This is a genomic window from Rhizobium sp. PK7-22 (assembly GCF_056530405.1).
The window spans coordinates 3,495,671-3,551,358 of record NZ_CP096514.1 but is presented as its reverse complement, the minus strand read 5'-3'; the positions used below and the strand labels follow the sequence as shown (position 1 = coordinate 3,551,358).

Here is a 55,688-nt window from a genome sequence, read left to right as displayed (position 1 = left end):
TTCGGTGCTGACCGAGACCATCTTCTCCTGGCCGGGACTTGGCCTCTACATCACCAACTCGCTGCAGAACGCCGACATGAACGCGGTGCTCGGCGGCACGGTGGTCATCGGCGCGGTCTTCGTCGCCATCAATCTCCTGTCCGACCTTCTCTACCGGACGCTCGATCCAAGGACGCGCAGCCGATGAGCACCATGGATACTGCTCCCAAGCCCTACAGCCGGGACTGGCTCCTGTCGGACCGACCGGCCTCGCGCCGTCAGGCGAGCCTCGGCCGCGCCTATGTCGTCTGGCGGCGTTTCGCGGAAAACCGGCTGGCGCTTGTCGGCCTGGTGATCATCATCGCGCTGCTGCTGACTGCCGCGTTCGCCAACGTCTTGGCGCCGCATGATCCGCTGCAGGGCGACCTGCGCAACGCACGCCTCCTGCCGCCCGGGGCGGAGGGCTATCTGCTCGGGACGGATGACCAGGGGCGGGACATCCTCTCACGGCTGATCCACGGCTCGCGGCTGACGCTTCTCGTCGTCGTGCTGGTCGCCATCATCGCCGCGCCTGTCGGGCTGATCGTCGGCACCATCTCCGGTTATGCCGGCGGCTGGGTCGATGCCGTGCTGATGCGGATCACCGACATCTTCCTCGCCTTCCCGAAGCTCGTCCTGGCGCTGGCGCTGGTGGCCGCGCTCGGGCCGGGCATCGAGAACGCCATCCTCGCCATCGCCGTCACCTCCTGGCCGCCCTATGCGCGCATCGCGCGGGCCGAGACCATGACCTTCCGGAATTCGGAATTCATCTCTGCGGTGCAGCTCATGGGCGCCTCGCCGTTTCGCATCGTGCTGCGGCACGTCATGCCGCTCTGCCTGTCGTCGCTGATTGTGCGCGTGACTCTCGACATGGCGGGCATCATCCTGACGGCCGCCGGTCTCGGCTTCCTGGGCCTCGGCGCCCAGCCGCCGCTCCCGGAATGGGGCGCGATGATCGCGTCCGGCCGCCGCTTCATTCTTGACCAGTGGTGGGTCGCCGCCATGCCCGGGTTTGCCATCCTGATCGTCAGCCTCGGCTTCAACCTGCTGGGCGACGGCCTGCGCGACGCGCTCGACCCGAAGGAGGCCGGGCAATGACGGCTTCCGATACGACGCTCCTGACGGTCGACGACCTGCGCGTCCGCTTCCCGACCCGCACGGGCATGGTGGAGGCCGTGCGCGGCGTCTCGTTCACGCTCGGCCGCGAGCGGCTCGGCATCGTCGGCGAATCCGGTTCCGGCAAGTCGCAGACCGGCCGCGCCATCATGGGGCTGACGCCATCGCAGGCGCAGGTGACGGCCAAAACGCTGCGTTTCGGCGACCGCGATCTCCTGACCATGCCGGGCAAGGAGCGACGCATGCTGCGCGGCAAGCGCCTGGCGATGATCCTTCAGGACCCGAAGTACTCACTGAACCCGGTGATGACGATCGGGCGCCAGATCGTCGAGACGCTGAAGACCCATGAATCCATCGGCCGAGCCGAGGCGCGGACGCGGGTTCTGGCCATGCTGGAAGCGGTCCAAATCAGCGATCCGGAGCGGGTCTTCGATCTCTATCCGCACGAGGTTTCCGGCGGCATGGGACAGCGGGCGATGATCGCCATGATGCTGGTCTGCGGACCGGATCTCCTGATTGCCGACGAGCCGACATCGGCGCTCGACGTCACCGTGCAGCTGGAGGTGCTCGACATCCTCGACAAGCTTGTATCGGAACGCGGCATGGGGCTGATCTTCATCTCCCACGACCTGCGCCTTGTCTCCACCTTCTGCGACCGGGTGCTGGTGATGTATGCGGGCAAGGTGGTGGAGGAGCTTTCCGCCGCCAACCTGCACGATGCGCAACATCCCTATACGCAGGGCCTGTTGAACTGTCTGCCGCAGATCGGCGGCAACCGCCATCCGCTGCCGGTCCTGGAACGCAAGCCGGAGTGGACACTGTGACGACGGCTCTCTCGATCGACAACATGCTCGTGCTCTATGAGGACTTCGCGGCGCTGAACCACGTCAGCCTCGAGGTGGCGAAGGGCGAATCCTTCGGCATCGTCGGCGAATCCGGCTCCGGGAAATCAACGCTGCTGCGCGCCGTGACCGGGCTCGCCGGCTTCCAGGAGGGCAGCCTTACGGTCAACGGACGTCCCTACAGCGGGCGCCAGCGCGACAAGGAGTTCTACCGGACGGTCCAGATGGTCTTCCAGGACCCTTACGGTTCGTTGCATCCGCGCCAGACGGTGGACCGGCTGCTGCTCGAGCCGCTGATCATCCACGGTTTCGACAATGTCGACGCGCGCATCGCGCGGGCGCTGGACGAGGTCGGCCTCGGCTCCGGTTTCCGCTTCCGCTATTCGCACCAGCTTTCGGGCGGCCAGCGGCAGCGGGTCGCAATCGCAAGGGCGCTGATCGTCGAGCCCTCCATCATGCTGCTGGACGAGCCGACATCGGCGCTCGACGCCTCGATCCAGGCTGAAATCCTCAACCTTCTCGAGCAGGCCCGGCGCGACCGGGACCTCACCTTCGTCATGGTCAGCCACGATCTCGGCGTCATCAGTCACATGTGCGAGCGGCTGGCGGTGATGAAAACCGGCGAGGTGGTCGAGACGGTGCCCGTGGAGGCGCTGGAAAAGCGGCAGTTCTCGGCTGAATACACCCGCCAGCTACTGGTCGCCAGCGCAGGTTTTCGCCGCGACTAGCGCTTGGTGCGATGCAATAGATTTCCATTGTGCATCGGCAATATCACCGTAAACTGACACCTAATCATCCGATCGTGGACAGAACAAGGGGAACATCGGCTATGCAGGAAAGTGGTTTCTGGTGGGCAATGTCGCGGCATAGCCTGATCGCTGCAGCGGTCGCCCTGGGCGCGGGCTTTTCTGCCCTTCCTGCCATGGCCGCGCCGAGGACCGACGTCAGCATCGGGATGGCCATCGAGCCAGCCGGCCTCGATCCGACGGTTGCCGCTCCCGTCGCGATCGGTCAGGTGACCTGGCAGAACATCTTCGAGGGGCTGACGACGATCGACCGGAACGGCGATGTGCAGCCACAGCTCGCCGAGAGCTGGGAGATCTCCGAGGACGGCAAGACCTATACCTTCAAGCTGCGCCCGGACGTCACCTTCCACAACGGCGTCGCCTTCGACAGTTCGGTCGCCAAGTTTGCGATCGACCGGGCCCGCGGCAGCGATTCTGTCAATCCGCAGAAGCGTTACTTTGCCTCGATCGAAGCCGTGGAGACACCGGATCCGTTAACGCTGGTGCTGAAGCTGACGCAGCCGGCCGGCAGCCTGCTCTACTGGCTGGGGTGGCCCTCGTCCGTGATGGTCGAACCTCAGTCCGCGGACGACAACAAGACCACGCCTGTCGGCACCGGGCCATTTAAATTCGTCAACTGGGCGAAGGGCGCCAGCGTGCAGCTGGAAAGAAATCCGGACTACTGGAGCGAGGAGGGGGCGGCTGAGCTGGAGGCGGCGACGTTCCGCTTCATCAACGATCCGCAGGCGCAGGCGGCGGCGCTGCAGGCTGGCGATGTCGACGCGTTCCCCGAATTCGGCGCGCCGGAACTCATGTCCTCCTTCGAGGATCACGAGACCCTGGAAACGGTCATCGGCAATACGGAGCTGAAGGTCGTCGCCGGCATGAACAATGCGCGCGCGCCTTTCTCCGACAAGCGGGTCCGGCAGGCGCTGATGATGGCGGTCGACCGGTCGATGATCGTCGACGGGGCCTGGTCGGGTTACGGGACGCCGATCGGCAGCCACTATACGCCGAATGATCGCGGTTACCAGGACATGACCGGCGTTCATCCCTTCGATCTTGAGAAGGCCAAGGCGCTTTTGGCGGATGCCGGCTTTCCCGACGGCTTCTCCTTCACCATCAAGGCGCCGCAGATGGCCTATGCGCAGCGCACCTCGCAGATCCTGCAGGCCCTGTTTGCGCAGATCGGCGTCACGATGGAGATTGAGACGACCGAATTTCCGGCCAAATGGGTGGCGGACGTGCTGAAGGCGGCCGATTACGACATGACGATCGTCGCCCATGCCGAGCCCATGGATATCGATATCTATGCGCGCGATCCCTACTACTTCAACTACAAGAACCCCGCCTTCAACGAGGTCCTGCAGCGGATCGAGGCGACCTCCGATCCGGTCGAGCAAGAAGCGCTCTACGGCGAGGCGCAGAAGATCCTCGCGGAAGACGTTCCGGCGCTCTTCCTGTTCGTCATGCCGAAGCTCGGTGTCTGGAACAAGAAGCTGGACGGTCTGTGGGAAAACGAGCCAATCCCCTCCAATGTGCTGAGCGAGGTGCATTGGGAAGAGTAAGGGCCGCGTCGTCTTGATCGCCATCCTCACCCGCCAGGTCGCAAGCCTGCTCGTCACGCTGCTGGTGGTTTCGCTGCTGATCTTCACGGTCATGGATCTTCTGCCGGGCGATCCGGCGGCGATCATGCTGGGGACGTCGGCGACGCCCGAGACACTGGCTGCCCTGCGGACGCAGATGGACCTAGACCAGCCGCTTCCCGTCCGCTACCTCGCGTGGCTGGCGGGGGTGTTTCAAGGCGACCTCGGTCAGTCCTACACCTATGGTGTGCCGGTCGCTGACCTGATCGCGGAGCGGCTCTGGGTGACGCTGCCGCTGGCGCTGATGGCCGTCACGCTGTCGATCGCCATCGCGGTGCCGCTCGGCGTGCAGGCGGCTTACCGGCACAACGGGCCGTTCGACCTGCTTGCCGGTGCCATCTCCTATGTCAGCATCGCCGTGCCGGCGTTCTGGGTCGGGCTTCTCCTGATCGTCCTGTTCTCGACCACGCTCGGCTGGATGCCAGCCGGCGGATTTCCGGGCTGGGACGCAGGCTTCCTCGCCGGGTTTCAGGCCCTGCTCCTGCCGGCGGTGGCGCTGGCGCTGCCGCAGGCCGGCGTCCTTACCCGCGTCTCGCGGGCTGCAGTGCTGGAGGTGATGAACGAGGATTTCGTCCGCACCGCGCGGGCAAAGGGCCTGAGCGATCGAAGCGCGGTGTGGCGGCATGCGCTGCCCAACGCACTGATCCCGGTCGTCACCATGATTGGCCTGCAGTTCACCTTCCTGATCGCCGGGGCGGTGCTTGTCGAGAATGTCTTCAACCTGCCGGGCCTTGGCCGGCTTGCCTACCAGTCGCTCGCGCAGCGCGACATCATCGTCATGCAGGACGTCGTGCTGTTCTTTTCAGCTCTGGTGATTGTGATGAACTTTGTCGTCGATCTCGCCTATCTCGTCCTCGATCCGAGACTGAGGGTTCCTGCGTGAACACAAGGGTTTCCCGCCGCCCGGTGTTGCTGATCGGTGCCGTGATCACGCTGGCGCTGCTCGCGGTGGCATTGATGTCCCTGGTCTGGACGCCGGTGCCACCGTCCCAGATGAACATCGTCCAGCGACTGAAGCCGCCGCTTGAGGCGGGCCTTCTTGGCACGGACCAGTTCGGCCGCGACGTCGCCTCGATGCTGATGGCGGGTGCCTGGAACTCTCTGTCGATTTCTTTCGCGGCCGTCACCATCGGTGCTTTCGCCGGCACGGTGGTCGGAACTACAGCCGCCATGTGGCGCGGCCTGTTCGAGCTTTGTGTCATGCGGCTCTGCGATATCGTCTTTGCCGTTCCGCCGATCCTTTCGGCGATGGTGCTCGGGGCCTTCATCGGTGCCGGCCGTTTCACGGTGGTCATCGCCATCGGTGTGTTCATGGTGCCCGTCTTTGCCCGCCTGACGCTGGCGGCTTCGCGGCAGATCTGGGCGCGCGATTATGTGGCTGCGGCGATCGGCATCGGTCGTTCCAGAACCAAGATCACGCTCTTTCACATCCTCCCCAACATCGCCAACCAGATCATCGTTCAGGTGGCGATCCAGCTTGGCCTTGCCATCCTGACGGAGGCGGGTCTCTCCTTCCTCGGGCTGGGGCTGTCACCGCCCGCGCCGAGCTGGGGCCGGATGCTTGCAGACAGCCAGACCTTCTTTGGCCAGGCGCCCTGGCTGGCGATCCTGCCTGGATTGTCGATCGTCCTTGCGGTGCTCGGCCTCAACATGCTGGGCGACGGCCTTCGCGATCTGCTCGACCCCCGGAACAATCCCTGATTTTTTTTGAAAAAGACCTTTGCCATGAACGATCTCCTGAAGCTGACCATCCGTGAAATTCTCGGGCTCTATCGAAAGAGAAGCCTCTCACCGGCGGAATACTGGCAGGCGGTGGAGGCCCGTATCGCGGCTGCCGAGCCCAAGGTGCAGGCACTCTACCTCTACGATCCGGAGGCCGCCCGCTCGCAGGCAGAGGCATCGACACGACGCTGGGCGAGGGGCGAGACCCTGGGGCCGCTCGACGGGATCCCGGTGACGGTCAAGGAACTGATCGCCACGAAGGGCGACCCGGTGCCGATGGGAACAAGAGCCGTGGACCTGGTGCCTGCCGCCGAGGATGCACCGGCCGCTGCCCGGCTGCGGCAGGACGGGGCGATCATCTTCGCCAAGACCACATGTCCCGACTATGGAATGCTCTCCTCCGGCCTGTCGAGCTTTCATCCGCTGACGCGAAATCCCTGGGACCTCAGCCAGAATCCCGGCGGTTCCAGCGCCGGGGCGTCGGCGGCGGCTGCCGCCTGTTTCGGGCCGCTTCACATCGGCACGGACATTGGCGGTTCGGTGCGCCTGCCGGCCGGCTGGACCGGCATTTTCGGCTTCAAGCCGAGCCATGGGCGCATTCCGGTCGATCCCTATTATCTGGGCCGCTGTGCAGGCCCGATGACGCGCGCCGTCGAAGATGCCGCCATCTCCATGCCGACACTTTCGCGTCCGGACTGGCGCGACGGAACAGCTCTGGAACCCAATGATTTGGACTGGCTGGACCTCGATCTCGACGTGAAGGGCATGAAGATCGGCCTGATGATGGATGCTGGGGTTGGGCTTGCCGTGGATGCGGATGTTCAAGAGGCCGTTCTGTCCGCTGCCCGGCGCTTCGAGGAGGCCGGCGCCGTGGTGGTGCCGGTGGAGCCGGTGCTGACACGGGAAATGCTCGACGGGCTGGACGTTTTCTGGCGCGCGCGCTTCTGGGGCCAGATCGAAAAGCTCCCCGACGCGCGCAAGGCGATGATCCTCCCCTACATCTTCCAGTGGGCGGAGGGTGGCAGGAGCGTGTCCGGCGTCGAGGCGGTGCGCGGGTTCGACCGAACGATCGAGATGCGCCGTGCCTGCAGCACGCTGTTTTCGCAGGTCGATGCGGTCCTGTCGCCGACCAATCCGATCGTCTCCTATCCGGCGGAATGGGCATCGCCGACGAATGATCCCTTGCAGCCGTTCGAACATATTGCCTTCACAGTGCCCTGGAACATGTCGGAACAGCCGGCTGCGTCGATCAACTGCGGTTTCTCCACCTCCGGCATGCCCATTGGGCTGCAGATCATCGGGCCACGCTTCGGCGACCTTCTGGTCCTGAAGCTCGCGCAGGCTTTTGAACGGTGGAGCGGCGGAGTGACGGCGTGGCCGGAGCTCGCAGGCGACTGAGAGCAAGGTAAGCGCCACCGATCGTGGTCCTGGAACAAAATCGTGGCAACGGCGTTCACTGCTTGCAGCGTGAGGCGGTCGCGCCACGCGACGTAATCATGTCCGGTCGGAGAGAGAATGTTATGCGCGGTATCCTGCTCTGGCTCGTAGGTATTCCTATTCCCGTGATTGCCTTGCTTTACCTATTTAACTTCCTTTGACCTAGCTCAAGATTTGCACAGTTCCGATCAATAACCTTGGTCGCGATCGAAACAGGAGAACGATATGGCACCGGTTAACGCACCAAACGATCCCACCAACATGGCTGGAACGTCTTCCACGAAGGACGTCGAGATCCAGATCCAGCAGCTGCGCGAAGACATTGCGGCTCTGGCTCGCAGCGTCGCTGCCGTTGGTTCGGAGAAGGCTGACGACTATCGTGTCCGCGTCCGCAGGGCTACCAATGACGCAACGGAAGCCTCCATGCAGATGGTCGAAGCCGCTCGCGAACATGCTCTGTCGATGGAGAAGGACCTGGAGCGCAAGATCCGGACGAACCCGCTGCAGTCGGTTGCCATGGCCGCCGGCGTCGGCTTCCTGATCGCGATGCTGGCGCGCCGCTGATGCTGATGCTGACCAGACTGGCGCCGCTTATGGCGTCGTTCGCCTCGGTGGACGTGGGGCTGTTCATCAACCGCCTGCGTCGCAACCTGGTGATCTATGCTCTGGTGCTGCTGTTCAGCCTGACGGCCTATTTCGCATTGGTCGCCGCCGGGGCAGTGGTTCTTGCAGAAGAACTCGGCGCGGCGGGTGCTCTGCTCGCGGTGGCTGGTGGCGCGATGTTCCTGGCGCTTGTGCTTCTCCTGGCAGCGCGTCTCGGCGCCCGTGCGGAGGAGAAGAGGCGGCGGGAAACGGCTGCCAGCAGCGGCAGCAAGGCCTTGCTGGCAACAGCTGCAGTGTCTTTCCTGCCGCTCGTGCTGAAGTCGCGCCCGCTTGCCGTCCTGGCAGTCGCCGGAGGGCTCGGCTTCCTCGCCATGCGTAACATGGACGGGATCGCAGCGATGCTGCAGCAGCGCCCTCGCCAGGGACCGCCTCCGGGACCGGGCATGGATACCCGACTGTAGTTCGATCAGATGAACGGCCGTGCGCCTTCGGCGGGCGGCCGCCATCCCGCGACACGATAAAGCCCTTCCGGGTCGATGACCTGAGATCCCCGATCAAGCCAACGGATCAATCCGCCGTCGATGAGTGTCCGCAAGGTCTTGTTGGTGTGGACGAGGGAAAGCCCCAGCGTATCGGCGACATGCTGCTGCGTGAGCGGCAGCTGGTGGTCGCCACCGCTTCCTTCCATCGCCGCCCTGCTGCGCGTATCCAGAAAAGCCAGCAGATAGGCCGCCCTTTCCCGCGCGCTTCGCCGCCCGATGCTCAGAAGATGTTCGTCGAGCATCGATTCCTCGCGCGAGGCGATCCAGGTGATGTCGAACGCCAGCGAGGGATGGTTGCGAAAAAGGGTAGGGAACTTGTCCCGCTCGAAAGTACAGAGCGTCATGCGCGTCAGCGCTTCGACCGAGTGCTGCATTTCCGCCATCACATTGCCCTGCAGGCCGATCATGTCGCCGGGGAGAACATAGTTCAGGATCTGACGCCGACCGTCTTCGAGGATCTTGTAGCGGAATCCCCAGCCACTGAGCACCGTATAGAGCGAGGGGTTTTGTTCGCCCTCGACGATGATAGACATTCCGGGCTCCGCAAGCATCTCCGCAATCTTGAAGCGTGACACGAACGCGAGTTCCTCGGCAGTGAAGTCGCGGAATGTCGGCCGCTGTCGTAACGGGCACCGCTGACAAGGCGTGCGGGGTGGCGTGATCGGTTTCGGACTGGCCATGAGACTCACAGACGGTAGGGCATGTGCGTTTAACGCATGCGCTCTATCGTTACTGTGTCTTTTTTAAATGACCAGTTCTGATGGTCTTGTACGAGAGGGTTTTATGGAAGGAACGAGCGATTTCCACGGGCCCTCAAATTCTTGTCGTCGATCGGGAATACCTTATCGCCATGGAAGCAGAGCGTATTCTCATGGATTCCATGGCCTGCACCGTTCGCATTGCCATGCCGCACGACTATGCCGAAACGATGGAGGCGGGCCGCTTTGACGTGGTGGTGGTCGATGCGGGTGTGGTGGAGGATCGCGGGTCGGATGCCATCAGGCGCCAGGGCCGACTGGGAGCAGCGGTCATCTTCACCACGCTGACCAATGATTCCATGGAGAGGTTGCCGGAGTTCAAAGGTTTCGCCAGTGTGGCGAAACCGTTTGTCGATGAGGAGTTGCTTTCAGCCGTCGCGATGGCTCTGAGGCTCCCGGAGCTGGATATCTAGCTTCCGAAAGCCCGCGAGGTGATGGCGGCATGGCCTGGATCCGGTCCGAAATCGCCTTCACCTGTCACGCCCAGAAGTTCCTGAAGGCGGGTGCGGGCTCGGCTAACGCGGCTCTTGATGGTGCCAACGGCACAGCCGCAGATCGTCGCCGCTTCCTCGTAGGCAAACCCGGCTGCACCGACCAGAATGATCGCCTCGCGCTGGTCATCAGGGAGTTTGTCGAGCGCTTTGCGGAAGTCCTGCAGGTCGAGCCGCCCATACTGCTCGGGATGCACCGAAAAGCGCTCGCTGAACAGCCCGTCCGTGTCCTGGACCTCACGTCCACGCTTGCGCATCTGGCTGTAGAACTCGTTGCGCAGGATCGTAAAGAGCCACGCTCGCATGTTGGTGCCGGCGGTAAAGCTTGTCTGGTTTGCCCACGCCTTCATGATCGTGTCCTGCACGAGGTCGTCAGCCTTGTCATGACGCCCGGTGAGAGACACAGCGAAGGCTCGAAGATTGGGCAGGGATGCGAGAAGGTCGCGCTTGAAACCGCGATCGTCGTTCTCGGTCATCGTCATTTTACTTTCACCGAATTGCTGCTGCGTTCGGCTTCATCGAGCTTCTCGAGAAGGTCCATAAAGCGGTCAGGAATCCCCTCTTCTTGCACCGCGTCGTAGAACTCGCGGAGCTTTCTCGAGATCGAAGCGTTCGGCGGCATCGATCCGGGTTTAATTTCATGATGTGAGATGGTCATGTCCTGCTTTTTTCGGGTTTCGTCACTCATCACGCGGGCAGCCTGTTGCGTTTCATCACGACAGAATGCGCCTAAAGAAAAAAAGTTCCACCTCTTGCGGAACATTTTTTCCAGTACCACGTTCCCTACCAGTCAATTTGCCCATCGGGCATCAGGGGAGAATACTGAATGTCACTGACCACGCGCGTTGCGTCACACCTTCCATACTTGCGTCGATATGCTCGAGCTGTGACCGGATCCCAAACATCCGGAGATGCTTATGTAGCCGCGGTTCTGGAAGCGCTGATCGCAGATGTTTCGATATTTCCCGAAACGTCCAAGGACCGTGTCTCGCTCTACAAACTCTTCGTTGCAATCTTTGGTTCCACCGCCATTGAGATCCGTCCGATCGATTCCCCCTTTGCATGGGAACAGCGTGCTGCAGCCAATCTTTCGTCGCTTCCGTCCATGGCCCGGCATGCCTTCCTGCTGATCTCCGTCGAGGGATTCACGATCGAAGAGACGGCCGAGGTGCTGGGCGTCAATGTCGAGAAGGCAACGCAGCTGCTGGACGAGGCCTCCAGGGAGATTTCCCGCCAGGTGGCTACAGAGATCATGATCATCGAAGACGAGCCGCTGATTGCGCTCGACATCGAGCAGATGGTTCAGGAGCTTGGCCATCGCGTGACGGGCATCGCGCGAACCCATAAGGAAGCCGTGCAACTGTTTCAGACGACCAGCCCGAAGATGGTGCTGGCGGATATCCAGCTTGCCGATGGCAGCTCGGGCATCGATGCGGTCAATGAGATCCTGAAGGCCTCCACGGTGCCGGTGATCTTCATCACCGCATTCCCTGAGCGCCTGCTGACCGGCGAGCGGCCGGAGCCTGCTTTCCTTGTCACCAAGCCTTTCAACCCGGACATGGTCAAGGCGCTGATCAGCCAGGCGCTGTTCTTTAACGACACGGTGAAGGCCGCGGCCTGATTCGAGGCAAAGGCGCAACGGGGGAGGCCACGTCTCTGTGGTGATCCCCGCATCCGGAGACGACCATGCTCGTTCCCCCGTTGCACCGTAGTCGCCCTTGGATATCCAGGGCCGTCATCTGCATTTCGGATGCTTCCTGTTAATTCTCGCTGATTGTATCGAGATGCCTGTAGCTGGTTGTTGGGCTGACTGCTTCTCTCTATAAGAAAGCCAACAGACGTCAGGAAAGATCGCGCGATCGCCGATCTTCTCGCTCGAATGGAACGGAGTGAACACATTGGTGCATCCGCTGACATGGCAGCACGCTAGTCAGAGCGATGGCAGGTTGCGGGAGTTCCTTATGCCGGCGCTGGTCGATTTGGGGGCCAGCATCATCATTCAGGATGCTCAGCAGCAGTACCTACTGGTTACGAACCTTCCGGATGTCTGGGCTCACGGCAATCTGGACGCACCATCCGACGAAGCAATTTTTGGCGCCGACGTTGCGACACGGCTCTCTGTGCTGAAGGCCGATCTGACGGAGCCGGGGCACAAGGGGCAGCTGGAGGTCATGGTCGGCGCGGAGCAATTCTTCGAGTTCCGGGTCCAGGCTATCGAATGCGCGCAGGACGGGGTGCATCTGGTGACGACGATCGTGGATCGGTCTGAGGAACGGCATCGCGAGCGCCTGCTGCGAGCCTTGCTCCGTGAGGTCAGCCATCGCTCGAAAAACCTGCTGGCGATCATCCAGAGCATTGCCCTTCAGACGGCGCGCCACTCCGGCTCGCTGGACCTTTTCCTGCACAAGTTTAGAGGGCGACTCTATTCGCTGTCTCAGTCCCAGGATCTGATCACCGATTCCAGCTGGCGCGGTGCCTATTTCTTCGAACTCGTCCAGCAGCAGACACAGAAATATCTGCCGGAGAACCGCGAGCTCGTAAAAGTACGTGGTGACAACCTGCTGCTCAGCCCCAACGCCTCACTGCATCTCGGGCTCGCCCTGCACGAATTGATTGTGAATGCCGTGAGTCACGGCTCCCTGCTGCGCAACGGCCTGCCGGTCGAGGTCTCCTGCATCCGCAAACATACCGATGGGCATGATGTGGTGGAGATGGTGTGGCATGAGCCGCTTCAGAGGGCTTATATGCCTGCAGACGATGGAGACGAGCTCAAGGCTCATTTCGGCAGCACGGTGCTGGAACGGGTGGTGCCTGCCTCGGTCAACGGCAAGGCACAATACGTGATCTCTCATGACCGCATCGCCTATCACCTGGTGTTTCCGCTGGAGGCCGCGGGCTAGCAGGATTGAGCCGTTGCCGCCTGAGTGCCGCATCCCAGAACTGAATTGGCCCGGTTTCTTGCGAAACCGGGCCAACTCATCTCTTCGAGGGGGACTGAAGAGTGATGCCTGGAAGCTTAGTAGGGCGGGGGACGGGGGGTGCTTCCAGACGTGGGCATAACGAGGTCATCCGTTTTTCGTTCCAGAAAAACATCCGAAACTTGAAAATTTCTGCGGCCATGGCGGGACCGTGTCCAAAAACTGAGAAACAGGGGAGCCGATGGAGGTCCCCTGCCGATCTCTAGCGTTTGAGCATGCGCGGATCGAGCGCGTCGCGGATGGCGTCGCCCATATAGTTGACGCTGAGTACGGTCAGCGAAATTGCCAGACCCGGCCACAGGACGCGTGATGGGGTCAGCTGCAGAAAGTTGGAACCGTCGAAGAGCAGGCGCCCCCAGGTGGGAAAGTCGGATGGGAATCCGAGGCCGAGAAAGCTCAAGGCCGACTCGGTAATGATCGCCGAGGCTATGCCGAGGGTGGCTGAGACCATGATCGAGCTCATCACGTTGGGCAGGATATGCCGGAGGATGATCTGGTATTCCCGCATGCCGCTGCTCCTGGCGGCCATGATGAATTCCTGGCTCTTCACCGCCAGCACGTCGCCGCGCACGATGCGCGCCGTGTGCATCCAACTGGTGATGCCGATGACGAAGACGATCAGGATGAAGATCCCCGTCTCCGGCCCGAAGGCGGCCCTCAGTGTGTCGCGGAACAGCATGATGATCACCAGCAGCAGCGGCAGCAGCGGCAACGCCAGGAAGAGGTCTGTGACGCGCATCAGCGGCCCGTCGAGTCGACGGACGTAGCCGGAGAGCACGCCCACCAGCGTGCCGAGGAAGAGCGCCAGCAGCATGGCCGTAATGCCCACCGCCAGAGAAATCCGGCCACCGGCGAGAACCTGCGCCAGCATGTCCTTGCCGAGGTTGTCGGTGCCGAAGGGATGCGCCAGCGATGGCCACTGGTTCTTGTCTCGGATGTTGATGGCGTTGGGCGCCACCCTGTGGATGAAGGGGCCGATATAGACGGCCACGACGATGAAGGTGAAGACGATCAGTCCGACGACGCCGCCCTTGTGGGCGCGAAACTGCCGCCACATGTCGCCCATGGCTGAGCGGGCGGGTGTCGATGGCACTGCGTTGATGGTGGCATCAGTCATAGCGGATCCTCGGGTCGAGAATGCCGTAAAGTACATCGGCGATCAGGTTGAAGAGGACGATCAGGACGGCGAAGATGAAGGTCAGCGTCTGGACCAGCGGGATGTCGGCACCCTGTACAGCAACGATCAGCAGTTGGCCGAGCCCGTTCACCCGGAAGATCTGCTCGGTGATGATCGCGCCGGAGAAGATCGTCGGGACGCCCAGCGCAATCACGGTGACAACCGGAATGAGGCTGTTGCGCAGGACGTGCACGAGAAGCACGGCCTTTTCCTTCACACCCTTGGCGCGGGCGGTGCGGACATAGTCCTGGTGCAGGTTGTCCAGCATGGAGGCGCGCACGAAGCGGGTAATCTGCGAGGCATTGTAGAGCGCCAGCACCGCCACCGGCATCGCCATCTGGCGGATCTGCGCCATCAGGCTGGAGAAGTCGTTGACCACGAGATTGGTGTCATAGACCGACGGGAACCACTGCAGGTAGGACGAGAAGATGACGATCAGCAGGACGCCGGTGAAGAAAGTCGGTACGGAATAGCCGACCATCGAGACGAAGGTGCCGATCTGGTCGAAGATCGAATACTGCTTGTAGGCCGAGATCACGCCGATCGGGACCGCCAGCAGGATGCCGAACAGGTAGGCGAGGCCAACGACCCAGAGCGTCTGCGGCATGCGCTGCACGATCAGGTCGACGACCGGGCTGCGGGTGGCCCAGGACAGGATGCGCATCCGTTCACCATCCCCGAACTGCCAGCCGGTCAGGCTTTCCAGGATGTTGAGCGGCTCGTTGATGAAGAACTGCTGCAGCCATTTCAGGTAGCGGATGAGGAAGGGTTGATCCAGGCCGAGCGAAGCGCGGATCTGTTCGCGCACTTCCGGTGGAATGGTGAGGGGCAGATCGCCGGTCGGGTCGCTCGGGGCGAGGTCGAGCAGCGCGAAGATGACGAAGCTGATGACCAGCAGGGTCGGGATTGCAAAAAACAATCGCCGCAGAGTGTATGTGAACATCGAAGCTCCCCAGACTGCAGCACCGCGCCCGCGGTACGGGTGTTCGCCAGTTCTGCAGGTTTCTGAAACTGCGACCATCGCCGGCAGGACCGGCGATGTGCCAGCGCGGAGAAAGAGTTTCCGGGCCCGCGTGCGGCGGGCCCGGAACGCTCAATTACTTGGCGCGATACCAGTCGGCGATGTTCCAGACCTGGGAGTCCCAGGAGTTCATGCGAACGCCCTGGAGCGAGGTGGCGAACGAGGACTGGTCACCACGATGCACGAGTGCGATATGCGCACCTTCCTCGGTCAGCATGTCGTTGAGCTGCTTGGAAAGCTCGGCACGCTTCTCGAGATCGGCGGTCCTGGAGAGTTCGCCGACCAGCGTGTCGTATGCAGGGTTGCAGTAGCGCGGGATGTTCTGGCCCTGCCAGCCGTTGGCCGGGCTCGGCATCTTGTCGCAAAGCCATTCGGCCAGGTACTTCTCCGGATCGGTACCGTCGAAGTTGTTGGTGTACATCTCGACGTCGGCATAGAACTTCTGGAAGGTGTCAGGGCTTGCCGGATCACCGCCGAAGAAGACCGAGGCGCTGGCGTTGCGCAGTTCGGCATCGACGCCGATCTCCGCCCACATGGCCTTTACCAGTTCCTGGGTTGCCTGCCGCACCGAGTTGGTGGACGTGGCATAGAGGTAGGAGAGGCGGACGCCGTCCTTGGCGCGAATGCCGTCGCTGCCCCGTTCCCAGCCGGCTTCGTCGAGCAGCTTGTTGGCAGCGTCGATGTCCTGCGTCAGGCACCAGCTGTCGTTCTTGGTGGAGGCGACTGTCTCCGGCGCAGGAACGATATTGCAGGTGGCCCGGCCCGACTGGCCGTAGCCGGCCTCGACGATGATGTCACGGTCGATGGCCAGCGAGAGCGCGCGGCGGACGGCCGGATCGCTCAGCGACGGGTGCGGACCGGCTTCTGCCGTCGAACGCTTGTCACCCAGCGCCGGATCGGCGTTGAAGTGGTTGAGGTTGATGCGCTCGACCTGGGTGCCGAAGGAGATCTCCAGCCTGCCCTTGCCGGCGGCCATCATCGCCGCCAGCACTTCCGGCTCCACCTGGGCGTTCCAGGCGTAGTCGTATTCGCCGGTTTCGAGCACGGCACGTGCCGCTGATGCCGCGTCGCCGCCGCCCTTCAGCGTAACAGAGGCGAAGGCGGGCTTGGCCGGATCCCGGTAGTTCGGGTTGGCCGTGAAGGTGATCACGTCGTTGGGCTTGAAGTCTGCGACGACAAACGGACCAGTGCCGATCGGGCCGAAGTTGGCCGATGTGCATCCCGGAGCGGCGGCGCCGAGGCAATCCTTGAACTGGGCCGCCTGGATGACCGGCGACTGGGCGCCGACGAAGGCGCTGTAGGGATAGGGTTTGGCTTCACTGAAGGTAATCTTCACCGTCAGCGGGTCGACGGCCTCGACGTTGGTGATGCCTTCGTATTGTGCCGCCTGGGCGCAGCCGCCGTTGGGGTCGGTGCAATACTTCCAGGTGAAGACGACGTCTTCGGCGGTGAAGTCGGTGCCGTCCGACCATTTGACGTCGGGCTTCAGCTTCCAGGTCATGCTCAGCATGTCCGCAGCGAAGCCGCCGTTGTCCAGCGTCGGTAGCTCGGTCGCCAGCCATGGCACGAGTTCACCGGTTTCATCGTAGCGCGCCAACGGTTCGATGACCATCGACGAGGCGAGGACTTCCTTGGTGCCGCCAGAGAGATACGGATTCATGGTCGAAACCGCCTGCCAGAACAGGATCTTCAGATCACCGTCGGTGCCCCGCTCCGCGTGCGCCATGGAACTCGAAAGCGCCATGGCGGCCACTGTTCCTGCAAGCAGGATTTTAAACTTGTTCATGCTGCTGTCCCCTTATATTTCTTGTTTAGGGTTGTGTGTGCCTGCCGCCAATTTTTCTTGAGGCGGCGCCAAGGATCTGCGACGAGAATTTTAGTAATTCATTGTTTTCGCAGATTATTTAGTCCTGGCCCTCCCTTGCGATGACGCTGATGGTTGCACAGTTGGTCCGGCACTCCCAGTCGTGCCTGACCAAATTTTAGGCCATCTAAGCATAGGCCTATTTTTCGTTCAAGCGGGAAAATTGAAGCTTGCAAAATGTCTCCGCGGCGGCGCAGTATCGGCTTAACCAGAGTGGGAACGACAACAAGAACAACGAGGTCATCGCATGCCAGTGCTCAATCGTGCCGCCGAAATGCAGGAGGAAGTTGCCGGATGGAGACGTCATCTCCACGAGCATCCGGAAATCCTGTACGATGTGCATGAAACGGCGAAATTCGTCGCGGACAAGCTGACGTCCTTCGGTTGCGACATCGTCGAAACCGGAATCGGCCGCACCGGCGTCGTGGCGATCATAAAGGGGCGGCAAGGGGACGGCCCGACGGTCGGCTTTCGTGCCGACATGGACGCCCTGCCGATCTTCGAGACGAGCGGCAAGGAGTGGGCCTCCAAGACACCCGGCAAGGCCCATTCCTGCGGCCATGACGGCCATACGGCGATGCTGCTGGGCGCGGCGCAGTATCTTGCCGAGACCCGCAACTTCAAGGGTTCCGTTGCGGTGATCTTCCAGCCGGCGGAAGAGGGGGGCGCGGGAGCGCTCGCCATGATCCAGGACGGCTTCATCGAGAAGCATTCGATCAGCCAGGTCTATGGCATGCACAATTCCCCGGGACTGCCGCTGGGAGAATTCGCCATCCGCAAGGGATCGGTGATGGCGGCGGCCGATACCTTCGAAATCATCGTCAACGGCCGTGGCAGCCACGCCGCGCAGCCGCATCTTTCCGTCGATCCGGTGCTGACGGCGGGCCACATCCTGGTGTCGCTGCAGTCGATCGTCTCGCGGCAGACCGACCCGCTGAAATCCCTCGTGGTGACGGTCGCGTCGATCCACGGCGGCGACGCCAGCAACGTAATCCCGGACACGGTGAAGATGGGCGGCACGGTGCGCACGCTGCTGCCGGAAACCCGCGATTTTGCCGAGAAGCGGCTGACGGAAGTGGTGCAGGCAACCGCGCTGGCGCATGGCGCAACAGCGCAGGTCAACTATCGCCGCGGCTACCCGGTGACCTTCAATCACGACGCGGAAACCGATTTCGCCGCCGAGGTCGCCGGCAAAGTGGCCGGGCCGAAGTCGGTGGACATGACGATGGCGCCACACATGGGCGCGGAGGATTTTTCCTACATGCTGGAGCGCCGGCCCGGCGCCTTCATCTTCATCGGCAACGGCGATACGGCAAGCCTCCACAACCCCGCCTATGACTTCAACGACGAAGCCTTGCCCTATGGCATCAGCTACTGGGTCACGCTGGCCGAAACGGCGCTCGCCGCCTGACCGTCTCCAATCCTGAAGAGGAAGAATGCCATGTCGCTTGCTGAAACGGCAATGGAAGGAACGGGCCAGCGGGTGGCGGCTGCGGTCGAGCCGGTGTTGTCCGTCCGCGACCTCACCACATCCTTCCGGGTGGAGGACGAGTGGCGGTCGGTGGTGCGCAAGATCTCCTTCGACGTCGCGCCGCGGGAGACGGTCGCCATCGTCGGCGAATCGGGTTCGGGCAAGAGCGTCACCTCGCTGTCGATCATGCGCCTGCTGCAGAAAGGGTCGAGCCGGATCGAGGGCAGCGTCAAGCTGCTCGGCCGGGAACTGCTGACCCTGCCGGACGAGCAGATGCGCCAGGTGCGCGGCAACGAGATCGCGATGATCTTCCAGGAGCCGATGACCTCGCTCAACCCGATCTTCCCGATCGGCAAGCAGATCGCCGAAGCGCTGACCGTTCACCAGGACATCAGCAAGGCGGAGGCGCGGGCGGAGGTTGTACGGCTTCTGGACAAGGTCCGCATCCCCAACGCCAAGAGCCGCTTCGACGAGTACCCGCACCAGTTCTCCGGCGGCATGCGCCAGCGCGTCATGATCGCCATGGCGCTGGCGTCGAAGCCGAAGCTTCTGATCGCCGACGAGCCGACGACGGCGCTCGACGTCACGATCCAGGGGCAGATCCTCGACCTCATCAAGACGCTGCAGGACGAGGAGGGCATGTCCGTCCTCTTCATCACCCACGACATGGGCGTGGTGGCCGAAGTCGCCGACCGGACGATCGTGATGTATCGCGGCGAGGGGGTCGAAAGCGGCCCCACCGAGGAAATCTTCCACCGCGGGCAGCATCCCTATACCCGGGCGCTCCTGTCGGCGGTGCCGAGACTTGGGTCCATGGGCGACCGCAAGCTGCCCCTGCGCTTTCCCAGCATCGACATCGGGACGGGCGAGCAGTTCGAGCTGCAGGACGTGACGGATACGGTGGCCAAGACGAAGACGCCGATCCTCGACGTCCGCGACCTGACCACCCGTTTTGATATCCACACGGGGATCCTCGGCCGCAAGAGCGGTGCCGTGCATGCGGTGGAGAAGGTGTCCTTCCAGGTGTTCGAAGGTGAGACGCTGGCGCTGGTCGGCGAATCGGGCTGCGGAAAATCCACCACCGGCCGCTCGGTCACCCGGTTGATCACACCAACGAGCGGCGAGGTCACGATCGACGGCTACAACGTCATGCAGCTCGACAAGACAAGCCTGCGGGCCATGCGGCGCTCGATCCAGATGGTGTTCCAGGATCCCTTCGCCAGCCTCAACCCGCGCATGAGCATCGGTTCTGCGGTCATGGAGCCCTATCTGGAGCACAAGCTGGGGACGAAGAACCAGGCGCGCGAAAAGGCCGCCGATCTTCTGGTCAAGGTCGGCCTTTCGCCGGACATGATGCGGCGGTTCCCGCACGAGTTCTCAGGCGGCCAGCGGCAACGCATTGCGATTGCCAGGGCGCTGATGCTCGATCCGAAGGTCATCGTCGCCGACGAGGCGGTTTCGGCGCTCGACGTGTCGATCAAGGCGCAGGTCTGCAACCTGCTTCTCGACCTGCAGCAGAGCCTGAAGCTCGCCTATCTCTTCATCAGCCATGACATGGCCGTCGTCGAACGGGTCAGCCACCGTGTCGCGGTCATGTATCTGGGAGAAATCGTCGAGATCGGCCCGCGCGCCGCCGTCTTCGAAAACCCGCAGCATCCCTACACGAAGAAGCTGATGGCGGCGGTGCCGATCCCCGATCCGTCGCGGCGCGGGATCAAGCGCAACATGGCCATCGAGGAGATCAAGAGCCCGATCCGCCCTGTCGACTACATCCCGCCCGTGCGGGAATACCGCGAAGTTTCGACGGGCCACCTGGTGCAGGTGGCCTGAACGGCAGCCTCGCCGCGTTCGCGCCTGTCATGCCCGCCGCCGACTGTTTGACAGGTGGCGGCGAAGCATGGCAGCAACGACGTCGGAGGAATACGCATGGCGAAACGGTCCGAACCACACGGGCGGCTGGACGACGCGGCGCGCGCCGGCTGGCTCTACTATGTTGCCGGTCGCACGCAAGACGAGATCGCTTCGGCGATGGGCATCTCGAGGCAGTCGGCGCAGCGCCTCGTGTCGCTTGCGGTGGCCGAACGGCTGATCAAGGTCCGGCTCGACCATCCGATCGCCGCCTGCCTGGAGCTCGGGGAAGGGCTTCGCAAGAAATACGGGCTTCGCCAGGTGGAGGTCGTGCCGAGCGATCCGGCGGCCGGGTCCTCCACCGTCGGGCTTGCCGAAGCCGGGGCTGCGGAGATCGAGCGGTGGTTGAAGCGGTCGGAGCCGATCGTGCTTGCGGTCGGTACCGGGCGGACGCTGAAGGCGGCCGTCGACCAGCTGTCGCCGATGGAGTGCCCACAACACCGCATCGTCTCGCTCACCGGCAATATCGGCCCCGACGGCTCGGCCGCCTATTACAACGTGATCTTCTCGATGGCCGACGCCATCAAGTCGCGGCATTTCCCGATGCCGCTGCCGGTGCTGTGCTCCTCGGCAGAGGAGCGCGACACCCTCCACGACCAGGCGCTGGTGCGCTCGACCCTGGCGCTCGGCGCCCAGGCCGACGTCACCTTCGTGGGGATCGGGGAGCTCGGGCCGGAGGGACCGCTCTGCATCGACGGCTTCCTGGCCCGGGACGAGATGATGACGCTCGTGGAGGGCGGTGCGGCAGGAGAGATCTGCGGCTGGATGTTCGACCATGACGGCAGGCTCCTGACCGGCTCCATCAACGACCGCGTCGCCAGTGTCCCGATACCCTCCAGTGACGCCTCCTGCGTCATCGGGCTTGCCCAGGGACGGCGAAAGCTGAAGGCAATCGCCGCGGCGTTGAAGGGACGGTTGATCAATGGGTTAATAACCGACGAGGCGACGGCTGAGCAACTGCTCCGCGTCTGAGCATAAATTTACCAAGCATCCACAACAGGTTGACGGATTTCGCTGCAGCGCAGCGATGATTTTCCGTTGACTTGCCCTAGGTGAAGGTGAGTAATTGCCCATGAGCAAAGCGAATGCTCGTTCCATCTTCGGGAGGAAGATCATGACTTACAAGACGATTCTGCTGGGCGCATGCTCAGCGCTGGCCATGTCCAGCATGGCTTCGGCCGAAACCCTCACCATTGCGACCGTCAACAACGGCGACATGATCCGTATGCAGGGTCTGACGGAGGATTTTACCTCCAAGAACCCCGACATCCAGCTCGAGTGGGTCACGCTTGAGGAAAACGTGCTGCGTGAGCGCGTGACGACGGACATTGCCACGTCCGGCGGCCAATACGACATTATGACCATCGGCAACTACGAAGTGCCGATCTGGGCCAAGCAGGGTTGGCTCACCGAACTGGCCGACCTTGGCGACGACTATGGCGTCGACGATCTGCTGCCATCGATCCGCGGCGGCCTGACAGTTGACGGCAAGCTCTACGCAGCGCCGTTCTACGGCGAGTCTGCGATGATCATGTATCGCAAGGACCTGTTCGAGAAGGCTGGTCTGGAGATGCCGGAAAACCCGACCTGGGAATTCATCGGCGACGCTGCACGCAAGATCACGGACCGCTCCGCCGACATCAACGGTATCTGCCTGCGCGGCAAGGCCGGCTGGGGCGAGAACATGGCTTTCATCACTGCGCTGACCAATTCGTACGGCGGTCGCTGGTTCGACGAGAACTGGCAGCCGCAGTTCGATCAGCCTGAGTGGAAGGAAGCCCTGCAGTTCTACGTCGATCTGATGAAGGATGCCGGCCCGGCCGGTGCCTCCTCCAACGGCTTCAACGAGAACCTGACGCTCTTCCAGCAGGGCAAGTGCGGTATGTGGATCGACGCCACGGTCGCCGCGTCCTTCGTATCCAACCCTGACGATTCCACCGTAGCCGACAAGGTCGACTATGCGCTCTTCCCGTCCAAGGAAGGTGTCGACAATAAAGGCAATTGGCTGTGGTCGTGGAACCTTGCCATTCCGGCAAGCTCGCAGAAGGCTGAAGCCGCGCAGAAGTTCATCGCCTGGGCAACCAGCGAAGACTACGCCAAGCTCGTGGCTGACAAGGAAGGCTGGGCCAACGTTCCTCCGGGCACCCGCACTTCGCTCTACGAGAGCGCGGAATACAAGGAAGCCGCTGCCTTCGCAGAGCCTACCCTTGCAGCCATGAATGCCGCCGACATCACCAAGCCGACTGTCGAGCCCGTCCCTTATACGGGTGGTCAGTTCGTTGCGATCCCTGAGTTCCAGGCGATCGGCACGAATGTCGGCCAGCTGTTCTCGGCCGTCGTTGCCGGACAGTCCTCGGTCGACGATGCGCTGGCCCAGGCACAGTCCGCGACTGTCCGCGAGATGACGCGCGCAGGCTACATCAAGTAAGCTCCTCCCGAGCAAGAACCCGCCCGGCCTTCGTGCCGGGCGGGCTCCCAAAAACCTTTTTCCACCATGTGAAGATGGCGGGGTCATTCCCCCGCCGCTGGCGGATGCGCTGATCCCAAGGGAGCGTGAAGATGGCGACGCACAACACCAAGGCCCTTGCCCGTCTGATGATGGCGCCGTCCGTCGTCCTCCTGCTGGTCTGGATGATCGTTCCCCTGTCGATGACGCTGTGGTTCTCGTTCCAGAACTACAATCTGCTCAGCCCTGGCAATGTCAGCTTCGCCGGCTTCTTCAACTACAGATACTTCTATTCCGATCCGGCCTTCTTCCAGTCCATCTGGAACACGCTGATGATCGTCGGCGGCGTCCTGCTGATCACCGTGATCGGCGGCACCTTCCTTGCGCTTCTCCTCGACCAGCCGATCTTCGGCCAGGGCATCGTCCGAATCCTGGTGATCTCGCCCTTCTTCGTCATGCCGCCGGTTGCCGCGCTGGTCTGGAAGAACATGATCATGCATCCGGGGTACGGCGTGTTTGCCGATATCAGCCGGCTCTTCGGCACCACGCCGATCGACTGGTTCGCGCAGTACCCGCTGCTGTCAATCGTGATCATCGTCGCCTGGCAATGGCTGCCGTTCGCGACCCTCATCCTGCTGACCGCCCTGCAGTCGCTGGACAGCGAGCAGCGGGAAGCCGCTGAAATGGACGGGGCGAACTTCGTCTCCCGCTTCATCTACCTGACGCTGCCGCATCTGGCGCGGGCGATGACCGTCGTCATCCTGATCCAGACGATCTTCCTGCTCGGCGTCTATGCGGAAATCCTCGTCACCACCAATGGCGGTCCGGGTTACGCATCCACCAACCTGCCGTTCCTCATCTACCGCACGGCCCTGCTCGGCTATGATGTGGGTGGCGCTTCGGCGGGCGGCATCATCGCCATCATCCTGGCCAATATCGTCGCCATCTTCCTGATGCGCGCCGTCGGCAAGAACCTGGACCGATAGGGGAAGATCATGGCACGCGCCGTCACCAACCGACACAAGGTCATCGCCACCGTCGCCGCATGGCTCATCGCCTTCGTGATCTTCTTCCCGATCCTCTATACGCTGCTCACCAGCATCAAGACGGAATCGGAGGCGATCGCGGGCTTCAGCCTGATCCCGTCGGGCACCTTCGAGAACTACATCACCGTGCAGACACGGAACGGCTACTTCAAGCCGTTCATGAACTCCGTCATCCTGTCAGTGGGGTCGACGATCCTGGCACTGATCCTCGCCGTCCCTGCCGCCTGGGCCATGGCATTTTCGCCGACGAAGCGGACCAAGGACATCCTGATGTGGATGCTGTCCACGAAGATGATGCCGGCTGTTGCGGTGCTCGTTCCGATCTACCTGCTGTTTCGCGACTTCGGCCTGCTCGACACGCGCATCGGGCTGATGGTCATGCTGACGCTGATCAACCTGCCGATCGTCGTCTGGATGCTCTACACCTACTTTCGCGAGATCCCCGGCGAGATCCTCGAGGCGGCGCGGATGGACGGGGCAGGGCTCTGGCAGGAGATCGTCTACGTGCTCACGCCGATGGCCTTGCCGGGCATCGCCTCGACCTTTCTTCTCAACATCATTCTGGCCTGGAACGAGAGCTTCTGGACGATCCGTCTGACGGCGGTCGATGCAGCACCCCTGACGGCCTTCATCGCCTCCTTCTCCAGTCCGCAGGGACTGTTCTGGGCAAAGCTCTCGGCGGCCTCCACCATGGCGATCGCGCCGATCCTCATTCTCGGCTGGTTCAGCCAGAAGCAACTCGTTCGCGGCCTGACCTTCGGCGCGGTTAAGTAAGGAAGACGAAGATGGGCAGCATCACGCTCAACAAGGTGTCCAAGTCCTTCGGCGAGGCCAAGGTCATTCCGTCTATCGACCTCGAGATCCAGGACGGCGAATTCGTCGTCTTCGTCGGTCCTTCGGGTTGCGGCAAGTCGACGCTGCTGCGGCTGATCGCGGGTCTGGAGGATGTCAGCGGCGGGTCGATCCTGATCGACGGCCAGGATGTGACCGACAAGGCGCCGGCGCAGCGGCGCCTTGCCATGGTCTTCCAGTCCTATGCGCTCTATCCGCATATGAGCGTGCGCAAGAACATTGCCTTCCCCCTGAAGATGGCGAAGATGGACCAGGCGGCCATCGACCGGAAGGTGTCCGACGCGGCCAGCATTCTCAATCTCACCGACTACCTCGAACGCCGGCCGTCGCAGCTTTCGGGCGGGCAGCGCCAGCGCGTGGCGATCGGTCGGGCGATCGTGCGCGAGCCGACGGCCTTCCTGTTCGACGAGCCGCTGTCCAACCTCGACGCATCCCTTCGCGGCACCATGCGGCTGGAGATCAGCCAGCTGCACAACACGCTGAAGACGACGATGGTCTATGTGACCCACGACCAGGTCGAGGCCATGACCATGGCCGACAAGATCGTCGTGTTGAACCGGGGCAATATCGAGCAGGTCGGTTCGCCGCTCGAACTCTACTCGTCGCCGCGCAACCTCTTCGTCGCCGGCTTCATCGGTTCACCGAAGATGAACCTGATGGAGGGTGAATACGCCCGCTCGAAGGATGCCAAGACGGTCGGCATCCGGCCGGAGCATCTCGTGCTGTCGCATGAGAGCGGGCTGTGGACCGGCACGGTCACGGTCGCCGAGCATCTCGGATCCGACACCTTCCTGCATGTCGAGGTGGAGGGCATCGGCCACATCAATGCGCGCGCCGACGGCGAATTCGGGGCGCGTCATGGCGACCGGATCTTCCTGACGCCGAACGACACGAAGCTTCACCGCTTCGATGAACAGGGCCTGGCGATTTAACGTCGGAGTGGAGCCAGCAATGACCATCAAACTATCGTCTGCCGCGCTGGGCGAGATCGCCCATACCGCTGCCGTTCCGGCCTATGATCCGATCATGCTGTCGCCCGGCATCCTGCACTTCGGCGTGGGCAATTTCCATCGCGCCCACCAGGCGGTCTATCTGGACGACCTCTTCAACAAGGGCCATGACCTGGACTGGGCAATCGTCGGCGCCGGTGTCATGCCGTCCGATGCAACGATGCGCGAAAAGCTTGCCGCCCAGGATTTCCTGACGACCGTCGTCGAGCAGGACAACAATCGGACCGCCGCCCGCGTCACGGCGCCGATGATCGACATCATCGCGCCGGGCGAAACCGAAACCATCATCGCGGCACTCGCCGACCCGCGCATCCGCATCGTCTCGATGACGATCACCGAGGGCGGCTATTTCGTCGATGCCGCCGGCGCCTTCAATCCGGGGCACCCGGCGATCTTCGACGACGGCCAGAACCCGGATCGGCCCAAGACGGTCTTCGGGCTGATCGTCGCCGGGCTGAAGCGCCGCAAGGCGAAGGGTGTCGCACCCTTCACGATCATGTCCTGCGACAACATTCCCGGCAACGGTGAGGTGACGGAGAACGCGGTCGTCGGCGTCGCTGCCCTGTCGGACCCGGCATTCGCCGAGTGGATTGCCGAAAACGTGGCCTTCCCGAATTCCATGGTGGACCGCATCACGCCGGCCACCGGCCCGCGCGAGATTGATTTCCTGCGCGACACGTTCGGCATCGAGGACAGTTGGCCCGTCTTCTGCGAGGAATTCAAGCAGTGGGTGATGGAAGACAATTTTCCGTCCGGGCGTCCCGCTCTGGAAGAGGTCGGGGTGCAGTTCGTCCCCGACGTCGCACCCTATGAGCACATGAAGATCCGCATCCTGAATGGCGGCCATGCGGCGATCGCCTATCCGGCGGCGCTCCTCGACATCCACTTCGTGCACGAGGCGATGGAGCACCCGCTGATCCGCGCCTTTCTGGAAAAGCTGGAGAAGGAAGAAATCATCCCGATCGTGCCGCCGGTGCCGGAGACCGATCTCAACGAATACTACGACCTGATCGAGCGGCGGTTCGCCAATCCGAAGATCGGCGACACCATTCCGCGGCTGGCGCAGGACGGCTCCAACCGGCAGCCGAAGTTCATCCTGCCGTCGACCGCTGACCGTCTTGCAGAGGGCAAGGACATTGTCGGCCTCTCGCTGGTCTCCGCCCTCTGGTGCCGCTACTTCGAAGGCACGACCGATAGCGGCAAGGTGATCGTCTTCAACGACACCAGTGCGGACAAACTCCAGAAGGCTGCCAAACTGGCGCGGGACAACCCGGAGGCCTTCCTTGTGTTCGACGAGATCTTCGGCGAGGTTGGCAAGTCGGAACTCTTCCGGCAGCGCTTCTCGCATGCCTTGAAGACGCTATGGAGCGAGGGGACGGCGCGGACACTGGAGCTCTATCTCCAGAATTCTCTGGTCAAGTAGCGGGGTCAAGGGCGTGGTTGAGACGGTACGACCGCTGGTGATCTTCGATTGCGACGGCGTGCTCGTAGACAGCGAGCCCTTGTCCGTCAGCGTGCTGGTCGAAGCCCTTAACCGAAAGGGCGTCGACATCGGCGAGGACGAAGCCTATGCGCGCTTTCTCGGCCGTAGCCTTTCAACCGTCTCGCAGATCCTCCACGACGATTTCGACCATAGCATCGACGATGTCTTCCTCGATGACCTGCGCCATCATCTCTACGCGCGCTTTCGTCAGGAACTGAAGCCTGTTCCGGGGGTGGCACAGGCGCTCGACGCGCTGGAATGGCCGCGCTGCGTGGCCTCCTCCAGCCAGCCGGAGCGCATCCGCCTTTCCCTCTCGCTGACCGGCCTGCTGGAGCGCTTCGAGCCGCATATCTTCAGCGCCTCCATGGTCTCGCGTGGAAAGCCGGCGCCGGATCTCTTCCTGCATGCGGCCAATGCCATGGATGCGAAGCCGTCCGCCTGCATCGTCATCGAGGACAGCCCGGCCGGCATCGAGGCCGCGCAGCGTGCCGGGATGGCGGTCTTCGCCTTTGTCGGAGGCTTGCATGCCAATGCCCCCGGCTACCGCGATCGGGTTGCAGAACTGGCACCCGACGTCGTGTTTGACGCCATGCCGGATTTGATACACCTTGTCCGCAAACACATTGAGGGCTCCGGAAGCCGTCTCCCGCAGCGCGCGGTCTAGCGCGCGGGATGCACACCTTGAGGGCGCCCCTGCGGGCGGGGAACATATCCTGATGCGAGATCACGTCGTTGCGGTCGATATCGGCACGGCCAGCGCCCGCGCCGGCGTTTTCGATCGCGAAGGCCGGCTGCTGGCAAAGGCCAAGCACCCGATTGCGATGCAGAGGCTGCGCGAAAACCACGCCGAGCATGATTCCGACGACATCTGGCGGGCCGCCTGCAAGGCCGTGCGCGAAGCATTGGCCCAATCCGGCCTCACCGCCGGGCGCATCGCGGCCATCGGTTTCGACGCCACCTGCTCGCTGGTGGCGCGCGATGTGAATGGTCGCCAGCTTACCGTCTCGATGGGAGGAGACGACCGCTTCGACACGATCGTCTGGCTCGACCATCGGGCCATTGCCGAGGCCGAAGAGATCTCCGCCACCGGGCATCCTGCACTTGTCTTTTCCGGCGGATCGCTCTCTCCCGAGATGGAGATGCCGAAGCTGATGTGGCTGAAACGGCATCTGCCGGAGACCTGGCAGCGGGCCGGCTATTTCTTTGATCTTGCCGACTTCATGACCTGGAAGGCGACCGGATCGCCGGCTCGCTCGCGTTGCACGCTGACGGCCAAGTGGAACTACCTTTCGCATGAAACGCCAGGCTGGCAGCAGGATTTCCTGGCGCAGGCGGGCCTCGAGGATCTTCTCGAGCGGGGCGGTCTCCCGCACGAGACGGTCGCCGCCGGGACAAGCATCGGCTGCCTCAGTATCGAAGCCGCGTCAGATCTCGGGCTCGATACCGGCTGCGAGGTCGCGGCCGGGCTGATCGATGCCTATGCGGGCGCCTTCGGCGTGCTGGGCGGCGCGGCGGATGGTGGGGCGCTGGAAAGGAGTGTGGCCCTGATCGGCGGCACGTCGAGCTGCATCGTCTCCTTCGCCGCCGATGCCAAGCCCGGCCGCAGCCTCTGGGGGCCATACTTCGAGGCAGTGCTGCCCGGGCACTGGCTGGTGGAGGGTGGCCAGTCGGCGACCGGCGCGCTGCTCGACCACATCGTGCGCATGCATGCCGCCGGCGGCGAGCCGACCTCGGAGCTGCACGGTCGCATCATCGCTCGGGTCCAGCAATTGCGGGCGGAACAGGGGGCGGAGCTTGCCGCGGGCCTGCACGTGCTGCCGGACTTCCACGGCAACCGCTCGCCGCTGGCCGATCCGCATGCGACGGGCGTGGTCAGCGGGCTCACCCTCGACACCTCCTTCGATGGCCTCTGCCGGCTCTACTGGAGAAGCTGCGTCGCCATCGCGCTCGGTATCCGGCACATCCTGGAGACCATGGACGGCTATGGCTACCGCTTCGAGACCCTGCATGTGACCGGCGGGCACGTCCACAACCCGCTGCTCCTGGAGCTCTATGCCGATGTCACCCGCTGCCAGGTGGTGGTTCCCGAGACGCAGGACGCCGTGCTGCTCGGCACTGCCATGACGGCGGCGGCTGCAGGCGGCATCCATGAGAGCCTGGCGGCTGCCGGACAGGCGATGGCGGCGAAAGCGCTAGCGCGGCACGCCGATCTCGGGACGAGCCGATCCTACGACCGCGACTACCGGCGCTTCCTCGCCATGGTGCGGCATCGCGCCGAACTGCTGTCGATCTCCTGACCGCTTGCTCTCTCCCGGCCGCATGCCTACATCCGGTGAGCCCCGCAGGAGATGCCGATGATCATTGAAGCCGCCCGCCGTTCGCTCCTCAACCTCTTTGCCCCGGAGACGCGCGCCGTCTTCTGGAAGGTTCTCGGGCTCACCATCCTGGTGCTCGTCGGGCTGTGGCTGGCGCTTCGTCAGACATTCGCCGCGGTCATCTGGCCCTGGTTTGCAGTCTACCTGCCGGATGTGCCGGACTGGGCCGGCTGGCTGACGCTGATCGCCGCGATCCTGGCCGGCGTCGGGCTGGCGCTGCTGCTCGCCCTGCTGATTGCGCCGATCACGGCTCTGATCGCCGGTCTCTTCCTCGACGACGTCGCCGAGGTGGTGGAGAAGCGGGATTACCCGACGGACGTGCCAGGCACGCCGATGCCGCTCGGCCAGGCGATCATCGGCTCGCTGAAGTTCCTCGGCGTCGTCATCATCGGCAACATCATCGCCCTGCTGCTGCTCTTCATTCCCGGCATCAACCTCGTCGCCTTCTTCCTCGTCAACGGCTACCTTCTCGGGCGGGAGTTCTTCGAATTCGCAGCCATGCGCTTCCGGTCGCCGCCGGAGGCGCGCGCCTTCCGGTCAAAGCATCGCGGTACCGTCTTTCTCGCCGGACTGCTGATCGCCGGCTTCCTGGCGATCCCGATCGTCAACCTCTTGACCCCGCTCTTTGCGGCCGGGCTGATGGTACATCTCCACAAGCTGATATCGCAGCGCGACACGGCCTTCCGGATCGGTGCAGCGACGACGGCAGCCGCCAGGCGCGGATGAGCTGTTGAAGGCAGCCCTAATGGCTCCCTTCAGCCGGCCGGATGCGGTATGGGAGGGAGACTTTATCCTCCCACGAAAGCCGCATCATGCCGCACTCCAGTAACATCAGCGCCGCGCTGTTCGATGGTGAGCAGCCGAAGGATCCACGGGCGATCCTGAAGCGGGTCTACGGCTATGATGCTTTCCGGGGCAAGCAGGGGGCGGTCATCGAGCGGGTGGTCGCCGGCGGCGATGCGGTCGTTCTCTTTCCCACCGGCGCCGGCAAGTCGCTCTGCTTCCAGATCCCGGCGCTTGCCCGTGAGGGCGTCGGCATCGTCGTCTCGCCGCTGATCGCGCTGATGCGCGACCAGGTGGAGGCGCTGAAGCAGCTTGGCGTGCGGGCCGCGGCGCTGAACTCCTCTCTCACCCCGGAGGAATATGCGGAGGTGCGCCGGTCGCTTGCGGACGGCACCCTCGATCTTCTCTATGTCACGCCGGAGCGGATCACGACCGCCGGGTTCAAGGACATGATCCGCTCGACGAAGATCGCGCTGTTTGCCATCGACGAGGCCCATTGCGTCTCCCAATGGGGCCACGACTTCCGGCCCGAATACCGCGAGCTTGGCCATCTCGCGGAGATGTATCCCGGCGTGCCGCGCATGGCGCTGACGGCGACCGCCGATCCGCATACCCGCGAGGACATCATCGACAAGCTGGCGCTGCGTTCGGCGGAGGTGTTCACCACCTCCTTCGACCGGCCGAACATCGCCTATGAGATCGTCGAGCGCGACCAGCCGCGCCAGCAGCTCTTGCGCTTTCTCTCGCGCCACAAGGGATCGAGCGGTATCGTCTACTGCCTTTCGCGCGCCAAGGTGGAGGAGACGGCCGAATGGCTGAACGGGCAGGGCATCCGCGCGCTCGCCTATCATGCCGGCATGGATCGATCGGTGCGCGACGCCAACCAGGATGCCTTTCTCAAGGAGGAGGATCTCTGCCTCGTCGCCACCGTCGCCTTCGGCATGGGTATCGACAAGCCGAACGTGCGCTATGTCGCCCATCTGGATCTGCCGGGCTCCGTGGAAGCCTACTATCAGGAAACCGGGCGTGCCGGCCGCGACGGCCTGCCGTCGGACGTCTGGATGGCCTATGGAATGGCCGACGTCATCCAGCGCGGGCGGATGATCGACGGCGGTCAGTCGAGCGAGGACATCAAGCGGGTCGAGCGCTCCAAGCTCAATGCGCTGCTCGCCATCTGCGAAACGCCCGGCTGCCGCCGCCAGTCTATCCTTGCGCATTTCGGCGAGGCGCATCCGGGGGCCTGCGGCAATTGCGATACCTGCCTGAAGCCGGTCGAGACCTGGGACGGCAGCGAGGCGGCGATTAAGGCGCTGGCGGCCATCTATCGAACGGGCGAGCGCTTCGGCACGGGCCATCTGATCGATGTGCTGCTCGGCAACGAGAACGAGAAGACCAGCCGCTTCGGGCACGTCGAGATGCCGGTCTTCGGCGCCGGCAAGGATCTGCCGTCGAAGACCTGGCAGTCCGTCTACCGCCAGCTGCTGGCGGCGGGCCTCGTCACCGTCGATCATGAAGCCTTCGGGGCGCTGAAGCTCGGCCCCGAGGCGCGCGCCGTCTTCCGGCACGAGCGCGAGGTGCGGTTCCGCAAGGACCGGCCTACGTCCGCCAAGGCATCGCGCGGCGCGTCTTCCGGTGCGGCCAGCGCGCGGTCATCGCTCGAGGGCGCCGACATGGAGCTCTTCGAGGCCCTGCGCCAGACGCGCCTGGAGATCGCCAAGGGGCTTTCCGTGCCGCCGTACGTGGTCTTTCCGGACACGACCCTCGTCGCCTTCGCCACCAACCGGCCGACCAGTCCCGAAGAACTGCTCGGCATCTCCGGCGTCGGGCAGTCCAAGCTTGAGCGTTACGGCGACGATTTCCTGGAGGTGATCCGGGCGCATACGCGGTAGTTCACACGACCGTCTCGCCGATCCGTTGCGGCGGCAGTTCCACCAGCGGTGCCGGCACATCGCAGGTCTTTTCCGGCGACTTGCAGAGATCGGCGATGACGCAGTGCTCGCATTCGGGCTTGCGCGCCTTGCAGGTGTAGCGCCCGTGCAGGATCAACCAGTGGTGGGCGTGGAAGAGGTACTGTTTCGGGATCACCTTCAGGAAGCGTTCCTCGACCTCGTCCGGCGTCTTGCCCGGCGCCATCAGCAGGCGGTTGCCGATGCGGAAGACATGCGTATCGACGGCAAGCGTGGGAATGCCGAAGGCCATGGACATCACCACATTGGCGGTCTTGCGACCGACGCCCGGCAGCGTCACCAGGTCCTCGATCGTCTTCGGCACCTCGCCGCCGAAATCATCGATCAGCTTCCGCGACAGGGCGATGACGTTCTTGGCCTTGTTGCGGTAGAGGCCGATCGTGCGGATATGCTGCGTGACGCCCTCCTCGCCGAGCGCCAGCATCTTCTCCGGCGTGTCGGCGATCCTGAACAGCTCCCGGGTGGCCTTGTTGACGCCGGCGTCGGTCGCCTGGGCCGACAGCGCCACGGCGACCACCAGGGTAAAGGGATTGGAATGCTCCAGTTCGCCCTTCGGCTCCGGCCGCTGCACACAGAACCGGCGGAAGATCTCCTCCATCTCAGCCTGGGAGTAGCGGCTGCGGATATGCCGGCGGGCGCGGCTTCCCGTCGCATTTGACTTTTGTGAAGCAGCTGTGCTGGATTTGCTTTTTGGAATGGCCATATCGCTTCTATAGCCAGCCGACGCGAAGGAAAGCAACGTGGAGATGTCCGAGGATCCGACGGTCTTTGCGGCCGAGCTGACCCCCTATCGCTCGCTCGGGCGCCGGGGCTTTCATGTGGTGCTGGCACTGTCGGGCGGCGTCTGCCTGATCTACGGCATCTTCTTCATGGTGACCGGCGCCTGGCCAATCGGCTTCTTCCTCGGCCTCGATTTCCTGGGGCTCTACATCGCCCTGCGGCTCAGCTACCGCTCGGGCCGCGCGAAGGAAGAGGTCACCGTGTCACGCACCAATCTGTCAATCCGCAAGGTCTCGCCGGCGGGCCGGGTGGTGGAGCATCGGTTCAACCCTTTCTGGGCCCGCTTCGGCGTCAACCGCCACGAGGAGTTCGGCATCACTTCGATGTATGTGACGGGCGAGGGGCGCTCGACCGATATCGGCTCCTTCCTCAACCCCGACGACCGGGAAAGCTTTGCCAAGGCCTTCCGCGGCGCGCTGGCGACCGTCACCCAAAGACTGTGAGGCCCGCAAGAAACGGGTGGCCCGGACAGAGGCGAGGGGGCATTGTACGGGCAAAGGAGACCGGCGATGAACGCATTTGCCCAGATCGCAGAACCCGCATTCGACGCGACGCCCGTAGGCGACGACTATGAGACCGTGCGCCGGGTGATCGAGCTCATCACCATCGACTACCGCGCACAGCCGTCGCTCGAAAGCATTGCCGCGGAGATCGGGCAGTCGCCGACTCAGTTGCAGAAGGTGTTCACCCGCTGGGCAGGCCTGTCTCCCAAGGCCTTCCTGCAGGCCGTGACGCTGGACCATGCGAAGCGGCTGCTCGGCCACGAGGGCCTGCCGCTCTTGGAAACCTCCTATGAGGTCGGCTTGTCGGGACCCGGCCGGCTGCACGATCTCTTCGTCACCCATGAGGCCATGTCGCCCGGCGAATGGAAGGCGCGCGGCGGTGGCCTCACCATCCGCTACGGCTTCCATCCGTCGCCCTTCGGCGTGGCGCTGGTGATGGCGACGGAGCGCGGACTGGCAGGGCTCGCTTTCGCCGATTTCGGTGGCGAGAAAGCCTGCCTGGACGACATGACCTGCCGCTGGCCGAATGCGGCCTATGTCGAGGACCTCGAGATGACGGCGCCCTACATCCGGCGGATCTTCGACAAGTCGCTCTGGTCTGCCGAACAGCCGCTGAAGGTCGTGCTGATCGGCTCTGACTTCCAGGTGCGCGTCTGGCAGAGCCTGTTGAAGATCCCCTTCGGCAAGGCGGTCACCTATTCGCATGTGGCCCGCGACATCGGTCAGCCCACCGCCAGCCGCGCCGTCGGCGCCGCCATCGGCCGCAACCCGATCTCCTTCGTGGTGCCCTGCCACCGGGCGCTCGGCAAGAGCGGCGCGCTGACCGGCTATCACTGGGGACTGACGCGCAAGCGGGCGATCCTGGGATGGGAAGCGGGCAACGCGTAAGGTGAGGTCTCAACATGTTGGCAGAATATGCCATCGGGTGTATCCTCGACCCACACCAGTGACGAGGACACGATCATGCCCACCCGGAACGTCGTGCTGACCGACCACCATCAGGATGTAATCGAGCGGTTGGTAAAATCCGGCCGTTACCAGAACGCCAGTGAGGTGCTGCGCGAAGGCCTCCGCCTTGTCGAGCAGCGCGAGCAGCTGGATGTAGCGAGGCTCGAAGCGATTCGCGAGGCAGCACGGGTAGGTTTCAGCGATCTGGAAGAGGGTCGGTTTGCTGACGTCCCGCTAGATGCTCTAGGCGAATATATCGCCAATTTCGGCATTGCCGCGGCTGGCCGCGCCAGCAGGCCCGCGGACAAGGACAATGGCTGACCTGCGCCTTTCGTCCTCTGCCGAAGCCGATATCGGGGAAATTCTGGCGCGAACCCACGAAGAGTTTGGCGGCGAGGCGCGCATTCGATACGAGTGGCTGCTCGTCACGGCCTTGCGTGACCTGGCGGCCGATCCGGGGCGCCACGGGACGATCGAACGCATCGATCTTGGTCTCGGCATATGGAGCTACCATCTTCGCTATAGCCGCGACCGTGCACGTCATAAAACTGGAATCGTGCATCGCCCCCGTCACCTGATCCTGTTCCGTCAGTTGCAGCCGACCACGGTAGGCGTGGGGCGCATTCTACATGAGGTGATGGATCAGCAGAGGCATCTGCCGGATGATTTCGGTGAAGACCGAGATCTCTAAGTGAGCACGAGCAGGCATGATTGCGGGCGACAGACGCCGCGGCCCCGCACAGCCCTCCACCGGTCCGCGGTGCTATCGTTTGGTGCCGGACGTATCGATCTTCTCGGCAAGCCAGATCTTGATCAACGACTGGTAGGGCACGTCACGCTTGCCGGCGGCAACCTTGATCTGTTCCAGCAGGGAATTGGGCAGGCGCAACGAGATCGAGGTGGAGGATGGCTTCAGGTTCGGCAATCGCACCTTCGCCGCCTTGCTCCAGTCCATATGATCGGTGGAGTCATGCTGCTCCCAATAGGCCCGCTCTTCGGCTTCCGTGTTGAAATGCGGCACGGGGTTAGGCTTCCTGCTCATAGTAACTCCGCTCCTTCCGGCTCATGTTCCGGGCCGAAATCACCCGGATCTTCGTGTCGTCTGTCCGAAGCGTGAAGGTGATATGGAGCAACCTTCCGTCATCGGTGCGGCCGAGCGCGTGGATGCGCCGCTCGCTCAAACTATGGCTGGGATCGGGTATCATCAGCAGGGGCTCGTTGAAGAACACCTGCTCGGCCTCGCTCTGGCTGACTTCGTGCTTCTCGGCGTTCTTGCGGGCGTTGCCTTCATCCCACTCAAATCCGACGATCCGTTCCCAGTCGATCATTGTTGTATATTGCCATAATATACATTCAGTTCAAGACGGAGCGCAAAAGCAGTCAATGAACGCTCTGGAAGCGCCTCGCTTGGAACCGCGAAGGATCTGCCCAGCTTCATCGACGAAGACTGACGTTACAGCAGTTGCGCCTGCGCCATCGCTACCAGCTCCCGTGCAGCGCTCTCGTCGGTGATCAGCGTGTTGCAGCCGATGCGGCGGATGGTGGCGCGGATGGCGACGGCCCGGTGGGCGCCGCCGGAGGAGAGGACGATGTGCCTGGCCTTTTTCAGCGTATCGAGGTCGACCGACATCACCCGCTCGTTGATCGAATGGCGGACGGAGCGGCCCTCGGCATCGAGGAAGTTGAACATGGTGTCGCAGACGCAGCCGGCGGCGATGAGCTCGTCGAGTTCCGTCTTGGAGATAAAACCCTCCGACAGCGAGGTCGACTGCGGGCCGATGTCACCGCAGCTGACGACCGCAAGGTCCATCTTCTCGGCCAGCTCATAGATCGCCTTCAGGCCGCATTCCTCGATCAACGCCCGTTTCGTCTTCACCGAATCCACCAGCAGCGGCGCCAGGAACATGTAGCATTCGGCACCGAACTGGCTGGCCAGCCGCCAGGTGTAGTCGATCGGGTTTGTCTGGTGGACGGCGACGATGCCGCCGAGCAGCGAGACCACCTTGCAGCCCTGCCGCCGCGGCGGGCGGAAGCTCGCCAGCGACGCCGTCATGGTCCGGCCCCAGCCGACCCCGATCGTCATGTCGTCCTGGATCACTTCGGAGAGGAACTGGCCGAGCGCCAGTCCGACGGCACTGGCCAGGGCCTCGGCGCCCGCGTCCCTCGTCTCGGGCACGACGATCGCCTCGTCCAAGCCATAGGCCTGTTCCAACTGGGTGGCGAGCGACAGGCAGTCGTCGACGCCGGCATTGATCCAGATCTGCACCTCGGCGCGCTTCATCGCCTCGTCCAGCATGCGGATCACCGTCGACCGGCTCACGCCCAGCCGATCGGCGACATCCTTCTGCGTCAGGCCCTGGTTGTAGTAGAGCCAGGCGGCGCGCAGTCGCAGCGATGCGGCGTCAGATATCCCGGGATGGGTTTCGCGTCTGAGTTTGGCCAAGGGGGCTCCAGCAATGCGTGAACTCGTAGAGTGTACGACATGATACTTATGTCGATCCAATTGCGCAAATGTCTTGACTTCGCCATGTTCGGCTGATGATAGTCGATGCCAGACGCGCGCCCCGAGAACAGGCGGTGTCGCCGTCCATTCACCACCTCTGTCCAAGGGATATGCCGGGATGACGTCCAAACTCGAACAGCTCCGTTCCATGACCACGGTCGTTGCCGATACCGGTGACATCGAGGCGGTTGCGCGGCTGAAGCCGGTGGATTGCACCACCAACCCGACGATCGTGCTGAAGGCACTCGGCACGCCGATGTTTGCCGATGCCGTCAAGGAAGCGATCACCTGGGGCAAGTCGCAGAACGGCGGCTCCGACGCCGTGGTCGCGGCGGTGGCAGACCGCCTGGCGATCTCCGTGGGGGCTGCTCTTGCCAATATCGTTCCGGGCCGCGTCTCGACGGAAGTCGACGCCGATCTCTCCTTCGACACCGAGGCTTCGATCGCCAAAGCGCATGGCATCATCACCGCCTACAAGGAACGCGGCATCGAGCGCGAGCGTATCCTGATCAAGCTTGCCTCCACCTGGGAAGGCATCAAGGCGGCGGAAGTACTGCAGACCGAAGGCATCGACTGCAACCTGACGCTGCTCTTCTCCAAGGCCCAGGCGATTGCCTGCGCCGATGCCAAGGCCTTCCTGATCTCGCCCTTCGTCGGACGCATTCTCGACTGGTACAAGAAGTCGACGGGTCAGGAATACACCTCGGAAACCGATCCGGGCGTCGTTTCGGTGCGCGATATCTACAACTACTACAAGGCCAACGGCATCGAGACGATCGTCATGGGCGCCTCCTTCCGCAACGTCGGCGAAATCGAAGCGCTCGCCGGCTGCGACCGCCTGACGATCAGCCCGGCGCTGCTCGACGAGCTGGACAAGGATCAGGGCACGCTGGAGCGCAAGCTCTCGCCCGACAACATCACCGAGGATGCCTTCTTCCCGATCGACGAGAAGAAGTTCCGCTGGATGCTGAACGAAGACGCCATGGCGACCGAGAAGCTGTCGGAAGGCATCCGCTCCTTCGCCAAGGACCTTCTCGGCCTGCGCGAGATGGTGAAGAAGGAACTGGCTGCGGCCTGATCTGTCTGACGGACTCACATCGAAACGGCTCGCCTCGGCGGGCCGTTTTTTCATTCAGGCGAGGGGTGTCAGGCGGCGGCAGGCTTGCCCCGGTTCGACATCATCGTCCTGACGAACGCGAGAATGAAGATCGCCGTCATCACGAGCACGATCGTCGGGGCGGGTGCGCTGTCGATGAGGAAGCTCGCGTAGATGCCGGTCAGGCTCGAGCCGAGTGCGACGGCAATGGCGACGAGCAGCATGCTCTTGAACCGTTTCGTCAGCAGGAAAGCGATGGCGCCGGGAGCGACGACCATGGCGATGGCGAGGATGATGCCGACGGCCTTCAGTGCGCCCACCACCGTCAGCGACAGGACCGCCAGCAGACCGTAGTGCAGAAGCCGCGTCGGCAGCCCGATCGCCTTGGCGTGCTGTTCGTCGAAGGCGTGCAGCAGGAGGTCCTTGCGCAGGGCAACCAGGAAGGCAAGGCTTGCCAGCGCGATCAGCCCCGTTTCCAGGAGATCGCGCGGCAGTATGCCGAGCATGTCACCGAACAGGATGTGGTCGAGATGCACATCGCTCTGCACCTTCACGTAGAGAACGAGGCCCAGCCCGAACATGCCGGAAAAGACGATGCCGAGCACCGTGTCTTCCTTGATGCGGCTGTTTTCCTTGAGGAAGCCGGCCGCGAGCGCACAGAACATGCCGGCGGCGAAAGCGCCGACGGCGAGCGGAATCGACAGGATGTAGGCCAGCACGATGCCGGGGAAGACGGCGTGAGAGACGGCGTCGCCCATCAGCGACCAGCCCTTCAGGACGAGGAAGCAGGAGAGGATCGCCATCGGTGCCGCGATCATCAGGGTCACCAGAAAGGCGCGCTGCATGAAGTCGATCTGGAACGGCAGGATCAGCAGTTGCAGGGTCTCGTTCATGCGGTCTCCTCCAGCGTCCGCTGCAGGCGCCGGCGGGCCGCCAGCATGCCGTGCTTGGGCGCAAACACGAAGGCTAAGAGGAAGATCAGCGTCTGCAGCACGACGATAATGCCGCCGGTGGCGCCGTCGAGGAAGTAGCTCAGATAGGCCCCGACGAAGCTCGTTCCCGCCCCGATCAGCAGGCCGAGGACGATGACGCGGCCGAAGCGGTCGGTCAGCAGATAGCCGGTGGCGCCCGGCGTCACGACCATGGCGACGACCAGAAAGGCGCCGACCGTCTGCAGGGCGGCGACCGTGGAGGCGGCCAGCAGCGTGAAGAACAGCACCTTCAGGAGGTCGGGCTTCAGGCCGATCGAACGGGCATGGTTCTCGTCGAAGAAGGCGACCATCAGGTCCTTCCACTTGAGCGTCAGGATCACCAGGCTGACGCCGCCGATGATGACCAGCTGCAGCGTGTCGCTCGGCGTGATGGCGAGGATATTGCCGAGCACGATGGTCTGGATGTTCACCGAGGTCGGCGACAGCGACACCATGAACAGGCCAAGCCCGAAGAAGGAGGTGAAGATCAGGCCGATGATGGCATCCTCCTTCAGCCGGGTGCGCTGGTTGAGAAACAGCATGGCACCGGCGGCCAGCCCGCCGGAGACGAAGGCACCGAGCGCGAAGGGGAGGCCCAGCATATAGGCGCCCGCAACGCCTGGCACGATCGAGTGGGAGAGGGCGTCGCCGATCAGCGACCAGCCCTTCAGCATCAGGTAGGCGGAAAGGAAGCCGCAGACGCCACCGACGAGCGCGCTGACCCAGATCGCGTTCAGCATGTAGCCGTAGGTGAAGGGTTCAAGAAGCGTCTGGAGCATCCGCTGCCGGCTCCTTCTTCTTGCGACTGCCGTTGCCGTAGGTCACATAGGGCCGCTCGTCGTCGGTGATGACACGCACGTGGCGGGCATCCTCGTCATCGTGCAGGTCCGGGCCGCCCAGAACGAAATGGCGCAGCACTCCACCGAAGGCCTTCTCGAGGTTCTCCTCGTTGAAGGTGTCCTCCGTCTTGCCATAGGCGATCACGGTGCCCTTGACGAAGACGGTGCGGTCGCAGAAATCGGGAACGCTGCCGAGATTGTGGGTGGAAACCAGCATCACCCGGCCTTCGTCGCGAAGGCTGCGCAGAAGCTCGACGATCTGCTCCTCGGTCGTCACGTCGACGCCGGTGAAGGGTTCGTCGAGCAGGATGATCTGGCCTTCCTGCGCGAGTGCCCGGGCCAGGAAGACCCGCTTGCGCTGGCCGCCGGAGAGCTCGCCGATCTGGCGCTTGCGGAACTCCGTCATGCTCACCCGTTCCAGCGCCTGCGCCACCATCTCGTGGTCGCGGCGGGAGGGAATGCGCAGGAAGTTCATGTGGCCGTAGCGGCCCATCATCACGACGTCCTCGACCAGCACCGGGAAATTCCAGTCGACCTCCTCGGCCTGCGGCACATAGGCCACCAGGTTCCGGCGCAGCGCCTCGCGCGCCGGCATGCCGAGGATTTCGACGGAGCCTTCCGTCAGCGGCACGAAGCCCATGATCGCCTTGAAGAGCGTCGACTTGCCGGCGCCGTTGACGCCGACGAGGCCGGTGATGGTTCCCTTCGGCACCTGGAAGCTTGCATGCCGCAGGGCCGTCATGCCGTTACGATAGGCGACCGTGATGTCGTTGACGACGAGGCCGTCCGCGGCCTTCTTCACTTTTCCCATGATCATCCGGCCAGCCCTGCCGCGATCGTGCTGGCGGTGACGGCAAGAAGGTCGAGATAGGTGGGAACCGGCCCGCCGTCCTCGCTGAGGGAGTCGACATAGAGGACGCCGCCGTAGCGGGCACCCGTCTCGCGCGCCACCTGCTCGGCCGGATCGGCGGAGACGGTGCTCTCGCTGAAGATCACCTCTATGTTGTGTTCCCGAATGGCATCGATGACGGAGCGGACCTGCTGTGGCGTGCCCTGGCTGTCGGCGTTGACCGGCCAGAGATAGAGCTCCTTGAGGCCGAAATCGCGGGCGAGATAGGAGAAGGCGCCTTCGCTCGTCACCAGCCAGCGCTTTTCCTCCGGCAGATCCGCGAGCTTGGTCCGGATCGGATCAATCTCGGCGCGGATCCTGTCGGCATAGGCCTTGGCGTTCGCTTCATAGGCTGCCGCATTGGCGGGATCGATCTCGCTCAGCCCCTTGCGGATGTTGTCGACGTAGAGGATGGCGTTCTCCGGCGACATCCAGGCGTGCGGGTTCGGCTTGCCCTCATAGGAGCCGCCGGCGATTGCCATGGGCTGGACGCGATCGGACACCGTGACGCTCGGGATGTCGCCGAGGTTGGCGAGGAATTTCTCGAACCAGAGCTCCAGGTTCAGACCGTTGCGCAAGACAAGGTCCGCGTCGCGGGCGCGCAGGATGTCGCGGGGCGTCGGCTGGTAGTTGTGGATCTCGGCGCCGGGCTTGGTGATGCTTTCGACCTCGGCCAGATCGCCGGCGACGTTGCGGGCCATGTCGGCGATGATGGTGAAGGTGGTGACCACCTTCGGCTTCTCCTGCGCCAGTGTTGCGCCGGGGAAGGCAAGCATTGCCGCAGCGATTAGAATGCCCAGCCTCGTGAGAAATACCGCCATGACGGATCCTTGTTGCAATTCATTCGCAATCTAACTTAGTGGCAAAATGCCATCTGTCAACGCTACTGCAAATCATTCGCAAAAGAGGATCGGAAGTGGCAAGCGCCAGACCTTAAAAGTTCCTAAAGGAGACTGTGCGAGGGTGAACTCTGCATTCCATCAAGTACTGCGTGAAGTGGGGTAGGCATGTCGGAGTTTGGTGCGTGAAGGGTTTCAAGATCCGGCTGTCGCGGACACTTCTTCTGATCATCGGCGGCGTGACCATCCTGGGCGGCGGGAGCGGCGCGGCCGCGGTTTTCATCGGCACCGAACGGCTGCTGGGGCCTTCCTACGCGTCCATCAACGGACTCGGCTGTACAACCGTTGCCACGGTCAAGATCAAGAAGGCGGATCGCTTCTGGATCCGCAAGTATGTGACGACCGACGAGCCGGGCGATGGCATCTCGCGCCTGAAGACGGCGCTGCGGGTTGCCCGCAAGGTCCAGGAGACGGAGCATTCCGATCTCGTTCAGGTAACCGTGCTGGACACGGCGGGTCCGACCGAACGCTCGAAGATGCGCGGACGCGCCATCGGCGCGCAGGTCGTCTACATTCCCGACCCTGCCAAGGCGCCGGAGGGGGCGTCAACTCAGCCGATCAAGGCCTACTACGTCGACGGGTTGGCGGATGGCAGCGGCGACTTCTGGGGCCTGCGGATCGATCTTCCCCTGGAGGATGCCGAGCATCTCTCGACACGCCTGACCGATGACGCGGATTGCATCGACCCGGTCGTCGAAGGCGAAGACGCCGCGGGAGGTCATGGTGCGCCCGCCGGGCATGGCGAAACCAAGGGCCACGATGCGCCGTCCGACCACGGCGAAAGCGAAACGCCCGACGCCGACGGCCATGGCAAGGGCGATGCTGGCGCAGACGGCCATGGTGCCGAGCCCGCCGCCGATGCGCATGGCGCGGAAACACCTGTCGCCGAGCACGACGGCGATGAGAAGACCGGCTGGATGGCGTCCCTGATGGGCATGGTCGGCCTGGGTGGCGGAGAGGGCCAAGCCCATGAAGCCGCTGCCGGATCCGGCCACGAACCACCCGCCGAAGACGAACCTGCCCCGGGCCACGACGCCTCTGGCAAGCAGGACGCCGCCGACCATGCGGCCGCAGCGGCTGCTGCAGCCCATGGGAGCGAACCTTCGAAAGAGAGCGTCGCCGCCCATCCCGCCGAGGCGGTGGCTCCCGTCGAGGACAAAGGCTGGCTTGCGACCGTCAAGGGCGTGGTCGGTCTTGGCGAGACCGGGGAAGAGGAAAAAATCGAAGCCGCCACCCCCGCGCATGAGGATGCGCCGGCAGCAGCGGAGGCTGCTCATGCCGCACCAGCGGCCGAGCCCGCTCACGCGGAGCCGAAGGCGGAAGCTCACGCCGAGGATGCGCCGCCGGCAAAGGCCGACGAGCATGGTGCCGCCTGGCTTGCCAAGATGCGTGCCCAGCCGCTGACGCCCGCGGGCGATAGTCCCGCCGCCGCGTCACACCCGCAGGACGAGGCCCATCCGCCCGTAGCTGGCGAAGATCATTCGGCGACCGAGGCAAGGGACGACGGCGAGAGCGTGCAACATGCCGAAGCATCGCATGCACCGGTCGTCGCCGAGGAGGACGACCCGGAGAAACACCGCAGGAAGCCCGCCGCGCCCGCCGCGACGCATTGATCTTGGCGGGTAAGCGGAGTGCGTCAGCCAGCGGCTCGTGCCGCTGCTGCCGCGAGGCGCAGGGTGTTGCGGGGTTCGTCCGGGATCAGCCGCCGCAGATCGCTTGCCTCGGCCTTCAGAAAACCTGCCGCCGATACGGAATAGATCGACATCAACATGGCCGGCTGAAACGGCAGCAGGGGCGGGACCGTCAGGCGCTGCCGCGCCGCGCTAAGGCTCTCCGCTAGATAGTCGACACCCAGTTCCCGCGCCAGATCGGCGATCGTGAAGTCGTCCGCGCCGGCCAGTTCGTAGATGGCTCCGGCATGCGAGGCAGGATCCGCAAGCACCGCCACTGCGGCATCGGCGAGATCCTCGCGCGCCACGGCCGAAATCGGCGCGCTGCCGAAGGGCGCGTGGATGACGCCGTCCACGGGCGCCGCAAGGCTGCCGATCAGTTCGGCGTAGAGCCCGTTTCGCAGGATGGTCCATGCCATCCCGCTCTCTTGCAGGCGCCGCTCGGTCCACCGATGTGCCAGCGCGAAGCCGAGGTGGTCTCCGGTGCCGGTGAGGCTGGTATAGACGACATGGCGGACGCCCTGGCGTTCTGCCGCGGCGATGACCGCGCCATGCCGTTCGGTGACGACGTCGTCTTCCGCATAGCCGGCGGAGACGAGCAACAATGTCCCGACGCCGCTGAAATCGAGGGAGCCTGGATCGTCGAAATCGATCCTTCGCTGTGCCGGCTGTCCGTCGGCTACCTGCCGGCTGCCGGTGACGAAATTCAGTCCCGCCGCTGCAGCCTTCTGCGAAATAAGCGTGGAGAGGTGGCCGGAGCCTCCGGTGATCAGTATCATGTCTTGTGTCCTCTTGCTTGGGGGCACATCTACCTATTGCGGCCTACAGCCGGGCGTAAGGAGGCACATCGATGTTCGCTGGACATGATTTTTCAGAACAGACACTGGAGCCCTGCGGCACGCCAGATCACGAGGATTGCGGCCTGCGACTGATCCTCGATCGCCTCGGCGAGAAGTGGACGGTGATGACGGTTGCCGAACTGGCAGGTGGTCCGCGCCGCTATCGGGAGATCGAGCGTTCGCTCACTGGCGTTACCCAGCGGATGCTGACGCTGACGCTGCGCCGGCTGGAACGGGACGGTTTCCTCAGCCGCACGGTGGAGCCCACCAATCCGCCATCGGTGACCTACACGCTGACGGCAAGCGGGCAGAGCTTTGCAGGGATGGTCACGCATCTGGTCGACTGGTCGCGGTTGCACAAGGACGGCATCCGTTTGGCGCAGCAGGATTTCGACCGGCAACCGAGGGACTAGATGCCGCCGCCGCGGGAGCGGCAGCGGTGAGGTTCCAGCCTGTCAGTCCGCCTTGCCGCGGCGAGCCGGGAAGAGGATGACGTCGCGGATCGAGGGGGCGTTGGTCAGGAGCATGATCAGGCGGTCGACTCCGATGCCGAGGCCGCCGGCCGGGGGCATGCCCTGGTCGATGGCATCGAGGAACTCCTCGTCGAGCTGCTTTTCCTTCTCGCCGCGCGCATGGGCTTGTTCCAGCTGCTCGACCATGCGGGCGCGCTGCTCTTCCGGATCGTTCAGCTCGGAGAAGGCGTTGCCGATCTCCCAGGTGTTGCAATAGGTCTCGAAGCGCTCCACCAGGCGCGGCTCGCCGGGGACTTCCTTGGCAAACGGCGAGATGTCCTTCGGGAAATGCGTCACATGGGCCGGCTGGATCAGCGTCGCCTCGACCTTCTCCTCGAAGATGAAGGCGAGGCACTCGCCCCAGGTCCAGTCCTTCTCGACCGCGAAGCCGGCAGCCTTGGCGGCGTCACGGGCTTCCTCGTCGGTCTTCATCGCCAGGAAGTCGATGCCGGTCGCCTCCTTGACGGCGTCGGGCATGGGGACGCGGCGGAAGGGTCCCTTGAAGGAGATCTCCGTCTCGCCGTACATGAACTCGGTCTTGCCGTGGATGGACATGGCAAGCTCGGCATAGAGGCGTTCCACGAGGTCCATGATGTCCTCGTAGTCGGCATAGGCCCAGTAGCACTCCATCATCGTGAATTCGGGATTGTGCCGTGTGGAGACGCCTTCGTTGCGGAAGTTGCGGTTGATCTCGAAGACCTTGTCGGAGAGACCCGACACCAGCGTCCGCTTCAGGAACAGTTCCGGCGCGATGCGCAGGTACATGTCGAGCTTCAGCGTGTTGTGGTGCGTCTTGAAGGGCTCTGCCGTAGCGCCGCCGTAGACGGAATGCAGCATCGGCGTCTCGACTTCCATGAAGCCGTCGTTCTCCATGAAGCGGCGGATGCCGGAGACGATCTTCGAGCGCTGCTGGAAGCGCAGCTTGGAATCCTCGTTCGTCAGGATGTCGAGATGGCGCTTGCGGTAGCGCAGCTCGATGTCGGAGAGACCGTGGTACTTCTCCGGCATCGGCAGGAGCGCCTTGGTCAGCATGGTGATCTCTTGCGCGTTGATCGTCAGTTCGCCGCGCTTGGTGCGGCGCACAATGCCGGTGACGCCGATGATGTCGCCGAGGTCGATCAACGGCAGCAGCTCGCGTGCTTCTTCCGGCGTCGTGTCCTTGTGGGAAAAGATCTGGATCTTGCCCGAGGCATCGCGCAGATCGATGAACATGCCCGAATTGCGCGCCGAGAAGATGCGGCCGGCAACCGTCACCACATCCTGCGTCTCGACGTCGTCCTCAAGCCCTGCGTATTTCTCCGCGAGCTCGGCATTGGTCATGGTCCGGTGGAAATGCGCCGGATAGACGTCGCCGACCTTGTCGCGCAGCAGCGCAAGTTTCTGGGCACGGACTTGCGTGACGTCGGAGGAGAGGGCGGTTTCGGTCTTCTGGTCGGTCATCGTGTTCGCCTTAAGGGCCATCGTCGTTGCGGTTACCCCCCTCTGCCCTGCCGGGCATCTCCCCCTCAAGGGGGGAGATCGGATGGAGCATTCTGTTCCCCTCTCGCTAATGTCTTATCCTCAGCACTTGTTGGTGCTCGGGGCGACGGCGTTTCCTCGGGTCAATCTCCCCCCTTGAGGGGGAGATGTCCGGCAGGACAGAGGGGGGTATTTCAGGATGCTGCCCTCAGAGGCAGCATCCAACAATCACTTCTCAGCGCCCACCATGGACGCCACCACCGTTGCCGCAATCTTCAGCCGCTGGCGCACGACGGAACGGCCCAGCAGCGCCATCGAGTCAAACAGCGGCAGCGAGCGCGAGGAGCCGGACATGGCCACGAAGAGCGGCGGGGTGACGACGCGCAGCTTCTTGCCGAGCTTGTCGGCCACTGCGCGCAGTTCCTGATCGATCGCCTCGACGGTCCACTCGAGGATCTTCTCCAGGTCCGCCTGAACCGTGTTGATGATTTCCAGCGTCTCTTCAGGCGTGGTCTTCAGGCCCGAGAACGACGCGGGCGTCAGGCCGACGTCGCTGGCCAGCAGGAAGCCCGCCAGCTGCGGCAGTTCGCCGAGCTTGGAGATGCGGCTCTGCGACAGCTTCAGGCCTTCGGTCAGGCGCTGGTTTTCCGACGCCCATTCGAGCGTGCGGGCAATGAATTCCTCCGGCGTCAGCTTCTCGCGCAGCCAGCGGCCGTTCAGCCAGTCGAGCTTCTGGATGTCGAAGATGGCGCCGGCCTTGGAGAGGTTGTCGGGGTCGAACTGCTGCGTCAGCGCTTCCATGTCGAGAAGCTCCTCGCCCTCGGCGATCTGGATGAAGAACAGGCCGAGGAAGTTCATCAGTGCTTCCGGCAGATAGCCGAGCGCCGAGTAGTAGGAGATCGAGGTCGGGTTCTTGCGCTTCGACAGCTTCGACTTGTCGGCATTGCGCATCAGCGACAGGTGCATGAACACCGGCTGCTCCCAGCCGAAGTAGCGGTAGAGCAGGATGTGCTTGGGCACCGAGGCCAGCCATTCCTCGCCGCGCGCGACGTGGGTGATCTTCATCAGATGGTCGTCGATGACATTGGCCATGTGATAGGTCGGCATGCCGTCGGCCTTCATCAGCACCTGCATGTCGACCGAATCCCACGGGATCGAAACCTCGCCATAGACGCCGTCGGTGAAGTCGCAGGACCCTTCGGTCGGGATCTTCATGCGCACGACGGAAGGCTCGCCGGCCTCCATACGGGACGTGACTTCTTCCGCCTTCAGGTGCAGGCAGAGACCATCGTACTTCGGCGGCTTGCCGGCGGCACGCTGACCTTCGCGCATCTGCTCCAGCCGCTCGGGCGTGCAGAAGCAGCGGAAGGCATGGCCCTTGTCGAGAAGCTCCTGCGCGAAGGGCTGGTACATGTCCTTGCGGTCGGACTGGCGGTAGGGTCCGTAGGGACCGCCGACGTCTGGACCTTCTGCCCAGCTGAGGCCGGTCCACTTCAGCGCGTCGAGCACCTTCTGCTCAAACTCCGGGGTGGAGCGCGTCGCGTCGGTGTCCTCGATGCGCAGGATGAACTCGCCGCCCATCTTCTTGGCGAAGAGGTAGTTGAACAGCGCGATGTAGACGGTGCCGACATGCGGCTCGCCGGTCGGCGAGGGGGCGATGCGGACGCGGGGGCCGGAAGTGCTCATGGATAATGCTCGATTTGGCGCCTTCAGTGGCGCTGACCTGCGTGTCTCGGGATAGCAGGCCTTAGCGCATATTCAGCGCCGAGCGTCAAGACTGTCGGGCCGGCGGCCGGCTAGCTCACCGGCCACACCCAGAGAAGCGTCGGCACGCTGACCAGCACGATGATGAAGGAGAGCGGCAGGCCAAGTCGCGGATAATCGCTGAACTTGTAACCGCCCGGGCCCATGACCAGCGTGTTGCACTGGTGGCCGACCGGCGTCAGGAAATCGGAGCCGGCGCCGATCGCCACCGCCATCAGGAAGGCCTCCGGGCGATATTCCAGCGTCGTGGCGAAGCTTGCTGCGATAGGCCCCATGACCAGCACGGTCGCCGCATTGTTGAGGAAGGGCGTGACGCCCATGGCGGCGATCAGGATCAGCGTCAGCGCTGCCCAGGGCGGCATGCCGGTCGCCAAATCGCCAAGCGCGCTGGCGATCAGCTCGCTTGCCCCGGAGGTCCGCAGCGTATCGGCGACGGGGATCAGGGCCGCCAGCATGATGAGGATCGGTCCGTCGACCGCTTTGTAGAGGTCGGTCAGCGGGATTGCGCGGAAAACGGCCATGCCGAGCGCTGCTGCGAAGAAGGCTATGGCGACGGGGACCCAGCCCAGTGCTGTCGAAATCATCGCCGCCGCCAGGATGACGAGCGGGATGAAGGCCTTGCGCTTGGTCCCGAGCATGACTTCGCGCTGGGCCAGCGGCAGCAGCGCGAAGTCCTGCATGACCCCGGGAAGCGCGTTGCGGTTGCCTTGCAGAACGATGACATCGCCGGCCATCAACGTCAGGTCGCGCAGGCGCTCGCTGAGCCGCTGACCGCGCCGGCTGACCGCCAGGAGATTGACGCCGCGGGTGTAGGAGAGAGCCAACTCCCGCGCAGACAGGCCGGAGAGGGGCGATTCCCGCGAGATGATCGCCTCTATCGAAATCAGGTCGTCGAGCTGCTGCCCACGCCCCTTCAGCGGCTTGCCGGACAGCTGCAGCTTGGCGCCCGAGACGACCCGGTCGATGGCCGCTGACCGGCCTTCCAGGATGATCGTGTCGTTCTCGCGCAGGTTGAGGTCCGGAAAGGGCGACATGCGCGTCGTGCCCCGCAGGATGGCGGTCGCGATGACCTCGCCGTCTCCCCGCTTCAGCAGTTCGCCAAGCGGTCGTCCGACCACGTTGGACTGGGCCGAGACGGTTGCTTCCGAGGTGTAGTTGGCGATCTCGACCGCCTCCTCCAGCGAGGTGTTCTGCCGGGTCCGCGACGGCACCAGCCAGTGGAAGAACAGCAGGAAGATGATGCCGACCAGGGTCAGAATGGCGCCAACGGGCGTGAAGTCGAACATGGTGAAGGGCGTGCCGGTGAGATCGGCCCTCAGCTGCGAGACGACGATGTTAGGGGAGGTGCCGATCTGAGTCATCAGTCCGCCCAGAAGCGCGGAGAAGGCCATCGGCATCAGGTATTTGGAAGGCGAAATTCCGGAGCGCTTGGAGAACTGGAAGGCGACCGGCATCATGATTGCTAGCGCGCCGATGTTCTTGATGAAGGCCGAGAGCACCGCAACGACGATCATCAGCAGCGCCAGCTGCGTCCGGATCGAGGTGAGGTTGGGGAAAAATTTCTTGATGGCGATGTCGACGATGCCGGATCGGGCGACTGCGGCGCTGACCACCAGGGCGCTGCCGACGATGATGACGATGTCGTCCGAAAAGCCGGAAAACGCGTCGTCGAAGGGGACTATGCCCACCGCCACGGCCGCGATCAATGCGCAGCAGGCGACCATGTCATAGCGAAACCGGTCCCAGATGAAGACGGCCATCATCACACCGATGATGGTAAAGGCGTAGATCTGTTCTGTTGTCATATGACCCCGGAAGAAACGTGAAGCGGTCCTGCTTCACCGCGCGCCTGCGCTGGGAGAGTTGCACAACGTGGCCGCCGCGAAAAGGTGCCGTAGCCCGGACAATAAAATGGCCCGCTTTGGGCGGGCCATTTTCGACGTGTCCGTCAGTGAACGGAGGTGCCGGATTTCTTCTTTCGGCTCCGGGCAAACATGTTGAGCACCTCGACCAGAGCGGAAAAGGCCATGGCCGCGTAGATATAGCCCTTGGGCACATGGAAGCCCATGCCCTCGGCAATCAGCGTGGTGCCGATCATCAGCAGGAAGCCGAGCGCCAGCATGACGATGGTCGGGTTCTTGGCGATGAAATTGGCGAGCGGATTGGCCGCGAGCAGCATGACGGTGACGGCGGCGATCACGGCGACGATCATGATCGGCACATGTGGCGTCATGCCGACCGCGGTGATGATGCTGTCGATGGAGAAGACGAGGTCGAGGACCAGGATCTGTCCGATGACCGCGCCGAAGGAAATCGCGGCGGCGCCGACGATGTCTTCCTTGTGGTCGACCGGGTCGACGGTGTGATGGATTTCCTTCGTCGCTTTCCAGACCAGGAAGAGACCGCCTGCAATCAGGATCAGGTCCTTCCAGGAGAACTCGTTGCCGAAGATCGTGAAGATCGGGTTGGTCAGTTGCACGATCCAGGCGACGGTTCCCAGCAGGCCGAGCCGCAGGACCAGCGCAAGACCGATGCCGATCCGGCGCGCCCTTTCTCTTTGCTCGACCGGGAGCTTGTTGGAGAGGATCGAAATAAAGATCAGGTTGTCGATCCCGAGAACCACCTCCATCACGAGAAGTGTGAGAAGCGCCACCCAGGCGGCCGGATCCTGAAAAAGCGCGAATATTCCCTGCATCTTTGTCCCCTCAAGGCAGCGGTCAAATGTTCGCTGCGGTGGCGCAGATTTAGGTGAACCGTAAAGGAAGGCAAGTGCCGTTGCTTGCAATTGCGAAGGACGATTTCTGATTTACGTACCTCAAAAATTGGTCTAACACATCCGCGGGAGGACGCATGAAGCCTACAGTCCATGATATCGCGCGTTCGGCGGGCGTCAGCCTTGCCACGGTCGATCGTGTTCTCAACGGCCGGCCGGGCGTGCGTTCCGTGACCCGCGAGAAAGTCGCCCAGGCGATCGTCGATCTTGGCTATGTGCGGGATCTGGCCGCCGCCAACCTCGCCAAAGGCCGTACCTACAGCTTCTGCTTTGTGCTGCCCGCCAACGACAATTCCTTCATGATCCGGCTTCGCGAAGAGGTGCAGGATGCAATCCGGCTCTCGGCGCTGGAGCGGTCGCGGATCGAGATCGTGGAAGTCCCGGCCTTCGATGCCGCATCGCTGGTGGCGGCCCTGGACGAAATTCGAGCCCAGGGGCCCGATGGCGTGGCGCTCGTCGCCGTCGATGCACCCGAGGTTCGCGCGGCGGTCGAGCGTCTGACGGAGGCCGGCATCGCCGTCGTCACGCTCGTCTCGGACCTCGGCGCGTCGAGCCGCGACCATTATGCGGGGATCGACAACAGCGCCGCCGGCCGTACCGCCGCCAATCTGATGGGGCGCTTTCTCGCCAAGGTCGATGGCCGGGTGGCGATCCTTGCGGGCTCCATGCTGGTGCGCGACCACCGGGAACGGCTGGAGGGGTTTCTGTCGGTGCTGGGCGAGGATTTTCCGCGCGTGGCGATCCTGCCCGTCATCGAGGCGCGCGACGATCCGGCGCTGGTCGAAAAGATGATCCGCGAGGCGCTGCGCCGTTATCCCGACATCTGCGGCATCTACAGTCTCGGCGCCGGCAACCGCGGCCTCATCCGGGTGCTGAAGGAGCGGGATGTGGCGCGCCGGCCGGTGGTCATCACCCATGAACTGACGGCATCGACACGCGAGGCGCTGCAGGGCGATCTCATCGATGCGGTTCTGAACCAGGATCCTGGTCACGAGGTTCGCAGCGCCATCCGCGTCTTGAAGGCCAAGGCCGACGGCCTGCCGGTACTGGCCGCCCAGGAGCGGATCCGCATCGACATATTCTTGAAGGACAATCTGCCCTGAGGGCACGGAAAGGAACGACATGTATCTCGGTCTCGATCTCGGAACGTCAGGCGTCAAGGCGATGCTGATCGACGGTGAGCAGAGGATCATCGGCTCGGGGAATGGCGCGCTCGACGTCTCGCGTCCCCACTCCGGCTGGTCGGAGCAGGACCCCGCGGACTGGATCCGCGCCACCCAAGAGGCGGTTGGTACGCTGAGGGACAAGTTTCCGGCGGAGATGGCGGCGGTCAAGGGCATCGGCCTCTCCGGCCACATGCATGGCGCAACGCTGATCGACAAGGATGACAAGGTGCTGCGGCCCTGCATCCTCTGGAACGACACGCGCTCCTACAAAGAGGCAGCTAAGCTCGATGCCGATCCGCGCTTTCGCGCCATCACCGGCAATATCGTCTTCCCCGGCTTCACGGCGCCCAAGCTCGTCTGGGTGAAGAACAACGAGCCGGAGATCTTCGCCAGGGTCGCGAAGGTGCTGCTGCCGAAGGATTACCTGCGCCTGTGGCTGACCGGCGAGCATATCTCCGAGATGTCCGACTCGGCCGGCACCTCCTGGCTCGACACCGGCGCGCGCAAATGGTCGACCGAGCTTCTGTCGGCAACGGATCTCTCCGAAAGCCAGATGCCGTCGCTCGTCGAGGGCACGGAACAGGGCGGCACGCTGCGCGCCGAACTGTCCTACAACTGGGGCATGGGCGAGGGCGTCGTGGTGGCCGGCGGTGCCGGTGACAATGCGGCGTCGGCCTGCGGCATGGGCACGGTTGCCGAAGGCCATGCCTTCGTCTCTCTCGGCACCTCCGGTGTGCTGTTTGCCGCCAATGGCTCCTATCTGCCGAAGCCGGAAAGCGCCGTGCATGCCTTCTGCCATGCGCTGCCGAACACCTGGCACCAGATGGGCGTCATCCTGTCGGCGACCGATGCGCTGAACTGGCATGCGCATGTGACCGGCAAATCGGCGGCCGAGCTGACCGGCGAACTCGGCGACGAGCTCAAGGCGCCGACCGGTGTCACATTCCTTCCCTACCTGTCGGGCGAGCGGACGCCGCACAACGACGCGCAGATCCGCGGCGCCTTCATCGGCCTTGGCCATGAATCGAGCCGCGCTGTGCTCACCCAGGCGGTGATGGAGGGCGTCACCTTCGCGATCCGCGACAATCTCGAGGCGCTGAAATCCGCCGGTACCTCGATTTCCCGCGTCACCGCCATCGGCGGCGGCTCGCGCTCGCGCTACTGGCTCGCCTCGATTGCCACGGCGCTCGGTGTGCCGGTGGACATCCCGGCGGACGGCGATTTCGGCGCGGCCTTCGGCGCGGCGCGGCTCGGGCTGATCGCCGCGACCGGCGCCGATCCGCTCGCCGTCTGCTCGGCGCCCCGGACGGAGGCGACGATCGAGCCGGTGGCGGCACTGTCGGCGGCTTACGAGGATGCCTATGCCCGCTACCGCGCGGCCTATCCGGCGGTGCGGTCGCTGATGGGGTGATGGCCGGGCACCCCCTCATCCGCCTGCCGGCACCTTCTCCCCGATGGGGAGAAGAGACACGCGGCAAGCGCCGACGTCCCCCTCTCCCCTGCGGGGAGAGGGCAGGGTGAGGGGGCGAAGCCCGCTGATCCCGCCATCCAAACACTATCCACAATCCAAGGAGGACACACCCATGACGACAGGCTTTTTCGGAGACATCCAGAAGATCAAATACGAGGGGCCGGACAGCACCAATCCGCTGGCCTTCCGCCACTACAACCCGGACGAAATGGTCGCCGGCAAGCGGATGGAGGACCATCTGCGGTTTGCCATCGCCTATTGGCACACGTTCGCCTGGGAGGGCAGCGATCCCTTCGGCGGGCGCACATTCGACCGGCCCTGGTACGGCGACGACATGGGCAAGGCGAAGCTCAAGGCCGATGTCGCCTTCGAGATGTTCAGCCTGATCGGCGCGCCCTACTATTGCTTCCATGACGCGGACGTGCGGCCGGAGGGCAATTCGTTTGCCGAGAACACGAAGAACCTGAACGAGATCGTCGACTACTTTGCGCAGAAGCAGCAGGAGACGGGCGTCAAGCTGCTCTGGGGCACGGCCAACCTCTTCTCCAACCGCCGTTTCATGTCGGGTGCATCGACCAATCCCGATCCGGACGTGTTTGCCTATTCGGCCGCCACCATCAAGACCTGCATGGATGCGACCATGAAGCTCGGCGGTGAGAACTATGTCCTCTGGGGCGGTCGTGAGGGCTACGAGACGCTTCTCAACACCGATCTGAAGCGCGAACTCGACCAGATGGGCCGGATGCTCAGCATGGTCGTCGAGTACAAGCACAAGATCGGCTTCAAGGGCACCATCCTGGTGGAGCCGAAGCCGCAGGAGCCGACGAAGCACCAGTATGACTACGACGTCGGCACGGTCTACGGCTTCCTGAAGAAGTACGGCCTTGAGAACGAGGTGAAGATGAACATCGAGCAGGGCCATGCGATCCTCGCCGGCCACACCTTCGAGCACGAGCTGGCGCTCGCCGGCGCGCTCGGCATCCTCGGCTCCATCGATATGAACCGCAACGACTACCAGTCCGGCTGGGATACCGACCAGTTCCCGAACAACGTCCCGGAAATGGCGCTGGCCTATTACCAGGTCCTGCAGAACGGCGGCTTCACCACCGGCGGCACGAACTTCGATGCCAAGCTGCGTCGCCAGTCGCTCGATCCGGCAGACCTGCTGCACGGTCACATCGGCGGCATGGACTGCTGCGCCCGCGGCCTGAAGGCTGCGGCGAAGATGATCGAGGAGAAGGCCCTGTCGGCGCCGCTCGCCGAGCGCTACGCCGGCTGGGACAGCGCCGAGGCGCAGAAGATGCTCCGCGGCGAATACACGCTGGAAGATATCACCGCCCGCGTCGAGCGCGACAACGTCAACCCGGAGCCGCGCTCCGGTCGCCAGGAATACCTGGAGAACGTCGTCAACCGCTACGTCTGAGGGTGCGTCAAATACGGGAACCGGGGTGCAAGGGCGCCCCGGTTTTTGTTTCTTCAGCCTAATCCATATCCGGCGGCTTGCTGCCTGGCGGTGCAGGAATCTGGTAGAGCGGTCCCGTCGCCCAGTCCGGCGGAAGGTCGAGATCGGACTGTCCCCAGAGCGTCAGCTTGCCCGACTTGTATGCGGTGCTCTCGAGAAGGTCATGATGGGCGCACTGCATGGCGAGCATGAGTGCCTGGACACCATCCTCGCCAGCGGTATCGCCACGATATTCGCCGTCCGGCCAGCCGATCGACCACCGGCACCGAAACTCCCCGCCGGGTGCCTTTTCGGGCACCTGGAAGCGGACAACGAGGGGCAAGCCATCAAGGTCGAAGCTTCGTTCGACGAAAAACGACTGGTCCATCCGGATCTCCATCATGAACATCGGGCAGCGGCTGCCGCTTGGAGAAGCCTTCGGCGATTATGCTGCCCGATGCAAGGCCGTTCAATCTGCCCGCACCTCGATCAGGCGGCTGCGCCGGCGATGCCGTCGAGCCTCCGCACAGTGTCGTCCGACAGCGTCAGGTCCGCGGCCGCCAGGTTTTCAAGCAGATGGGCGACCGAGGAGGTGCCGGGGATCAGCAGGATGTTTCGCGAACGCTGCAGCAGCCAGGCAAGCGCCACCTGCATCGGCGTCGCGTCCAGCTGTGCTGCAACATCCGACAGCGTTGCCGATTGCAGTGGCGAGAAGCCGCCGAGCGGGAAGAACGGCACATAGGCGATGCCGTCGTCCGCCAGCGCGTCGATCATGGCATCGTCGGCGCGGTGTGCGACATTGTACATGTTCTGCACGCAGACGAT

56 protein-coding genes (2 of these 56 running past the window's edge) are annotated in these 55,688 nt (G+C 63.6%); 35 read left to right on the top strand and 21 right to left on the bottom strand.

Annotated elements, in window-relative coordinates; all coding sequences use genetic code 11:
* The 10 genes from M1E10_RS22195 to M1E10_RS22150 form a co-directional block, all read left to right on the top strand.
* Positions 1–187: the 3' portion of an ABC transporter permease gene (locus M1E10_RS22195; protein ID WP_499177269.1), read on the top strand. It extends 809 nt beyond the left edge of the window; the window shows 187 of its 996 coding nt (coding positions 810–996); its start codon lies off the left edge, out of view; it ends in the stop codon at positions 185–187.
* Positions 184–1,116: an ABC transporter permease gene (locus tag M1E10_RS22190; RefSeq protein ID WP_499174938.1), complete on the top strand. Its 933-nt coding sequence runs from the start codon at positions 184–186 to the stop codon at positions 1,114–1,116. The genes M1E10_RS22195 and M1E10_RS22190 overlap by 4 nt, the downstream gene beginning before the upstream one ends.
* A complete protein-coding gene (locus tag M1E10_RS22185) occupies positions 1,113–1,958 on the top strand; it encodes an ABC transporter ATP-binding protein (RefSeq protein ID WP_499174937.1) in 846 nt (281 codons plus the stop codon). The genes M1E10_RS22190 and M1E10_RS22185 overlap by 4 nt, the downstream gene beginning before the upstream one ends.
* Positions 1,955–2,704 (top strand): ABC transporter ATP-binding protein, encoded by a 750-nt coding sequence (locus M1E10_RS22180; RefSeq protein ID WP_499174936.1) that lies wholly within the window; start codon positions 1,955–1,957, stop codon positions 2,702–2,704. The genes M1E10_RS22185 and M1E10_RS22180 overlap by 4 nt, the downstream gene beginning before the upstream one ends.
* Before the next feature lie 128 nt (positions 2,705–2,832).
* Positions 2,833–4,329 carry an ABC transporter substrate-binding protein gene (locus tag M1E10_RS22175; RefSeq protein WP_499177268.1) on the top strand — a complete coding sequence of 499 codons (1,497 nt, stop codon included), beginning with the start codon at positions 2,833–2,835 and terminating at the stop codon, positions 4,327–4,329.
* Between the two features lie 13 nt (positions 4,330–4,342).
* Positions 4,343–5,290, top strand: coding sequence for an ABC transporter permease (locus tag M1E10_RS22170; protein ID WP_499174935.1), 948 nt, complete (start codon positions 4,343–4,345; stop codon positions 5,288–5,290).
* A complete protein-coding gene (locus M1E10_RS22165; protein ID WP_499174934.1) occupies positions 5,287–6,108 on the top strand; it encodes an ABC transporter permease in 822 nt (273 codons plus the stop codon). Before M1E10_RS22170 ends, M1E10_RS22165 begins: the two co-directional genes overlap by 4 nt.
* Positions 6,109–6,132: 24 nt before the next feature.
* A complete protein-coding gene (locus M1E10_RS22160; RefSeq protein WP_499174933.1) occupies positions 6,133–7,527 on the top strand; it encodes an amidase in 1,395 nt (464 codons plus the stop codon).
* A 264-nt stretch (positions 7,528–7,791) separates the two neighbouring features.
* A complete protein-coding gene (locus M1E10_RS22155; protein ID WP_499174932.1) occupies positions 7,792–8,130 on the top strand; it encodes an ElaB/YgaM/YqjD family protein in 339 nt (112 codons plus the stop codon).
* Positions 8,130–8,630 carry a hypothetical protein gene (locus M1E10_RS22150; protein WP_499174930.1) on the top strand — a complete coding sequence of 167 codons (501 nt, stop codon included), beginning with the start codon at positions 8,130–8,132 and terminating at the stop codon, positions 8,628–8,630. The genes M1E10_RS22155 and M1E10_RS22150 overlap by 1 nt, the downstream gene beginning before the upstream one ends.
* A gap of 5 nt (positions 8,631–8,635) precedes the next feature.
* Here the strand turns inward: M1E10_RS22150 and M1E10_RS22145 are convergent, their stop codons facing one another.
* Complete coding sequence (locus tag M1E10_RS22145) at positions 8,636–9,391, bottom strand: Crp/Fnr family transcriptional regulator (RefSeq protein ID WP_499174929.1); 756 nt, start codon at positions 9,389–9,391, stop codon at positions 8,636–8,638.
* A gap of 80 nt (positions 9,392–9,471) precedes the next feature.
* On the opposite strand from M1E10_RS22145, the gene M1E10_RS22140 reads away from it, so the two are divergent.
* Positions 9,472–9,882 carry a hypothetical protein gene (locus tag M1E10_RS22140; protein ID WP_499174928.1) on the top strand — a complete coding sequence of 137 codons (411 nt, stop codon included), beginning with the start codon at positions 9,472–9,474 and terminating at the stop codon, positions 9,880–9,882.
* Here the strand turns inward: M1E10_RS22140 and M1E10_RS22135 are convergent.
* Entirely contained in the window at positions 9,879–10,442 is a 564-nt protein-coding gene (locus tag M1E10_RS22135) for an RNA polymerase sigma factor (RefSeq protein WP_499174927.1), read from the bottom strand. The two genes, M1E10_RS22140 and M1E10_RS22135, sit on opposite strands and share 4 nt — an antisense overlap.
* Entirely contained in the window at positions 10,439–10,618 is a 180-nt protein-coding gene (locus tag M1E10_RS22130) for a NepR family anti-sigma factor (RefSeq protein WP_499177267.1), read from the bottom strand. Before M1E10_RS22130 ends, M1E10_RS22135 begins: the two co-directional genes overlap by 4 nt.
* 168 nt (positions 10,619–10,786) lie before the next feature.
* On the opposite strand from M1E10_RS22130, the gene M1E10_RS22125 reads away from it, so the two are divergent.
* Positions 10,787–11,581 (top strand): response regulator, encoded by a 795-nt coding sequence (locus tag M1E10_RS22125; RefSeq protein ID WP_499174926.1) that lies wholly within the window; start codon positions 10,787–10,789, stop codon positions 11,579–11,581.
* A gap of 340 nt (positions 11,582–11,921) precedes the next feature.
* Complete coding sequence (locus M1E10_RS22120; protein WP_499174925.1) at positions 11,922–12,860, top strand: sensor histidine kinase; 939 nt, start codon at positions 11,922–11,924, stop codon at positions 12,858–12,860.
* Between the two features lie 280 nt (positions 12,861–13,140).
* On the opposite strand, the gene M1E10_RS22115 is transcribed toward M1E10_RS22120, so the two are convergent.
* The 3 genes from M1E10_RS22115 to M1E10_RS22105 form a co-directional block, all read right to left on the bottom strand.
* Complete coding sequence (locus M1E10_RS22115) at positions 13,141–14,055, bottom strand: ABC transporter permease (protein WP_499174924.1); 915 nt, start codon at positions 14,053–14,055, stop codon at positions 13,141–13,143.
* On the bottom strand, positions 14,048–15,058 hold the full coding sequence (locus M1E10_RS22110; protein ID WP_029617988.1) for an ABC transporter permease: 1,011 nt from the start codon (positions 15,056–15,058) through the stop codon (positions 14,048–14,050). Before M1E10_RS22110 ends, M1E10_RS22115 begins: the two co-directional genes overlap by 8 nt.
* Before the next feature lie 154 nt (positions 15,059–15,212).
* On the bottom strand, positions 15,213–16,922 hold the full coding sequence (locus M1E10_RS22105; RefSeq protein WP_499174923.1) for a peptide ABC transporter substrate-binding protein: 1,710 nt from the start codon (positions 16,920–16,922) through the stop codon (positions 15,213–15,215).
* 325 nt (positions 16,923–17,247) lie between these two features.
* On the opposite strand from M1E10_RS22105, the gene M1E10_RS22100 reads away from it, so the two are divergent.
* The 12 genes from M1E10_RS22100 to recQ all read left to right on the top strand — a co-directional run bounded on the left by M1E10_RS22100 (position 17,248) and on the right by recQ (position 32,263).
* A complete protein-coding gene (locus M1E10_RS22100; protein WP_499174922.1) occupies positions 17,248–18,411 on the top strand; it encodes a M20 aminoacylase family protein in 1,164 nt (387 codons plus the stop codon).
* 30 nt (positions 18,412–18,441) lie between these two features.
* Positions 18,442–20,301 (top strand): ABC transporter ATP-binding protein, encoded by a 1,860-nt coding sequence (locus M1E10_RS22095; protein WP_499174921.1) that lies wholly within the window; start codon positions 18,442–18,444, stop codon positions 20,299–20,301.
* A gap of 96 nt (positions 20,302–20,397) precedes the next feature.
* Positions 20,398–21,351, top strand: coding sequence for a sugar-binding transcriptional regulator (locus tag M1E10_RS22090; protein WP_499174920.1), 954 nt, complete (start codon positions 20,398–20,400; stop codon positions 21,349–21,351).
* 142 nt (positions 21,352–21,493) lie between these two features.
* Positions 21,494–22,807, top strand: a complete 1,314-nt coding sequence (locus tag M1E10_RS22085; protein ID WP_499174919.1) for an ABC transporter substrate-binding protein — start codon at positions 21,494–21,496, stop codon at positions 22,805–22,807.
* Positions 22,808–22,938: 131 nt separating this feature from the next.
* Positions 22,939–23,811 (top strand): carbohydrate ABC transporter permease, encoded by an 873-nt coding sequence (locus M1E10_RS22080; protein ID WP_499174918.1) that lies wholly within the window; start codon positions 22,939–22,941, stop codon positions 23,809–23,811.
* Positions 23,812–23,820: 9 nt separating this feature from the next.
* Positions 23,821–24,645, top strand: coding sequence for a carbohydrate ABC transporter permease (locus tag M1E10_RS22075; RefSeq protein ID WP_499174917.1), 825 nt, complete (start codon positions 23,821–23,823; stop codon positions 24,643–24,645).
* Between the two features lie 11 nt (positions 24,646–24,656).
* Entirely contained in the window at positions 24,657–25,655 is a 999-nt protein-coding gene (locus tag M1E10_RS22070) for an ABC transporter ATP-binding protein (protein WP_499174916.1), read from the top strand.
* A gap of 19 nt (positions 25,656–25,674) precedes the next feature.
* Positions 25,675–27,156: a mannitol dehydrogenase family protein gene (locus M1E10_RS22065; RefSeq protein ID WP_499174915.1), complete on the top strand. Its 1,482-nt coding sequence runs from the start codon at positions 25,675–25,677 to the stop codon at positions 27,154–27,156.
* Between the two features lie 13 nt (positions 27,157–27,169).
* A complete protein-coding gene (locus tag M1E10_RS22060) occupies positions 27,170–27,880 on the top strand; it encodes an HAD family hydrolase (protein ID WP_499174914.1) in 711 nt (236 codons plus the stop codon).
* Positions 27,881–27,932: 52 nt separating this feature from the next.
* Positions 27,933–29,513 carry an FGGY-family carbohydrate kinase gene (locus tag M1E10_RS22055; RefSeq protein WP_499174912.1) on the top strand — a complete coding sequence of 527 codons (1,581 nt, stop codon included), beginning with the start codon at positions 27,933–27,935 and terminating at the stop codon, positions 29,511–29,513.
* Positions 29,514–29,570: 57 nt separating this feature from the next.
* Positions 29,571–30,317 carry a sulfate transporter family protein gene (locus M1E10_RS22050; RefSeq protein ID WP_499174911.1) on the top strand — a complete coding sequence of 249 codons (747 nt, stop codon included), beginning with the start codon at positions 29,571–29,573 and terminating at the stop codon, positions 30,315–30,317.
* An 86-nt stretch (positions 30,318–30,403) separates the two neighbouring features.
* On the top strand, positions 30,404–32,263 hold the full coding sequence (gene recQ / locus M1E10_RS22045) for a RecQ family ATP-dependent DNA helicase (RefSeq protein WP_499174910.1): 1,860 nt from the start codon (positions 30,404–30,406) through the stop codon (positions 32,261–32,263).
* Between the two features lies 1 nt (position 32,264).
* Here recQ and nth read toward each other — a convergent pair whose 3' ends face one another.
* Positions 32,265–33,044, bottom strand: a complete 780-nt coding sequence (gene nth / locus M1E10_RS22040) for an endonuclease III domain-containing protein (RefSeq protein ID WP_499174909.1) — start codon at positions 33,042–33,044, stop codon at positions 32,265–32,267.
* A gap of 43 nt (positions 33,045–33,087) precedes the next feature.
* Between nth and M1E10_RS22035 the strand changes: the two genes are divergently transcribed.
* The 4 genes from M1E10_RS22035 to M1E10_RS22020 all read left to right on the top strand — a co-directional run bounded on the left by M1E10_RS22035 (position 33,088) and on the right by M1E10_RS22020 (position 35,263).
* Positions 33,088–33,564, top strand: coding sequence for a DUF2244 domain-containing protein (locus tag M1E10_RS22035; protein WP_499177266.1), 477 nt, complete (start codon positions 33,088–33,090; stop codon positions 33,562–33,564).
* Between the two features lie 66 nt (positions 33,565–33,630).
* Positions 33,631–34,512, top strand: coding sequence for a methylated-DNA--[protein]-cysteine S-methyltransferase (locus M1E10_RS22030; RefSeq protein ID WP_499174908.1), 882 nt, complete (start codon positions 33,631–33,633; stop codon positions 34,510–34,512).
* Positions 34,513–34,587: 75 nt separating this feature from the next.
* Positions 34,588–34,893, top strand: a complete 306-nt coding sequence (locus tag M1E10_RS22025; protein ID WP_499174907.1) for a ribbon-helix-helix domain-containing protein — start codon at positions 34,588–34,590, stop codon at positions 34,891–34,893.
* Positions 34,886–35,263, top strand: coding sequence for a type II toxin-antitoxin system RelE/ParE family toxin (locus M1E10_RS22020; RefSeq protein WP_499174906.1), 378 nt, complete (start codon positions 34,886–34,888; stop codon positions 35,261–35,263). Before M1E10_RS22025 ends, M1E10_RS22020 begins: the two co-directional genes overlap by 8 nt.
* A gap of 72 nt (positions 35,264–35,335) precedes the next feature.
* On the opposite strand, the gene M1E10_RS22015 is transcribed toward M1E10_RS22020, so the two are convergent.
* The 3 genes from M1E10_RS22015 to M1E10_RS22005 all read right to left on the bottom strand — a co-directional run bounded on the left by M1E10_RS22015 (position 35,336) and on the right by M1E10_RS22005 (position 37,015).
* Positions 35,336–35,614 (bottom strand): BrnA antitoxin family protein, encoded by a 279-nt coding sequence (locus M1E10_RS22015; protein WP_499174905.1) that lies wholly within the window; start codon positions 35,612–35,614, stop codon positions 35,336–35,338.
* Positions 35,598–35,900 (bottom strand): BrnT family toxin, encoded by a 303-nt coding sequence (locus M1E10_RS22010; RefSeq protein WP_499174904.1) that lies wholly within the window; start codon positions 35,898–35,900, stop codon positions 35,598–35,600. Before M1E10_RS22010 ends, M1E10_RS22015 begins: the two co-directional genes overlap by 17 nt.
* A 125-nt stretch (positions 35,901–36,025) precedes the next feature.
* A complete protein-coding gene (locus M1E10_RS22005) occupies positions 36,026–37,015 on the bottom strand; it encodes a sugar-binding transcriptional regulator (protein WP_499174903.1) in 990 nt (329 codons plus the stop codon).
* A gap of 178 nt (positions 37,016–37,193) precedes the next feature.
* Here M1E10_RS22005 and tal point away from each other — a divergent pair, with 178 nt between their 5' ends.
* Entirely contained in the window at positions 37,194–38,153 is a 960-nt protein-coding gene (gene tal / locus M1E10_RS22000) for a transaldolase (protein ID WP_499174902.1), read from the top strand.
* Positions 38,154–38,221: 68 nt separating this feature from the next.
* Here tal and M1E10_RS21995 read toward each other — a convergent pair whose 3' ends face one another.
* From M1E10_RS21995 to M1E10_RS21980, 4 genes are read right to left on the bottom strand one after another with little or no spacing between them, the layout of a single operon-like run.
* Positions 38,222–39,064: a metal ABC transporter permease gene (locus tag M1E10_RS21995; protein ID WP_499174901.1), complete on the bottom strand. Its 843-nt coding sequence runs from the start codon at positions 39,062–39,064 to the stop codon at positions 38,222–38,224.
* On the bottom strand, positions 39,061–39,921 hold the full coding sequence (locus M1E10_RS21990; protein WP_499174900.1) for a metal ABC transporter permease: 861 nt from the start codon (positions 39,919–39,921) through the stop codon (positions 39,061–39,063). Before M1E10_RS21990 ends, M1E10_RS21995 begins: the two co-directional genes overlap by 4 nt.
* Positions 39,902–40,798 (bottom strand): manganese/iron ABC transporter ATP-binding protein, encoded by an 897-nt coding sequence (locus M1E10_RS21985; RefSeq protein ID WP_499174899.1) that lies wholly within the window; start codon positions 40,796–40,798, stop codon positions 39,902–39,904. The genes M1E10_RS21990 and M1E10_RS21985 overlap by 20 nt, the downstream gene beginning before the upstream one ends.
* Positions 40,795–41,691, bottom strand: coding sequence for a metal ABC transporter substrate-binding protein (locus tag M1E10_RS21980; RefSeq protein WP_499174898.1), 897 nt, complete (start codon positions 41,689–41,691; stop codon positions 40,795–40,797). Before M1E10_RS21980 ends, M1E10_RS21985 begins: the two co-directional genes overlap by 4 nt.
* Before the next feature lie 203 nt (positions 41,692–41,894).
* Here M1E10_RS21980 and M1E10_RS21975 point away from each other — a divergent pair, with 203 nt between their 5' ends.
* Positions 41,895–43,382: a hypothetical protein gene (locus M1E10_RS21975; RefSeq protein ID WP_499174897.1), complete on the top strand. Its 1,488-nt coding sequence runs from the start codon at positions 41,895–41,897 to the stop codon at positions 43,380–43,382.
* A 23-nt stretch (positions 43,383–43,405) separates the two neighbouring features.
* On the opposite strand, the gene M1E10_RS21970 is transcribed toward M1E10_RS21975, so the two are convergent.
* Positions 43,406–44,218, bottom strand: coding sequence for a Rossmann-fold NAD(P)-binding domain-containing protein (locus tag M1E10_RS21970; protein ID WP_499174896.1), 813 nt, complete (start codon positions 44,216–44,218; stop codon positions 43,406–43,408).
* Positions 44,219–44,289: 71 nt separating this feature from the next.
* Here M1E10_RS21970 and M1E10_RS21965 point away from each other — a divergent pair, with 71 nt between their 5' ends.
* Positions 44,290–44,691, top strand: coding sequence for a winged helix-turn-helix transcriptional regulator (locus M1E10_RS21965; RefSeq protein WP_499174895.1), 402 nt, complete (start codon positions 44,290–44,292; stop codon positions 44,689–44,691).
* Between the two features lie 42 nt (positions 44,692–44,733).
* Here the strand turns inward: M1E10_RS21965 and lysS are convergent, their stop codons facing one another.
* The 4 genes from lysS to M1E10_RS21945 form a co-directional block, all read right to left on the bottom strand.
* The gene (lysS, locus tag M1E10_RS21960; RefSeq protein ID WP_499174894.1) at positions 44,734–46,230 is read right to left on the bottom strand and encodes a lysine--tRNA ligase; all 1,497 of its coding nucleotides are present in this window, start codon (positions 46,228–46,230) and stop codon (positions 44,734–44,736) included.
* Positions 46,231–46,476: 246 nt separating this feature from the next.
* The gene (gltX, locus tag M1E10_RS21955; protein WP_499174893.1) at positions 46,477–47,934 is read right to left on the bottom strand and encodes a glutamate--tRNA ligase; all 1,458 of its coding nucleotides are present in this window, start codon (positions 47,932–47,934) and stop codon (positions 46,477–46,479) included.
* 110 nt (positions 47,935–48,044) lie between these two features.
* Positions 48,045–49,817, bottom strand: coding sequence for an SLC13 family permease (locus tag M1E10_RS21950; protein WP_499174892.1), 1,773 nt, complete (start codon positions 49,815–49,817; stop codon positions 48,045–48,047).
* 143 nt (positions 49,818–49,960) lie between these two features.
* Entirely contained in the window at positions 49,961–50,707 is a 747-nt protein-coding gene (locus tag M1E10_RS21945; RefSeq protein ID WP_499174891.1) for a TerC family protein, read from the bottom strand.
* A gap of 155 nt (positions 50,708–50,862) precedes the next feature.
* On the opposite strand from M1E10_RS21945, the gene M1E10_RS21940 reads away from it, so the two are divergent.
* The 3 genes from M1E10_RS21940 (at position 50,863) to xylA (ending at position 54,845) form a co-directional block, all read left to right on the top strand.
* Positions 50,863–51,888 (top strand): LacI family DNA-binding transcriptional regulator, encoded by a 1,026-nt coding sequence (locus tag M1E10_RS21940; RefSeq protein ID WP_499174890.1) that lies wholly within the window; start codon positions 50,863–50,865, stop codon positions 51,886–51,888.
* 19 nt (positions 51,889–51,907) lie between these two features.
* A complete protein-coding gene (gene xylB / locus M1E10_RS21935) occupies positions 51,908–53,362 on the top strand; it encodes a xylulokinase (RefSeq protein ID WP_499174889.1) in 1,455 nt (484 codons plus the stop codon).
* 172 nt (positions 53,363–53,534) lie between these two features.
* Positions 53,535–54,845 (top strand): xylose isomerase, encoded by a 1,311-nt coding sequence (gene xylA / locus M1E10_RS21930; RefSeq protein ID WP_499174888.1) that lies wholly within the window; start codon positions 53,535–53,537, stop codon positions 54,843–54,845.
* A gap of 58 nt (positions 54,846–54,903) precedes the next feature.
* Here xylA and M1E10_RS21925 read toward each other — a convergent pair whose 3' ends face one another.
* Both M1E10_RS21925 and M1E10_RS21920 read right to left on the bottom strand, forming a co-directional pair.
* A complete protein-coding gene (locus M1E10_RS21925; protein WP_499174887.1) occupies positions 54,904–55,251 on the bottom strand; it encodes a DUF6968 family protein in 348 nt (115 codons plus the stop codon).
* 101 nt (positions 55,252–55,352) lie between these two features.
* Positions 55,353–55,688: the final stretch of an aldo/keto reductase family oxidoreductase gene (locus tag M1E10_RS21920; protein WP_499174886.1), read on the bottom strand. 540 nt of this gene lie beyond the right edge of the window; only the last 336 of its 876 coding nucleotides appear in the window; the start codon falls outside the window, past its right edge — the gene reads right to left on this strand; the stop codon is at positions 55,353–55,355.

Excerpts from the sequence above, each read along its gene's own strand:
- M1E10_RS22190 (WP_499174938.1), top strand. The coding sequence starts at position 184 with ATGAGCACCATGGATACTGCTCCCAAGCCCTACAGCCGGGACTGGCTC.
- M1E10_RS22185 (WP_499174937.1), top strand. The coding sequence starts at position 1,113 with ATGACGGCTTCCGATACGACGCTCCTGACGGTCGACGACCTGCGCGTC.
- M1E10_RS22175 (WP_499177268.1), top strand. The coding sequence starts at position 2,833 with ATGTCGCGGCATAGCCTGATCGCTGCAGCGGTCGCCCTGGGCGCGGGC.
- M1E10_RS22160 (WP_499174933.1), top strand. The coding sequence starts at position 6,133 with ATGAACGATCTCCTGAAGCTGACCATCCGTGAAATTCTCGGGCTCTAT.
- M1E10_RS22155 (WP_499174932.1), top strand. The coding sequence starts at position 7,792 with ATGGCACCGGTTAACGCACCAAACGATCCCACCAACATGGCTGGAACG.
- M1E10_RS22150 (WP_499174930.1), top strand. The coding sequence starts at position 8,130 with ATGCTGATGCTGACCAGACTGGCGCCGCTTATGGCGTCGTTCGCCTCG.
- M1E10_RS22145 (WP_499174929.1), bottom strand. The coding sequence starts at position 9,391 with ATGGCCAGTCCGAAACCGATCACGCCACCCCGCACGCCTTGTCAGCGG.
- M1E10_RS22140 (WP_499174928.1), top strand. The coding sequence starts at position 9,472 with ATGGTCTTGTACGAGAGGGTTTTATGGAAGGAACGAGCGATTTCCACG.
- M1E10_RS22135 (WP_499174927.1), bottom strand. The coding sequence starts at position 10,442 with ATGACGATGACCGAGAACGACGATCGCGGTTTCAAGCGCGACCTTCTC.
- M1E10_RS22130 (WP_499177267.1), bottom strand. The coding sequence starts at position 10,618 with ATGACCATCTCACATCATGAAATTAAACCCGGATCGATGCCGCCGAAC.
- M1E10_RS22125 (WP_499174926.1), top strand. The coding sequence starts at position 10,787 with ATGTCACTGACCACGCGCGTTGCGTCACACCTTCCATACTTGCGTCGA.
- M1E10_RS22120 (WP_499174925.1), top strand. The coding sequence starts at position 11,922 with ATGCCGGCGCTGGTCGATTTGGGGGCCAGCATCATCATTCAGGATGCT.
- M1E10_RS22115 (WP_499174924.1), bottom strand. The coding sequence starts at position 14,055 with ATGACTGATGCCACCATCAACGCAGTGCCATCGACACCCGCCCGCTCA.
- M1E10_RS22110 (WP_029617988.1), bottom strand. The coding sequence starts at position 15,058 with ATGTTCACATACACTCTGCGGCGATTGTTTTTTGCAATCCCGACCCTG.
- M1E10_RS22105 (WP_499174923.1), bottom strand. The coding sequence starts at position 16,922 with ATGAACAAGTTTAAAATCCTGCTTGCAGGAACAGTGGCCGCCATGGCG.
- M1E10_RS22100 (WP_499174922.1), top strand. The coding sequence starts at position 17,248 with ATGCCAGTGCTCAATCGTGCCGCCGAAATGCAGGAGGAAGTTGCCGGA.
- M1E10_RS22095 (WP_499174921.1), top strand. The coding sequence starts at position 18,442 with ATGTCGCTTGCTGAAACGGCAATGGAAGGAACGGGCCAGCGGGTGGCG.
- M1E10_RS22090 (WP_499174920.1), top strand. The coding sequence starts at position 20,398 with ATGGCGAAACGGTCCGAACCACACGGGCGGCTGGACGACGCGGCGCGC.
- M1E10_RS22085 (WP_499174919.1), top strand. The coding sequence starts at position 21,494 with ATGACTTACAAGACGATTCTGCTGGGCGCATGCTCAGCGCTGGCCATG.
- M1E10_RS22080 (WP_499174918.1), top strand. The coding sequence starts at position 22,939 with ATGGCGACGCACAACACCAAGGCCCTTGCCCGTCTGATGATGGCGCCG.
- M1E10_RS22075 (WP_499174917.1), top strand. The coding sequence starts at position 23,821 with ATGGCACGCGCCGTCACCAACCGACACAAGGTCATCGCCACCGTCGCC.
- M1E10_RS22070 (WP_499174916.1), top strand. The coding sequence starts at position 24,657 with ATGGGCAGCATCACGCTCAACAAGGTGTCCAAGTCCTTCGGCGAGGCC.
- M1E10_RS22065 (WP_499174915.1), top strand. The coding sequence starts at position 25,675 with ATGACCATCAAACTATCGTCTGCCGCGCTGGGCGAGATCGCCCATACC.
- M1E10_RS22055 (WP_499174912.1), top strand. The coding sequence starts at position 27,933 with ATGCGAGATCACGTCGTTGCGGTCGATATCGGCACGGCCAGCGCCCGC.
- M1E10_RS22050 (WP_499174911.1), top strand. The coding sequence starts at position 29,571 with ATGATCATTGAAGCCGCCCGCCGTTCGCTCCTCAACCTCTTTGCCCCG.
- recQ (WP_499174910.1), top strand. The coding sequence starts at position 30,404 with ATGCCGCACTCCAGTAACATCAGCGCCGCGCTGTTCGATGGTGAGCAG.
- nth (WP_499174909.1), bottom strand. The coding sequence starts at position 33,044 with ATGGCCATTCCAAAAAGCAAATCCAGCACAGCTGCTTCACAAAAGTCA.
- M1E10_RS22035 (WP_499177266.1), top strand. The coding sequence starts at position 33,088 with ATGTCCGAGGATCCGACGGTCTTTGCGGCCGAGCTGACCCCCTATCGC.
- M1E10_RS22030 (WP_499174908.1), top strand. The coding sequence starts at position 33,631 with ATGAACGCATTTGCCCAGATCGCAGAACCCGCATTCGACGCGACGCCC.
- M1E10_RS22025 (WP_499174907.1), top strand. The coding sequence starts at position 34,588 with ATGCCCACCCGGAACGTCGTGCTGACCGACCACCATCAGGATGTAATC.
- M1E10_RS22020 (WP_499174906.1), top strand. The coding sequence starts at position 34,886 with ATGGCTGACCTGCGCCTTTCGTCCTCTGCCGAAGCCGATATCGGGGAA.
- M1E10_RS22015 (WP_499174905.1), bottom strand. The coding sequence starts at position 35,614 with ATGAGCAGGAAGCCTAACCCCGTGCCGCATTTCAACACGGAAGCCGAA.
- M1E10_RS22010 (WP_499174904.1), bottom strand. The coding sequence starts at position 35,900 with ATGATCGACTGGGAACGGATCGTCGGATTTGAGTGGGATGAAGGCAAC.
- tal (WP_499174902.1), top strand. The coding sequence starts at position 37,194 with ATGACGTCCAAACTCGAACAGCTCCGTTCCATGACCACGGTCGTTGCC.
- M1E10_RS21995 (WP_499174901.1), bottom strand. The coding sequence starts at position 39,064 with ATGAACGAGACCCTGCAACTGCTGATCCTGCCGTTCCAGATCGACTTC.
- M1E10_RS21990 (WP_499174900.1), bottom strand. The coding sequence starts at position 39,921 with ATGCTCCAGACGCTTCTTGAACCCTTCACCTACGGCTACATGCTGAAC.
- M1E10_RS21985 (WP_499174899.1), bottom strand. The coding sequence starts at position 40,798 with ATGATCATGGGAAAAGTGAAGAAGGCCGCGGACGGCCTCGTCGTCAAC.
- M1E10_RS21980 (WP_499174898.1), bottom strand. The coding sequence starts at position 41,691 with ATGGCGGTATTTCTCACGAGGCTGGGCATTCTAATCGCTGCGGCAATG.
- M1E10_RS21970 (WP_499174896.1), bottom strand. The coding sequence starts at position 44,218 with ATGATACTGATCACCGGAGGCTCCGGCCACCTCTCCACGCTTATTTCG.
- M1E10_RS21965 (WP_499174895.1), top strand. The coding sequence starts at position 44,290 with ATGTTCGCTGGACATGATTTTTCAGAACAGACACTGGAGCCCTGCGGC.
- lysS (WP_499174894.1), bottom strand. The coding sequence starts at position 46,230 with ATGACCGACCAGAAGACCGAAACCGCCCTCTCCTCCGACGTCACGCAA.
- gltX (WP_499174893.1), bottom strand. The coding sequence starts at position 47,934 with ATGAGCACTTCCGGCCCCCGCGTCCGCATCGCCCCCTCGCCGACCGGC.
- M1E10_RS21950 (WP_499174892.1), bottom strand. The coding sequence starts at position 49,817 with ATGACAACAGAACAGATCTACGCCTTTACCATCATCGGTGTGATGATG.
- M1E10_RS21945 (WP_499174891.1), bottom strand. The coding sequence starts at position 50,707 with ATGCAGGGAATATTCGCGCTTTTTCAGGATCCGGCCGCCTGGGTGGCG.
- M1E10_RS21940 (WP_499174890.1), top strand. The coding sequence starts at position 50,863 with ATGAAGCCTACAGTCCATGATATCGCGCGTTCGGCGGGCGTCAGCCTT.
- xylB (WP_499174889.1), top strand. The coding sequence starts at position 51,908 with ATGTATCTCGGTCTCGATCTCGGAACGTCAGGCGTCAAGGCGATGCTG.
- xylA (WP_499174888.1), top strand. The coding sequence starts at position 53,535 with ATGACGACAGGCTTTTTCGGAGACATCCAGAAGATCAAATACGAGGGG.
- M1E10_RS21925 (WP_499174887.1), bottom strand. The coding sequence starts at position 55,251 with ATGGACCAGTCGTTTTTCGTCGAACGAAGCTTCGACCTTGATGGCTTG.